Here is a 53,757-nt window from a genome sequence, read left to right as displayed (position 1 = left end):
TGCGGTTCCGCCTCATGTCGCCGGACGAGCCGATGCAGCCCGTCCTCGACAGGCTCGCCGAGTTCAAGCGCAAATGGCTCGCCGCGCGCGGACACGAATCCAACCTGTTCGATGAGGGTTCGCCGGCCCTGGCCGCGCTGGTCGCGGTGCTGGCCAGGGAAGGGCTCCTGCATGTCTTCGTGCTGGAATGCGCCGGGATGGTGGTGGCGGTCTCGATCAATTTCGTCCAGCGCAACACGATGATGGCCTTCGTCACGACCTACGATCCGGATGTCGAACGGGCGTCTCCCGGCATGGTGCTGATGATGGACTACATCCAGTGGTCGATCGACAGAGGGCTGACGATGGTCGACTTCCTGTGCGGCGGCGAGGACTTCAAGCGGCGCTTCGCGACCCAGTCGGTGACGCTGGATTCGGTGCTGGGAACAAGGACCTTGCGCGGAACACTCGCCGCGCTGGCGGACCGGACCCTGCACGCCGGCAGGGAGCTGCACCAGCGGTTGCGGCCTGATCCTCGGCAAAAGCCGGCACCGGTGGAATAGGCCCGATTCACCGGCGACGTGCGAACCGAGGTTTGACGCTGCTGGCAGGACGGACCTGCCCGAACCGGCAGCCTATCGGTCGATCATCATCATGGTGCGGTCGCCGTAGCGCGGGCCGGAGACCTTCCCCGGGGCCAGCGCGTCGTCGAGCGCCGCCATCTCGGCGGCCTCCAGTTTCAGCGACGCAGCGGCGACATTTTCTTCCAGATATTTGATCCGCTTGGTGCCGGGGATCGGCACGATGTCGACACCGAAGACGTTGCCCTTCTCCAGGAGCCAGGCCAGCGCGATCTGCCCTGGCTTGACGCCTTTGGCGGCGGCGATGTCGCGGACCTTTGCGGCGGCCTCGACATTGGCGTCATAGTTCGCACCCTGGTAGCGCGGGTCGCCGCGGCGGTAATCGCCTTCCGGATAGTCCTCGGCGCGCTTGGCGCCGCCGGTCAGGAAGCCGCGGCCGAGCGGTGAGAACGGCACCAGGCCGATGCCGGTTTGCCGCAGCAGGGGAATGATTTCCGGCTCGAGATTGCGCTCCCACAGCGAGTACTCGCTCTGCAGCGCCGAGACTGGAAACACGGCGTGCGCCCGCTGGATGTTCGCGGCTCCCGCCTCCGACAGGCCGAAGAAGCGGACCTTGCCCTGTTTGACCAGTTCGCCGACCGTGCCGGCGACATCCTCGGCCGGCACGGCTGGATCGACACGGTGCTGGTAGAGAAGGTCGATATGGTCGGTGGCGAGCCGCTTCAACGACCCTTCAACCGCCGCCCTGATGGTTTGCGGCCTGCTGTCGCGTTCGGTGCCGACCTGCCGGCCATTTTCGATGCGAAAGCCGAATTTGGTGGCGATGGTCACCTGGTCGCGCTTGCCCTTCAAGGCGCGGCCGAGCAGCGCCTCATTGGCGTAAGGGCCATACACCTCGGCGGTGTCGAGGAAGGTGCAGCCGAGTTCGATGGCGCGGTGCAGCGTGGCGATGGATTCGGCTTCGTCGGCCGGGCCGTAGGACTGGCTCATGCCCATGCAGCCGAGGCCGATGGCCGAGACCCGCAGCCCCTGGCTGCCGAGCTTGCGTGTGTCGAGCGTTATGGCGTGTTCTCCAGAGGGGGGAATTCAAACACCATATAGCGCGCGCGCTTAATTTCCACAGGTAGGCGGCGTCCAGCGGGCTCGCCCGGCCACCGGAGCCCTGATGCAGGTCGCCCGAAATGACTTAGCGCGTCGCCTCAAATCTGTTCAGACGAGGCGCTTCAGGGCAGGGGCCGGTCCGCCGGGGCGGCCGTTGACATGAGCGTCCGGCAAGCGGTCGATCATGGTCAGGCCCTCGAATTCGATGGCGGCTCCAAGCAGTTGGGCGGCCGCCAGGACCAGGTGCTCGACGTCCTCGAGAGCAACGTTTTCGTCGAGGTTCCTGAGCCTGATCCGTTCGGCCACCGCGGTGATGTTGACGATGCCGTACGTCCTGAAAGCCGTCGTGACCGCGGATTGAACGTCATCGCGCAACCGCGTCGAGTAGTCATACCGCATCGAAACCTCCTGGACTGGTTTTGCCTTTGTAGCATGCGCCTCGCATCGGCGTCTGGCAAGCGAAAATATGAAAATAGTCGATATATATCAGTTAGTTAGCATGGTTACGCAAAGGCGCACCCGACGCTTTATAGTCATCATGAGCAGGATGGGGAGGTCGCGTATTTGCCGACCTTGACGTGTTAGGATTCCTATCCTAATTATTAGTGGAATGAGACAGATACTCATTCGCGTATTGGGTTTTGCGAGGAAGTGCCGTGACTGAACTGGAACGTCCTGAACGCTTGCAGGTCATGCTGACCGCCGATGAACTGGCGGCATTGGAGAACTGGCGCTTCGACAAGCGCATGCCGAGCCGCTCGGCCGCGGTCAGGGAGCTCTTGCGGCGTGGCCTCGCCTCGGACGGATTCCTGGCGGCGGAGCAGGGCGTCAAGTCCCAGGACTTCGGACTGCTGTCCACCCCGGGCGGCAACGGCAATGTGGGCGACGGCCATTCTGACTGAGGCGCGGTGACATTCAGGTGATGCCGGCCCGCAAGGACGGGTTCCGCGCTTCCGGTGCCCATGGACTTGAATGTCCGCTCTGTCCTGGTGCTCGAAAACCATTTTGTATGGTCGCTGGCGTCTCCGATGCCGGCCGCCCTGATCTGCGGAACGACCTTCCCCTCGATCACTCCAGCCGGCGAGGCGATTTCGATGAAGTTGAAGCAGCAGGCCGCTTCAAGGTGATTGCCTTGTCCGGCGCACGCGTTATCTAGTGGCTATAGGCTGACACCTGGCGGGGCAATGGCTGACATAGCAAGCGGTGAAAAACAGGACGCAACGGCCGATGCGCAGCTGGCGGCGATCGTCGATTCCTCCTTCGACGCCATCATCAGCAAGGACCTGAACAGCATCATCAAAAGCTGGAACCAGGCGGCCGAACGCATGTTCGGCTACAGCGCGGAGGAAGCGTTGGGGCAGTCGATCCTGATGCTCATCCCCGACCACCTCAAGAACGAGGAAACCGAGATCATCGCCAAGGTCCGCCGCGGCGAACGCCTCGCGAGCTACGAGACGACGCGAAAGCGCAAGGACGGCACCTTCATTGCCGTTTCGCTGACGGTGTCGCCGATCAGGAACGCCAGCGGCGAGATCGTCGGCGCCTCGAAGATCGCCCGCGACATCAGCGCCAGCAGGGAGAACGAGCGCCGGATCAAGATGCTGATGCGCGAGGTCAACCATCGCGTCAAGAACCAGTTTGCGGTGATCCTGTCGATGGTCAGGGAAACCAGCAAGCGCTCGCAGGACCCGCGCGAGTTCGAGGAGATGATCCGCGCCCGCATCATGGCGCTGTCACGCTCGCACGATCTGCTGGTCACCTCGAACTGGGCGGGAGCCAGCCTGTTCGACCTGGTCCAGGAACATCTCAAACCGTTCGGCCGCGAGGAGCAGATACTGCTTTCGGGACCGCTGCTGACCTTGCAGTCGAATGCGGTGCAGAATCTCGGCATGGCTTTCCACGAGCTCGGCACCAATTCGTCCAAGTATGGAGCGCTCGCCAGCGATTCCGGCCGGGTCGAGGTGACCTGGAGCATGAGCGACGACGCTCTGGCCGAACGCGAATTCCAACTTGTCTGGGAGGAGCGGTCGCCCCCCTATAGCGGCGGCGACGAGCGCGACGACACCACGCGCAAGGGGTTCGGCACCGTTGTCCTGCAAAGGGTGGCGCCGCAGTCGCTCGGCGGGTCCGCCGTGATCGAGCGCTCGCCCGGCTATTTCAGATGGACGCTGAACGCGCCGCTGGCGTCGATCATCGTGCCGCAGCACCCTATGGAAGACGCCGGCCAGACGATCGGCTTAGGCATCTGAAAGCCGCCGCCGTGGCCAAGGCGCGCCGCATTTGCGGATTCAGGGGGCTAGAGGATGTTGGCCGTCACCTCGACGATGATCGCAGCTCCTTCGAGCGAGCCGTCGGGCACATGCACGACACGCGAAACGCGCAGGTCCTGGGCGTTTCCGTCGACGGACAGCGAAACGCTCTCGCCGATCCGGGGCACGGCCTGGAAAACGGCCTCGATCGATTGAGGCCGGTTGTCGATGGATACGCGGCAGGTGACGGTCATGGGCATCTCCTGTGGCGGCCACCCCACGCGTCAACGCCGGCCCCTCGGAATGGTTTCAGGCAGGGATGCGGCAATCCCCGAACGTCGATGCCGGCGCCTGGCCGACCGGTCAATTCGGGAAATTGTTGACCGGCTCCTCGCAGCGGTAGACCGGACAGTGCCCGTCGCGGGCCGGGATATAGGCCGACATCGGCACTTCGGGCCAATCGCATTCATTGCCGAACTGCCTGACATAGCGGTCATAGGTATTGGGGCCGGTGGTCAGCACGACGGCGCGGTGGCTCTGGATCATGGCGCGGATCTGCGCGCAGCTCATGGCGCGGCTGTCGGGCCGGGCTTCGGCCAGGCCGGTGGCGGCAAGCATGGCAGCCACGGTCGGCAACAGGATTCGAACGGACATGGCGGTCTCTCCAAGGCATGATCCGCAACGCCGGGCGATTAAGCTTGGTTGCGGCATGCCGGGGAGATTCGCACTTTGTCTGGCGGTTGCGCAACAGCCGGCGTCTTCTCTTGCGAGGGACGGCGCGGGCGCGCAACCAAATCGCGCCTCGCGCATTGCTGGGCATGCTCGGCAGGAAGCCTTACCAGACCCCGCGATGGCCGCCCGGGAACAGGGAGCGCGAAGCCATGTGCTGTTCGTTCTGCGGCGGCCGCGACCACGGCTACGAGGACTGTCCGCAAAGGCCGCCGTCCGACAATCCGGCCGAGCCGAACTTCGGTGATCCGCCGGGCGACGATCTGATCAAGAGCGGCCCGGGCGAGGGCGGGCAGGGGCGCATAGGAATTTCGCGGCCCGGTCGCCCCGCGCATCAATGAGCGTGCGCTTCGTTGCGCTTGCGGGTCGCGGCTGCCTTCCTGGCCGATGCCGACCGGCTCCCCGCCGAACGCGAGGCGGAAGCCTTGCCGCCCTTTTCGCCGCCCTTGTGCGCGGCGGGATGGCCGGTGTGCTTGCCGCGGCCGGAGCCGCCCTCCTTCTTGCCGCCGCCATCATCCTTGTTGACGGTGGCCCAGGCGCGGCGCTCGGCTTCCTTCTCGGACACGCCGCGATGCTCGTAGCCCTCGGCGATGTGGTCTGCCTTGCGCTCCTGCTTGTCGGTGTATTTCGATTTTTCTCCACGTGGCATGGCTCTGCTCCCGGGTTCATCCGATGCCCCTGCAACTGCGCAGCCAAGGATGTGGTTCCAATTCCCCTGGTCGCGGCCGGCTGCGAAGGTTCCCGCTGAACCGCTCCAGGCGTGAGTTCGACGCGATTCCCAAGGGAAAGCGCCACGTCCCTTTCCCGGGAAAGCCCTACGTACTCTTCCGGGCATTCGCCGGACGGGCTGCGGTCTCGGGGCCGGCGAAGAAAGCGCTCAATTCGGCGGCCGTTTGCGCGGGTGCTTCTTCGGGAAAGAAATGCCCGCCCTGGACCGCATGGCCGCGCAGATCGCCGGCCCAGCCGCGCCACAAGGCCAGTGGTCCGCCTTCGCCGGCATACCATTCGGCGAGCGCGCCTTGCCCGCTCCACAGCGCCAGCACCGCGCAGGCGATGCGCCGGCCGGCGGCGCTGTCGGCATGGTCGTGCTTGCGGTCGAGCCTCGCGGCCGCCCGGTACTCCTCGCAGATCGCATGGGCATGGGCGGGATCGCGCAGGGCCTCGACATAGGCCTGGCGCACGCCGGCGGAAAACGCCTTTGGCGACGAGCCCCAGCCGCCCAGGGCGTCATCGACGATCGCGTCGGCCGCGCCCGCCAGGAGCTTTTCCGGCAGCGGCTCCGGCTGCGCCAGCAACGACCACGGCCAATAGCCGAGCGCCAGCCTGGCGTCGGCCCGGTCCCAGGCGTCGGCGGTGGGCACGATGTCGAGCACGGCAAGCCTTTCGACGCGGTCGGGATGGTCGAGCGCGAGGCGGTAGGCGACACGTCCGCCGCGATCATGGCCGGCGACCATAAAGCTGGAAAAGCCGAGCTCGGCCATCAGCGCCACCATGTCGCGGGCCATGGCGCGCTTGGCGTAAGGGGCGTGATCGGCGCTCGACGCCGGGCATGAGCTGGCGCCGTAGCCGCGCAGGTCGGCGCATATGACGGTGAACCGGTCCGCTAGGCGTGGCGCCACGTCGCGCCACATCAGATGCGTCTGCGGAAAGCCGTGCAGCAGAAGAACGGCGGGCCCGTCGCCGGCGCGCCGGGCGAAGATGCGGGCATCCCCGCAGTCGACCTTGAGGGTCTGAAAACCTTCGAACATGATTGCCTCCGGCAGGCGAAACGGCGGCAGGATGCGAGGGTTGCAATGTGCGCCTGCGAAAGCCGCCAACTTTTTCCGCCGACATGCGTTGTCCCTGCGAGCAAAACGTTTGGACCGAAGACATCGCGAACAGTTCCGCGCGTTGCGCGAGGAGGTTCGGGATGTCTCCGGTCCGAACACAGAGGAGACGACCATGCCGACCAGCACCCAGAGCGACAGTTCGAAAGCAACCAGCAAGCAGCGCAGCATCCAGCGCAAGGTCGACGCCAAGGACCGCGCCAAGGCCAAGCCCAAAGGCGACGGCGCCATGCAGGCCGGCGCGCGAAAATATCCCGCGCCGCCTTTTCCCGCCCAGCATCATCCCAAACCCGGCGAGGAATGGGCCATCGAGCCGGCGCCGCTCTATGACGCGCCGTTCTGGCGGGGTTCGGGAAAGCTGGAAGGCAAGGCGGCGTTGATCACCGGCGGCGATTCTGGGATCGGCCGTGCGGTGGCCGTGCTGTTCGCGCGCGAGGGTGCCGATATCGCCATCGTCTATCTCAGCGAGGACCGTGACGCGGAGGCGACCAAGCAAGCGGTCGAAGCGGAGGGCCGCCGCTGCCTCGCCTTGCGCGGCGATGTCGGCAATCGCGCCTTCTGCGCCAAGGCCGTGGCAAGGGTCGTCAAGGAACTGGGGCGGCTCGACGTGCTGGTCAACAATGCCGCCTTCCAGATCCATTCCACCGATTTCGCCGACCTGACCGAGGAGCATTTCGACACCACGCTGAAGACCAACCTCTACGGCTACTTCCATATGGCGCAGGAGGCGGTGGCGCATATGAAGCCGGGTTCGGCCATCATCAATACCGGTTCGGTCACCGGCATCGAGGGATCGAAGGACCTGGTCGACTACTCCATGACCAAGGGCGGCATCCATGCCTTCACCCGGGCGCTGTCGGGCAACCTCGTCGGCAAGGGCATCCGCGTCAACGCTGTGGCGCCGGGGCCGGTGTGGACGCCGCTCAATCCGTCGGAGAAGGAGGCGCAGGACGTATCGCAGTTCGGCGCCAAGACGCCGATGAAGCGGCCCGCCCAGCCGGAGGAAATCGCGCCCGCCTATGTGTTCCTGGCCTCGCCGCAATGCTCCAGCTACATCACCGGCGAAATCCTGCCGATCGTCGGCGGTTATTGAGGCAAGCCATCGAAGGCAAGCCATCGACCATTGGGCGGCCGGTGAGGGCGGCCCAACCCGGAAAGGAGGCCGAGATGAGACTTCTCGCCATCATGTCCGTCAGCCTGATGCTCGCCGCGCCCGCCGCGGCGCTGGCACAGGCCGAGCAGCAGAACCCCGACAAGCAGGCGCCCAGCGAAAAATGCCGGGCCAAGCCCGACGGCAACCAGCAGCCGACCGACAACACGCTGACCGAGACGCTGAACGATTGCGGCGGCGTGCTGAAGCCGCCGCCCACAGGCGACCAGGGCATGGCCGCGCCGGCGCCCAACGAAGGCAAGACGCCGGTGATCAAACCGGGTGAAGTGCCGCCGCAGCCGCCGAAACAGTAGCCGGCGGCTTGCCGCGATGCAGCTATCGGGTTCCGGACCGCCCCTTGAGGCGGCAGGCTTTCAGGATTTGCCGTTGCCGGGCAGAAATTCCGCCTCGCGCCCGGCATCGATCATGGCCCGCATCGCCTTCTCGGCCGGGGTCCAGCCATCGAGGGCATCGCGGCAGCTGCGCCATGCGGCGCGGTAGCGCCGGCCGTGCTTGCCGGGCCAGTCGCGCAGGCATTCCAGGCCTTCCCAGGCGCTGCGCACCACGCGCTCGCGGGCCGGTCCGACCTTCAGCCTGACCGGACGGGGAAAGAACTTGTCGTTCACGGCGATCTCCATTGAAACTGAGGCGCCCGATAACGCCGGCCGCCGTTCCGGGGTTCCGTCGCGGCCGCTAAACTTTTCGACTAATTTTCAGCCGCCGGGAGCCGCGTCCGACAGCGGCCTCGGCGGCGGGCCGGGAGCCTGCGCGGCGGGCCGGTCGTGCTCGAACTGCCGCGTATCGGGCAAGGCATGCAGCCAGGATTCGCGCCGGCCGATCCACAATTCGTACTCCGGCATGAGATCGGTCGGCGCCACGTCCAGGCTGCCGATCATCACCTCGGCTTCGTCGTCGCTGAGCGAGGCGACACGGCTGCCGCAGGTCGGGCAGAAGCCGCGGCCGGCATAGGTGCCGAGAATGCCCGATGTCTCGAACGCCTGGCGCGGCCAGATGGCGAAGGCGGCAAAGGCGGAGCCGCTGGTCTTGCGGCAATCCTTGCAATGGCAGAGACCCACCCGCAGGGGCGGACCGCTGACGGTGAACTGCACGCCGCCGCAAAGGCAACTGCCGGTTCTGCGCGCGGTGTCGGGCATGGCCGTGGCCTCCAACCATTCGGTGCCGCAATGCGCCCGGGTCCTGCCCCGGGCAACGCTTCCAAAGCCGGTCGCGCCGAGCTATCCGCGCGCGGCCATGTGGTTGTCGAGCTTCTTCCTCGAGGGCCCGTAGCGCTTGATGATGGTCTGGGCCTCGCTCTGCGGGATGCCGTATTTGCGGGCGAAAGCGGCAACCTCATAGGTTTCCTCGCGCGAAACCAGCTTGCGATCCTGCTTGATCTTCGATTTGTCGTCCGCCATGCCGAGCCTCACTTTCCACCCCCGGCGCGCCGCCGTCGCGGCGCGACCCTGCGGTCATACATAACAGCATTTGACGCCGCTGGTTCCATAGCGGCTTTTGCAGGCTTTGGCGAACACCGACCGGAATATCGGCTCCGCCGCCTCAGGCCGGCTCCAGGCGCATGGCGGCGAGATACATCAGGGACGATGCGGCCCACTTCATCAAGGAGCCGGCAAACCGGACTCCAGTTTTTGCGACAGCGGCCCGATCATGTGGCGCCGATCACGACATCCGGAAAAAACTTCGGCGGATATGTCGGATGCGCGGTGCGTGGCGCGTCCTAGGAGCAATTCCAGGAAAGTTCGGTTTCCATCCGGAATTGGGTAAGACAAGCAAACGAAACGGGAGAACAACCATGCCGTCGCCAACCGTCCAATCGCCGTGGCAGACCGCCGCCTTGCTCATCGCCCGCCTGATCTTCGCGGCCGTCTTCCTGATGGCGGTGACGTTCAAGTTCATGGGCATGGGCGCCACCGCCGGCTATATCGCCGCCGCCGGCTTTCCGTTTCCGCTGTTCCTGGCCTGGTGCGCGGCGATACTGGAGGTGCTGCTGGTGATCGCTTTCCTCACCGGCGCCTTCTTCACGCCGGCCGCGCTGGTCGCGGCGGTCTACGTGCTGTTCCTCGGCTTCGCCTTCCACGGACCGAGCCACTGGGCCGGCAACCAGGCGGAATTCGGCTTCTTCGTCGACCATTTTTCCTTCCTGGCCGGGCTGCTGTTCGCCGCCGTGCACGGGCCGGGCCGCGTGCTTTCGTTCAATCCGGGATGGCCGGGCAGGGCGTAGCTACATCTGGTCGTTGTAGGGTTCCTTCATCTGGCCGACCATGCGCGCCAGTTTCGAAAAGGACGGCATGTCAGCTTCGGGCTGGCACTGGTTGGCGAGCTCCAGCAGCCGGATCGGGAAATTGACGGCGTCGCGGCTCGACGCCGACATGCCCTCGGACCGCTCCTCGCTGGTTTCGCCGGCTTCGGCCTTGCGCAGGGCGATGTCGATCTCCTCTGATGTCAGCACGCCCTTCCTGACCAGGACGTGGTTGATCGATGCGACGGCCATCAGCAGGCCCTCGAGTTGCAGGTTGGCGACGTTCATGGCGGTTGCTCCCATCGGTGAGGCGCGTCACGCTGAACAGGGCCCGTGCGACGCACTTGCAGGTATCGGCCTACGCATGTCGCCCAAAACCGAGGTCACTTTGAGGCGGCGTGCATAGGCGTTCAGAACGCGCGGACATCCATTCGCGATCCGCGCCCGGCAAGGAAAATAGTTCAAGACCGATGTCGGGCTGCCGCGCAGGCTTGTTCGTCATCGCCAGGAAGCCCAGGAAACAGGCAAGGAAGCGGATGCAATGACAATCACCATTACGGCATTCAAACGGTCGCCCGACGGCGGCAAGGGACTGGCGCGCGACACGCGCGTTCGCTGGGCGCTCGAGGAAGTGGGCCAGCCGTATGAGGTTCGTCTTGTTTCCCATGCCGAGATGAAGGCGCCCGACCATCTGGCCATTCAGCCCTTCGGCCAGATCCCCACCTACGAGGACGGTTCGCTCTGCCTGTTCGAGACCGGCTCGATCGTCTTCCACCTTGCCGAGCGGTATCCGGGGCTGCTGCCGGAGGATCGCGATGCCCGCGCCCGCGCCATCACCTGGATGTTTGCCGCGCTCAACACCGTCGAGCTGCCGATCCTCGAACTGACGACGGCAAAAATATTCGAGGCCGACAAGCCCTGGAGCGAGGAGCGCCTGCCATTGGTGAAGGACCGCGTTCGCGCCCGGCTGGACAGGCTCTCGGCCCATCTGGGCGGCGCCGACTGGCTCGACGGCGCGTTCAGCGCGGGCGATCTGTTGATGGTATCTGTGCTGCTGCGGCTCAGAATGTCGGGCATTCTGGACGAATATCAAAACCTGGCTGCCTATGTGGCCCGCGGCGAAGCCCGACCCGCCTATGGCAGGGCGTTCGCCGCGCAATTCGCGGTCAATGCTCCAGCACCCAACTGACAAAGCCGATAGGCCGGGGGAGGATCACGCTGGGACGGGCAAGATAGGATTTTTTTCTTAAAGACTGTTGACGGGGTGAAGGCAACTATGCTATGTTTTTATCTATGGTGCTGAGTTGCGCCGATGACCCGCCCCCGAGGCGGGTTTTTGATTCTGGCGCCGCCGAAACAAGAGCGCCGGTCGTGCTGGGTATTGGCGCGATATTCGAGCGGATCTTCATTCAACGCGCTTGGCGACCTTCACAGCGAGATTGTGACGAAGCCCCGGTTCATTAGTTGGGCTGATCCTGTTCGCCCATGCCGTGAAGGCGTGCATTCGCTGCGCGGGGATGCCTAAAGCCGATAAGGAATTTTTTCCTAAAACCTGTTGACGGGGTGAAGGCAACTATGCTATGTTTTTATCTATGGTGCTGAGTTGCGCCGATGACCCGCCGCCGAGGCGGGTTTTGTGTTTCTGGTTTTGCTTTCCTCTTCGAACGATGGCGCTCTACGGCGCCCCCCTCTGGCCTGCCGGCCATCTCCCCCACGGGTGGGGAGATCGGCTGTTGTCCCGGCTTTCGCCAATCGCCAACGTTGTAGAAAAAAGCGAGGCGCCGAAGCTGCGATCTTCCCCCTCGTGGGGGAGATGTCCGGCAGGACAGAGGGGGACGCGAAGGAATGCGACGTTTCGAACCTGACGATTATCCGCGAGAAATCCCATGCCACGCTATGCCACCATCATCACCGGGGATGACGGCCTTGAGGTCGTCAGCGCCATTGGCGAATTCGAGGGTGCGGCGCCGCAGACGCGGCTCGGCCGGATCGAGCAGGTCGCAATCGGCGTGCTGATCGGCATGGTTCGAGACGCGGCCGGCGGCTTCGCTTTCCCGCAGCCAGCGATTCATAGCGGCGCCGTCGGCCTCGTGATGGCGGGCCTGAAGGGCCTGCCGGGCGCCGCAAAGCTTGCCGGGCGGCCGAAGGGCGGCACGAATGCCAGGAAGAAATCCGCCCGCTCGAAGAAGAAGCGGGTCCGGTCGGTCAAGTCCGCGCCGTCGAAGGCCAAGGCCCGCGCCGGCGACGCCGAGACGGTGACGGGCCATGGCTGACGAAACCGCCGCAGTGCCGGCGCGCGGCAAGGGGCGCAAGCCGGCCGCCAGCCGGAGCGCAAGCCCGGAAACCGCGCCGGAGACCCGCCGCAAACGCCCGAAGAAAACGCTGGGCGACGACTTTCTCGCCGCCGTGCGCGCCGATTTCCGCGCCCATGGCGCCGGCGTCATCGCCGAAGTGCGGGCCGACAAGCCTGACCAGTATCTGAAGATCGTGCTTTCGGTGCTGCCCAAGGATTTCGATGTCGCCGTCAACCATCTGGATGCCCTGAGCGATGAAGAGATCCGCAGCCGCATCCGCGCGCTCGAAGCCGCGGTCAAACCGTTCCTCGAAGACATCGCCGGTGGCGGCGAGGACGGAATATCTGGCGCTGCTGGCGGAGCTTGACCGCAGGCGTCGTACCAACCAGCTTGCCGCCTACCGGCCCTATGCCAGGCAGGCGGCGTTTCACGCGGCAGGCGCCGCCAACCGCGAGCGGCTGTTCATGGCCGGCAACCAGCTCGGCAAGACCCGCGCCGGCGGCGCCGAATGGGCCATGCACCTGACCGGCCGCTATCCCGCGTGGTGGCAAGGCAAGGTTTTCGATGCGCCCGTGCGGCTGTGGGCCGCCGGCGTGACCGGCGAGGGCACGCGCGACAATCCGCAGCGCGTGCTGGTCGGCCCGCCGCAGCAGCAGGCGCAATGGGGCACCGGCATGATCCCGGCCGATGCCATCGTCGACACCATGATGGGCCGCGGCGCGCCGGGCGCGCTCGACAGCATCGTGGTGCGCCATGGCGGCGGCGGCGACGTGCAGGCCGGCGAGAGCGTGCTGTCGTTCAAGAGTTTCGAGAAGGGCCGCGAGAAATGGCAGGGCGAAACGCTGCACGGCGTCTGGTTCGACGAGGAACCGCCGCTCGACATTTATTCCGAGGGCCTCACCCGCACCAACGCCACCGGCGGCATCACCATCGTCACCTTCACGCCGCTGCTCGGCATGTCCGATGTGGTGCTGCTGTTTTTGTCGGCGGCGAAGGTGGAGGGGATGGGGAAGGGGTGATGGAGAAGAAACTGATTGGGGACGAGCGGCATCGCACTTGGCGCTTGCTCCCCTTCGTCGGCGCTGCCCCTCATCCGGCTGCCGCCACCTTCTCCCCGTAATGACGGGGAGAAGGGAGCTGGCCGCAATCTCGGCGCCGATTCTTGAACGTTCGCGATTGGCGAAATCGTCGACAACAGCACCCCTCTCCCCGTCACTATACGGGGAGAGGATGCCGGCAGGCAGGTGAGGGGCGGCGCGACGTTGGTCCGAAAAACGTAGCCTTCACAAGACGCTACATCGATTATCTCGAAAGTGATTCAGGATCCCCCATGTCCCGTCACGTCACCTTCATGACCATCGACGACGCCGAGCATTATTCGCCCGAGGAGCGCGCGGCGATCGTTGCCGCCTATCCCGCGCATGAGCGCGAGGCCCGCGCCCGGGGCATTCCGGTGCTGGGGTCCGGCCGCATCTTTCCGGTGGCGGAGGAGCTGATTGCCTGCGCGCCGTTCCGGCTGCCGCGCTACTGGCCGCGCATCGGGGCGCTCGATTTCGGCTGGGACCACCCTTCCGCCGCGGTCGAGCTCGCCTGGGATACGGAGGCCGACGTCGTCTATGTCGCCAAGGCCGCGCGCGCCTCGCAGCAGACTCCCGCCATGCAGGCGCTGACCCTGAAGCCTTGGGGCGAATGGCTGCCCTGGGCGTGGCCGCGCGACGGCCGCCGCGAAACGCTGGAAGGGGCGGGCACCGCGCTCGCCAAGCAATATGCCGCGCACGGGCTGAACATGCTGTCGCGCCACGCGCAATTCCCCGACGGTTCGGTCTCGGTCGAGGCCGGGCTGATGGAGATGCTCGACCGCATGCAGTCCGGCCGGTTCAAGGTGTTTTCGACGCTTGTCCCCTGGTTCGAGGAGTTCCGGCTCTATCATCGCAAGGACGGCCAGGTGGTCAAACTTCGCGACGATTTGATGGCGGCGACGCGTTATGGCGTGATGATGCTCAGGGAAGCGGTGGTCGATCCGGCGGAGTTCAGGACTGCGAGACGGGCGAAGGGGCAGAGCGATCCGCTGGGGGCGTTCAGGTGAGGGCGGAGGGCTCTTCGGAGCGTCGCGGCAGCGCAATTCCCGCTGGAGGAAACGGGCGCTCCGGCGCCGGCCCGATAGCCCGCGCTGCGATGTCCCTGCGGGGCCTACTCCACGATTTTCCAATATGAATCCTTGCGGATCACCTTGCCGTCGCGAAACGTGTAGAAGTCGCAACCCCTGACCTCCTTTTTCTCCCCCTCGCGGGTGGTACCTGTGAGGATCCATTTCGAGATGCCGGTATTGGCGGTCGAATCCACAAAATGCTCGGCGTTGCCGTAGTGGACATCGGGCAAGCCTTCAAAGCGTGTCGCCAGTGCTTGCCGTACGTTTTCCTTGCCCTCGAAACGAGAGCCCCAAGGATTGCCTCCCCTCGGCAATCTCCAGGATGCAGTCGTCGGAAAAGAACGCCATGATCCGATCGAGATCGTGCGCGTTGAAGGCCTCAGATATCTGCGTCAGCGCCGATCGAATGTCCATTCGCCCGTCTCCCTTCAATTGGATGACCGATGTTTTGCTCCCGCATTCTATGGTCGAAGTAGGTCACCGGAGAGGAGACCGGTCAAGGGCGTGAATTTTTCACGCGGCACTCACACAGATGAACCTTATCCCCCGGGCTCTGGCATCCGCATGACCCTCCGCATCATCCCCGCGACCCTGCGCGATCTCTCCTATATCGCCGCCAATTTGCGGCCCGAGGATCGCGCCGAGATCGATTGCCAGCTCGACTACTGGTCGCCGGCGCTGCTGGCGCTCACCGCGCTGCAAGGGTTTGCCTATGTGGCCGAGCTCGGCGGCAATCCGGAGGCCGGCTTCGGCGCGGCCGAACAGCGGAGCGGGCTTTGGATCGCCTGGAGCTGGGGCACGCGCCGCATGAGGCGCTGCGTGCCCGGGATTACGGAGTTCTTTCACGCGGTGCTCGGTCCGCAAGTTTCCGCCCGCGGTGCCTGGCGGGTCGAGGCGCGGGCGCTGGCCGGCAATGAACTGGCGCTGCGCTGGCTTGCGCGGCTGGGCGCCACGCAACGTTGCCTGCTGCCCGGATATGGCCGGAACGGCGAAGATTTTTTCCTCTACGACTGGACAAGAGAAGGCTGGAACCATGTGTCTGTTTCAAAAACCACCGGAACTGAAGCCGCTGCCGGCAGTGCCGACGGCCGGGGATAAGGACGTGCAGGCGCGCGAAGCAGCACTTCGGGCTGAGCTCGAACAACGCCAGGGCACGGCCAGCACCATAAAGACCGATCTGGCGCCCGGCAGCCTCGCCGGCCAGCGCCGCGTGCTTTTGGGGGTGTAACCATGACCGCGATGAAGCGCAGTTTTCGCCGGCGCGTGCTGGACTGGTGGCATTGGAGACGGCATGCAAGGTTGGTGAAGCGGCGTGGCGGGTGAACGCTGCCAATCTCCCCCACGAGGGGGGAGATGCCCGGCAGGGCAGAGGGGGGCGTGAAGGAACGCCGACCTCTCAGTTTTCAACCTGCGATGGCTTGAGGGATCGACCATTCAGCTGACAGGTCGGCGGGAGAGCGCCCCCCTCTGGCCTGCCGGCCATCTCCCCCACGAGGGGGGAGATTGGCAGCTTCCACCGCTCATCCCTTCTTCGCGAACGCCCAGACCATCATCGGGTATTCCTCGTCGTTGCTGAGGTCCCGCCACAGGCCGTAGGCGCGGACCGGGCCGCCTATGTGGGCGCGGGCGCAGGCCTTGTTGCCCCAGCCGAACGCCTGGACGTTGTCCTCGGCGAAGCCGCCATCGACCATCAGCTGCTTCAGGCCGGCCGGCGTCCACCTGTTGTAGTCGTGCGGCCTGGCGTGTACGCGAAACAGGAAGGGCGTCGCCACCATCGCCCAGCCGCCCTCGCGGGTCATGGCGTGGATGTTCCGCGCCGCCGCCTGCGGCCGCTGCACATGTTCCAGCACCTGGTCGGCGATGACGATGGAATATTGCTCGTCGGTGCGATCCTTGCAGATGTCGAAATCGGGGAAGTCGACCGAGCGATAGTTGGGGCACATCGCCTTCCAGTAGCGGTTCCAGCCGGGCGAGATCTCGATCACGTCGCGCGATTTGCGGTTGGCGGCCGTCAGGAAAGTGGTGAAGGCTTCGATCTGGCGGATGCGCAGCCAGTTGCGGGAATCATAGCCGATGAGCCGTTTAACGGTACGTTTGCTCTGGTTCTTCAGGGCGGCAAGGCTTGTCGTCGTCACATCGACCTCCTGCAAAACCCCGCCGCGAGACGTTCCTAGACCAAGAACCGCGCAAAAGAATGACATCGTCGGCTGAAGCTGCCGATCTCCCCCCTTGAGGGGGAGATGTCGCCGGAGGCGACAGAGGGGGTCGCCTCGCATGAAGCGCTAACCTCCTTCTGTTGCAGAAGGCCGAACCCGGTCGATCCGACCCCCTCTGGCCGCTTTGCGGCCATCTCCCCCTCAAGGGGGGAGATCCCCCAGTTTTAACGAGGCCCCCATGACCAGCGATTCCCGCGCCCGCGATATTCTTTCCCGCCAGTCCGAGCTCGTGAGCGAGCGCGCCGCCTACGAGCCCGTATGGGAGGCGGTGGCGGAGTTCTGCGATCCCGATGCGCCCGATATCCGCTCCGGGCGCGGTGCCCGCCGCGGCGACAGCCAGGCCGAGCGGCAGGAGCGGCGCGGCGCCCGTGTCTACGCCAACACCATCAACTCGGCCGCCAACCGGCTGGCCGCGGGGCTCGAAAGCCTGATCATCCCGCAGTCGGAGAAATGGCACGGGCTGACCACCGCCGAGATGGACGACGAGGAGACCGACGAGGAAAAGGAATGGGCGGAAAACCTGCGCGACTTCCTGTTTTCGCTGCGCTACTCCGCCAATTCCAATTTCGTGCCGGCGACGCAAGCCTGCCTGCGCAATGTCGTGCGCTACGGTCCGGCCTATCTCTATGCCGAGGAAGGTTTCGGTTCGACGCTGATCCGCTACGCCTCGATCCCGGTGGTGGAAGGCTATCTCTCGCGCAACCGCTGGGGCCAGGTCGACATCTTCCACCGCCGCTACGAACGCACCGCGCGCCAGGCGGCGCAGCTGCTCGGCTACGAAAAACTGCCGGCGCGCATCAGGACGCTGGTCGACGATCCCGCCAAATGCGAGGAGAAGATCGCGCTCATCCAGTGCATCCAGCCGCGTGACGAGCGCCGCATGTACCGCTCGGGCGGAAGCTACCGCTATCTCGACGCCGCCTTTGCCTCCTACCACGTCATCGAGGACGAGGAGGAGATCGTGCGCGAGAGCGGTTTTCGCACCTTCCCGGTGTCGGCCTTCAACTGGCGCCGCTACGAGGGCGACGCCTATGGCATCTCGCCGACCATCGAAGCCTTGACGACCGTGCGCGAGGAAAACGCGGTCCGCCGCTCGGGCCTGCGCGCGCTGCAACAGATCACCGATCCGCCGACGGCGTCGAAGGCCAGGCTCGACTATGTGCCGGTGCTCGATCCGGGCGAGAATTATCCGGGCCTCATCGACGACAATGGCAGGCCGCTGATCGCGCCGATCACCACCGGGCAGAACCCGAGCTACGCCTTCGACTATGCGGCGAGCCGGGCGGAGGAGATCCGCGACATGATGTTCGTCAACCTGTTCCAGACCCTGGTGCAGAACCCGCAGATGACCGCCACCGAGGCGCTGATCCGCCAGGAGGAGAAGGGCGCGCTGCTCGGGCCGTCGGGCTCGATCATCCAGGCGGGCTTTGCCACCAATCTCGACCGCGAGCTCGGCATATTGGAGGACAAGGGCCTCTATGACGAGGACAGCCGGTTCCTGCCGCCGGCGAGCCTGGCGGGCAAGGCGGTGCGGCCGACCTTCACCGGTCCGCTCGATGTCTTGCGCCGCTCGGCGGAAGCGCGCGACACCATCCAGCTGGTGACCACGGCCATGCAGATGGCGCAGTTCGACCCTGATGTGATGGACAATATCGACAGCGACGAGGCGCTCAAGATCGTGCAGAGCGCCGGCCGCAGCCCGCAGCGCATCTTCCGCCGCAAGGATGAGGTGGCGGGCCTGCGCGACGCGAGGGCCAAGGCCAGCCAGGCGCAGGCCGGCATGGCGGCGATCGCCACCGCCGGCAAGGTGGCCAAGGACGCGGTGCCGGCGGCCGTGCAGGCGCGCGACAGCGGCCTGCTCGAAGGCCTGCAAGGCATGCTGCAGGGCGGCACCGCCGATGGGCCGGCACCTGATGCCGGCGCCCAGGGCGCGATGCCGGCCGGACAGCGCGCATGAGCCGCAAACGCTTCGCTCACGCGTCGCAAAGCGGCGGCCCCGCCAAAGCGCGCGAGGCGCTGGCCAAGGCGTATATGCGCGTGTTTTCCGGCGAGGACGGCGAAATGGTGCTGGCCGATCTCGCGGCGACGGTCGGCTATTTCAGGCGCCCGTCATACGGCGAGTGGATGGCGCGGACCAGAACCCCCAATGGCTTCGAGCTGCACAGCGCGCTCAGCAACGCGCGCGCCGAAGTGGTGCAGCACATTATGGGGTTCCTGACGCTGGACGAGGCGCAGCTCGTGGCGCTGGAAAGGCGGCACGGATGGAGGAGAGGTGAGGCGCTGAAGCGCCGATCTCTCCCCTCGTGGGGGAGATGCCCGGCAGGGCAGAGGGGGGCGCTGTCCCGCCGACCTTTGCCGTGCTCATCGCACGGCGATCAAATCACGAGCGGTCGCTCAGGCCTGGCCCTAGACGGCAAACCTATGGGCATGTTCAAAGTTCGGCGACGATCGAGGTCGGCGCTCTACGGCGCCCCCCTCTGTCCTGCCGGACATCTCCCCCACAAGGGGGGAGATCGGCGGTCTGGCCGCCGGTGATTCAATAATTGCCGTTGTAATAGCGGTCGTCGCAAGGCGCGGTGTAGATGCGGCCGTAGCGGTCCTGGTAGCGGCAGAGCTGGTCGCCGCGGCGCTGCGGGGTGGTGGCTGAGCCGACGACGGCGCCGAGCAGCGCGCCGCTGGCCGCACCGATCACCGTGCTCTTGGTGTTGCCGCCGATGGCCTGGCCGACGAGGGCGCCGCCGGCGCCGCCGATCAGCGCACCGGTTCCGGCCCGCTGCTGGCCTTCCGTCTGCGCGCAGCCTGCCAGCGCGGCAGTCATCAAAACGGCGGCTATGGCTTTGTGAATGTTCATGTGACGTCTCCCTTGAAGATCTGAGATCCCTATCGATCGTCCCGTGCGGCCGCATTGCGGCGGAACGGCGGCACAGGCTCTCACGATATAAGACATGGTTTCTCGGGTGTTGATGGACCGAGGGCGCGAAAACACCTCTTTCGAACAAGGCGCTAGCACCGCTTCCTGGCAAAATGATTCAGCCGGCCTATGCCGCCTCGATGATCTTCCTGGCGGCGGCGGTCAGAAATCCGGAACGGCTATAGCCGTGTCGTTTTGCATAGTCGTCGATCTCGCCGAGGGCATCTTCGGGAATGGTGACGTTGACCCGTACCACCTTCGTTGTCTCGATCTTCAGGGGGATCAGAACGGCCACACCGGTAAGATTATCCCTGTCCGCCATCACCTGCTCGAGCGACGAGGGCTCGCGAATGGCCTCGCCATCCTCGACCAGACCATCGACATGAAAAGCGAGCGCTTCCTGCGCCATGGCACGGGCATCGTCCAGTGTCGTGCCGGCAGTCACCACGCCGGGAAAATCGGGGAAAGAGACGCCGAAATCGCTGTCTGCTTCCTTGTGGATCAGTCCGATATATTGGCGCATCTGTCTACCTCAACTTGAGACCGGATTGCTTTTCGATGCTCTTCAGCGTGCCGATCGGGATGTCCCGCTTGGGATGCGGAACCTTAACCCGACCCGGCTTGGTCGTGTGCTTGAACTGAGCATGGCTGCCTTTTCGACGTCGCGCTCTTCGTGTTGTGCATGGAACACGCAGCTCAAGTGCCTGTCCATAGAGATCGCGCTGCCGATCGGGCGCTGTCCTGCCAGCCCTCTGGCCGGCCGGCTCATTTTCTAACCTAACCCTCAAAAGGAACATCACATGACAGATCTGGCAGATGCCGGGTCCGTGGCTGCCTCGTCGCAGCCGGCGGGCAACCCGGAACGGCCTCCGGCAGGCGCGGATAACGGGTCCGCCGGGCTTGCCGGCAAAAGTTGGTTTGACGGTCTTTCCGAAGGCAACCGCAAGCTTGCTGAAGCCAAGGGCTGGACCAAGCCTGAAAGCCTCGATCGGGTTTTCACATCCTATGCGGAGCTGGAGCGGCGGCAGGGCGAAAGCCTGCTCGTTCCAGCCAGGGACGCGCCGAAGGAAGACTGGGACAAATTCCATGCCCGGCTGCCCGAGGCGATGCGTCCGCTGACATCGCCCGAAAAGGTCGAATACCGGCGGCCCGACGGCCTGCCGGAAACCTTCGCCTATTCGGACGAACTCGCCCAGGCGTCCAAGGCCTGGGCGGTCGAAGCCGGCGCCACGCCGAAGATCGCCCAGGCCTACCATGACAGGTTCGTCGGCTACATGGCCGAGCAGGCGGCGGCCCAGCAGGCAGCGCTCGCCCGCTCGGTCGAAGCCACCCATGACGACCTCGTCAAGGATTGGGGCCCGGCCGACAGCGATGGCTTTCGCCAGAAGCTGGAGGTGGCCAACCGGGCGATGAAGAAGCTCGGCCTGGTCGATGCCTACAAGCAGAAGGGCATCCTTCTGCCCGACGGCGCCCTGACCGATCCGCAGATCGCCAGGGCCTTCCAGGCGATCGGCGAGGCGATGTTCCGCGAAGACACGATCGACGCCGACGCGGCGCCGCGGGGGCAAAACCCCTTCCGGCGCAACGCCGCCGGCGAGCGCAACGTTTCGGCCATTTCAGCCCTTGTCAAAAGCGACCCTCAACGCGCCCGGCGGCTGGCCAGGGAAGCGGGCGAAAACCCGGATCTCTGGATGCCGAACAACCCGCTCTGATCCCGACGCATCAGCCGCCGATCAATCTCTCAAAGGAAAGACAAAATGGCAGACGCCTATACCCGTATCGCGGACGCGATCGTTCCGTCCGTTTATGCCCAATACGCTTTCGAGGAGCACGTCCAGTCGCTCGAAATCTACCAGGCCGGCATCCTGTTTTCCGATCCGGCCATCTCCTCGAAACTGTCGATGGGCGGCCGTTCCGTCGACATGCCCGGCTGGAAGGACCTCGGCAACGATCCGTCCGAGCCGGTCAATGACGACCCGGCCGATTCCATCGAGATGAAGAAGATCGGCTCGCGCCGCGAGGTCGCCGCCCGCAATGTCCGCGCCCAGGCGTGGGGCGTTCCCGACCTGACCTCCATCCTGGCGGGCGACGATCCGCAGAAGCTGATCGTCAAGCGGCAGACCGAGTACTGGCAGCGCGCCAACAAGCTGACCCTCATCGGCATGCTCAAGGGTGTCGTCGCCGACAATCTGGCCAATGACGGCGGCGACCTGGTGCGCGCCACCGGCGCCTCCATCGTCGACACCGACATCATCGAGGCGGCCTACCTGATGGGCGACCGCGCCGACAAGTTCCGCACCCTCTGGATCCATTCCAAGCAGATGAAAGCGCTGAAGCTCGCCGACCTCATCGACTATGTGCCGTCCTCGCAGCAGGGCGGGCCGCTCATCCCCTATTACATGGGGCTGCGCTGCGTGGTCGACGACGACATCCCGCAGGCGGCGGGCGTCTACACCGCGTTCATGTTCAAGGACAAGGCGATCCTGTGGAACGAGCTGCCCGTGAACACCGAAGGCGGGCCGCTCGAGTTCGACCGCAAGCCGCGCCAGGGCCATGGCGGCGGGGTGACGGAAATGGTCGGCCGCCGGCATTTCGTGCCGCATGTGCCGGGCACCCGCTTCCTCGACGCCTCCACCGCCGGCGAATTCGCCACCGACGCGGAGCTGGCGGCGAACTGGGACCGCACCGCGTCGAGCGTCAAGACCATGACGTTCATCGCTCTGAAGACGACCGAGGCATAGGGTTTCGTCTCCCGGGAGGTGGGCCAGGCCCACCTCCTTCCCGCGAGCGCCGGCGCTTGAACATTGACGCCAACCGTCGATGCCGGCGCTGCCCCTCATTGCCCTGCCGGGCATTTCTCCCCGTGAACGGGGAGAAAGACGCACTTCCCCCAATCACAACCCACGGAGGTCTTACCCATGGCCATAACCCCGACCGACATCGCCAATATGGCGCTGGCCGTCCTTGACGAGGCGCCGATCGACAGCCTTGACGAGGACATCAAGGCCGCGCGCTTGCTCAACATGCATTTCGACCTGACCCGCGAGGCCGAGTTGACGAAATACGCCTGGGTGTTCGCCATCCTTTCGGCATCCCTGGCCGGCAGCGATACCGGTTCCGGCGATTGCACGCTGAACTGGGTCTATGAACTCCCCGTCGATTGCCTTCGCCCGCTGCCGCTGACCCACAATGGCGAGCCGGACGGCATCGCGATCTCGTGGCGGCAGGAGGCGGGGCTGGTCTACAGCGACCGGGCGGGACCGCTCACCATCCGCTATGTCGCGAACCTCACCGACCCCAACGACTGGGACGCGCCGTTCACCGAAGTGCTGGTGGCGGCACTCGCCATCAAGATCGCGCATCCGCTGACGCACAAGGCCGGCATGATCGACATTGCCCGTTCGGCCTACGACCGCGCGCTGGACGCCGCCTTCACCGCGCAGGCCATCCAGCGCGGCGGACGGCTTTCGACATCGAGTTGGGCGCGGCAGCGCGGCGACAGCCGGTTTTATGCGGGGGCCATGCGCTGATGGCGACGCTCTATCCGGTCCAGGACGTCTTCACCCGCGGCGAGATCTCGCCACGCCTGCACGCGCGCGCCTCGCTTGATCTCTACCGCGCGGCGCTGTCGAAATGCGAAAACTTCGTCACCCTGCCGCATGGCGGCATCCGCAAGCGCGGCGGCACCTGTTTCGTCGGCGAAGTCAAGACGTCCGCCAAGGCGACGCGGGCGATCCCGTTCATCTTCTCGGCCGACCAGGCCTACATGCTGGAGTTCGGCAATCTTTACATCCGCGTCTACGCCTATGGCGCGCGTGTCGGCACGGTCGAAGTGGCCTCGCCCTATCTTGAAGCCGACCTGTTCGATCTCGACTATGTGCAGTCGGCGGACCAGATGTGGATTTCCCACAGGGACTATCCGCTCAAGGTGCTGACGCGCACCGCCCATACGGCATGGGCGCTCGACGACTACGCGATCGACGACGGGCCCTATGACGACATCAACGATACGCCGACCACGCTGACGCCCGCGGACTATGGGGCGCTGACGCCGAAGATGACGTCGAACACCGCGCCTTCCGGCACGGTCTCAGGCATGGGCGGGGCAGGGGACGCCTTCCAGCTTTTCGACAAGGCGACAGAGACGGACAGCGGCATCGCCGGTGCCACCAACGGCTCGGTCACCTACCAGCTTGCCGGTGGCGCGCAGGCCATCGTCGAAAACTACTATCTGACCGCACGCACCGGCGGAACGGTCGACCGCACGCCGACTATCTGGGTGCTTGAAGGATCGAATGACGGCGCGACATGGGTGACGCTCGACAGCCGCACCGGCGAGACCGGCTGGTCGGGCGGCGAAACCCGCTACTACGAATTTCTGAACAAGCTGGCGTTCGAATATCACCGCTTTACTTGGAAGGCGATCAACGGCGCCTCGGACAGCGCGTTTTCCGAACTGAACCTCAACCGGGCGGCGGCCAGCCAGACGCCGTTCGACCTCACGGCGTCATCGACCGCCGGCATCAACGGCGGCGCCGGCTTCCAGGCTTCGGACGTCGGCCGGGCCATTCGCCTGCTTGCGTCCGACGGCCGCTGGCGCTGGGCCAAGATCACCAGCTGCACCAGCGCCACGGCGGTGAAAGTCCAACTGCATGGATTTGCCCTGCCGGACCTCAGCCCGATATCCCGCTGGCGCCTGGGCACGCTTGTGCCGGGGAAATATGTCGAAAGCGGATCGCTCTACGAGGAGCGCCTGGCCTTCAGCCGCAAGTTTTCGGTCTACGCCTCGGCAACGGGGGATTTCAACAATTTCGCATTGGGCGAGAAGGATGACGACGCGCTGGAATTCCTCCAGGCCGGCGGCGGCCAGGCGAACGACATCACGTGGATCGCGGAATCGGACGGCGCGCTGCTGATCGGGACGCTCGGCGGCATCCGCGCACTCTCCGGCTCCGGCATCGACGAGGCATTGACGCCGTCCTCGTTCAAGAACCGGCGCTCGCGCACATCGGGCTGCGCCCGCATCCGCCCCGTCGATGCCGGCCAGTCGTTCCTCTATGTCACGCGCTCGCGCCGCTCGATCGCCGAGCTGACGCAGGCTTCGACCGGCCGCTTCACCTCCGACGATATCGGCCAGATCTCCGAACATATCGCCAAGCGTGGCGTGGTCGAGCTGGCGTTCCAGACCGACCCCGACCCGATGCTGTGGTTTCCGCTCGATAATGGCGAGCTCGGCGGCTACACCCACCAGCCCTCGCAGGAGGTGCGCGGCATGCACCGCCACCGCCTCGGCGGTACCGTCGCCGGTTCCGGCTGGGCGGCCGTCGAAAGCGCTGTCGTGACGCCCGGCCAGGATGGCGTCGACGACATCTGGTTGATCGTCAGGCGGACCATCGGCGGCGTGACCAGGCGCTATATCGAGATCATGACGGCGCCGTTCGAGTATGGGGCGTTGGAGGATGCCTTCCAGGTCGATTGCGGCCTGACCTATTCGGGCGCCGCCGTCAACACCGTGTCCGGGCTTGGCCATCTCAACGGCGAAAAGGTCGACGTGCTGGCCGGCGGCAAGGTCTATCGCGGGCTGCCGGTCGCCTCCGGCCAGGTGACGCTGCCCGGCGGCGCCGTCGCGGCCAAATGGCAGGCCGGGCTTGCGTTCCAGTCGCAGGCCGACACGCTGGAGCTCGACGTCGCCGGCCGGGACGGCTCGATCCTCGGGCGACGCAAGAAGGTGGCGGGTGTCATCCTGTCCCTGCTCGAGACCGACACGACAGGGCTTCAGGTGCAGTCGCTGATCCGCGGCCGCTGGGAAAGCGTGCGCATGCCCTCCATCGTCGCGCCCGACGGCGAGGCGAGCCTGTTCACCGGCAATGTCGAGGTGCCCATCGACGACAGCTGGGAAGGGCAGGGCCGGGTGCGGATCCGCCACGTCAACCCGACGCCCTGCACGATACGGGCGTTCACGCCGGTGTTCGACGCCGAGCCTTAGGGCGAGCTGGCGTTCCTCGCCCCCGCGAGGCGGGGGAGAGGTGGCGCGAAGCGGTCGGAGAGGGGGCCTTCGTAAGGCGCAGGCGCTTCTGCCGGAGAGTCCGGCACAGGTCGGCGCCATCCCCTCTCCGTCTCGGCTTCGCCGAGCCACCTCGCCCCACTTGGTGGGGCGAGGAACCCAGGCTGAATCAACGCCGCGATCCTTCGCGCCTCCCTCTGTCCTGCCAATCTCCTCCACAAGGGGGGAGATCGGCGCTCCACCGCCTCCAGCCCACCACAAGGAACCCATCCCGTGACCACATCCCCCCATGCCGAACAGCTCGGCAGGGCGCGGACGGCTGCCGAATATGCTGCCGTCATCGCCTTGCTCGATGCCGACCTCAATGATGCGATCGCCCGCCGGCGCGGCTGCGAACAGGCCGAGGACCGCGCCGTTTTCGGCGACGGCGATCTCTCCGCCGCGCGCATCGCGCTGGACGACTGCAACGACGTCGTCGCGCTGCTGGAGAAGATCATCGCGGCAGCGGACAAATGCCGTGCCGCGGCCGCCGCGGCAGAGGCGCGCGCCGCCGTCGAGGCGCTGGGCGGGCAAGCGAAAGCCAAGGCGGAGGTGCTGACCGAGCGCTGGCGCGCCGTGCGTCGCCTGGTCGAGCTGTTGCGCCAGGAACTGTTCGAGGCCGATGCGCTCGCCCGCGCGCTCGCCACCGCCAACGGCCTCTTCGACGCCGCCGGCATGCCTGACCTGAAGGTGAACCTGGCCGTTGCCCGCCGCGCCGCCATGGCCGGGCCGCGCGCGGCGGCGCCGGCGCGCCTCAGCCGCCCGGCAATCCAGGCCGACAGGCTGCTTCTGTCGTTCACCAACCCCGGCGGCGCGCTCGACCCGCGACCGGCGATCGGTGCGCGCCCGGCCAGGAAAACCCCCATTGCCGCATCCCAGCGAGGCTGACCATGTGCACATTAGCCCTTCTCGGCACGGCCATCTCGGTGGGTGGCGCATTGATCGAAGGCCGGCAGCAAAACCAGGCGGCCGGCTACCAGGCCAAGGCCTACGGGCAGCAGGCGCAGGCCGATGCGCAAAGTGCCGCCTTCGAACAGAGCCAGGAGCGCCACAGGCAGGATCTGCTGCTTTCGCAGGCGCGGGCCCGGGCGGGCGCCTCCGGCGTCGGCCTGTCGGGCTCGCCGGCCGAGGTGCTGGCGGCCAATGCCAGGCAAGGCCAGCTCGACCTGAAGGCGATCCAGTACGGCTCGGCGCTGCGCCGGAACACTCTCGACAGCCAGGCGGCGCTCGCGCGCTACTCCGGCAGGCAGGCCGCGGCGGCGTCGATCTTCAAGGCCGGCGGCAGCCTCGTGTCCGGTCTCTCCCGTCTCTACGACCCGACCAAGGCCGTGACCTTCGGCAAGGGCGCCTTCCCGCAGGCGCCGGGCGGCGCCTTCACGGGAGGGCTCTACTGATGGCGACGATTCCTCTCCAGCTTGCCCAGCGCCGGCTCGAGGCCGGCAATGGCGTTTCCTATCCCGAGGGGTCGCCGGCCGGCAGGGCGATGCAGGATCTTGGCGACGAGCTCTCGGCCGTCGCCGAGCGCTACCGGCAGATGAAGGAGCGGCAGGAAGCGTTCGACGCGGAGCTGGCGCGCCGCCGGTTCGCCGAGCGCATCGCGCAGGCGGAAGACGAGGTGGCGGCGAATGCGCCGGCCGACGGCGGCGGCCTGCACGATGCGATGTATGGCGAGGTCGACCCGCGCAGCGGGCAGGTGGTCAAGCCCGGCCTGTTCGACAGGCTGTTCGATGAGGCTCTGCCTGACATACCGGAGAGCCAGCGCGCGGCTTTCGCCAGGCAGAAGGAGCCGATGCGCGCGGCCGGCTCGCCGCGCATGGCACAGCGGCAGCAAGAGCAGCGCGATGAGTATGAGCTGGCGGAGTGGGCGAAGGTCGACACCATGTCCACCAGCTCCATCGCAAAAGGCGACCCGAACGACATCGGAGCTTTCGAGGCGATCCGGCAGAACGGGTCCGATCTGATCGCCAAGATCGGAAACCCGGTTATCAGGCAAGCGGCGGAAGTGGCCTGGAGCAGCAACACGGCCAAGGCACTGGTTCAGGCGATGATCGCCCAGGATCCGAAGCGGGCCGCCGAGATGTTGGGCGGGGCGCGAGCGTCGATGCAGGTGAGTACGACGGATAATGCCGTGAATAGTTCGGCTGCCGCGACCAAACTCGCTGCGAACTCCAATGTCTCAATAGACGAGCCGGCGGGCTACCCTGAGACGCCTCACGCGAATGCCGCAACGTGGGCTGCGGGTTCATGGATTGCCGACCTGTCGCCGGACGACCTTCAGGAACTTGGCCAAAACGTCCAGGTCGCGATGACTGAGCAGCTGTTTGATGCGCACACCAATATCCGACTCGCTCGCCAGAACGCACCGGATGCCCTCATGTACACTGGCGGCTACGCTGGAAAGAAGCCGGACGACGGTGATTTCGCCGCAGTTTACGGCGTCGAGGAAGGCGGCAAACAGTCTCTGGTCCTCGAACGGACCTTCGAGGTCGGCCTTCAGGCATTCGACATGGTCAGAATGCCGAAGGATGCCATTGACGCCAAGCTGTTTGCAGCCAAGCCAAAACCGGGCAGTACCACCTCGGAGCAGGATCAGGCGCAGTTTGAGATAGCATCAGCCGCCGCCAGGCAGGTTTTGCAGACTCGTGCCGCCGCTCCTGCCGACTTTGTCCGCAAGATCGACCCGACAGCGGACGCATACTGGAACGCGGTATCGAGCGAGGACAGCTACGATCCGGCTGCCTACCAGAAGGCGGTCGCCCGCTCTGTCGCCGTGCAGCTGCAGCTTGGAATCAAAAAAGTCCAGCCGCTGCCGCCGTCTGTCGTTAAGTACCTGGTCGACACCTTGAACGATGAGAGAGTGCCGCAACGCGAGCGGGATGCGGTGCTGCGCGATCTGTTCACGGGCACATCCGATCCAGGTGTTCTGGCAGCCATGGCGCTGCAACTGAGCGACGAAAACCAGTCTCGGATTGCACGAAGCATTGCGAACAACTCAGTTCCCGTATCCGCGGAGGAGCGTGTCAGCCGAAATCTGGCGGCTTTCGACGCCTTGCCTGGCTACCTGAAGCCGCTCGTGGCGCTCAATGACACCGTACGCCTGATGGCAGACGGCGCGACCCTTGGGTATTCCGACAAATTTGCTGCCCGCATGAATTCATTGATCTCGGGGAGCAACTACGAGGAGGAGCTCGCCGCTGAGCGTGCCAGGACACAAGATGCACTGGATCGAGCTGGCCCCGCAGGGACGGCTGCGGAGGCACTTGGTGCGTATCTGAGCGGCCGCGGTCTTGGAGAGGCCGGCATCACGCTCAGTGGCAGGTTCGGCACAGCCACCATGGAAGGACTGTCCGGCCTTCTTGCTCGTACCGGCCTAATGGGCGCTGAGGGCGCTGCTTATGGTGGGGTCGAAGCCGCCGGCCGTGATGAATCGATAGTGAGCGGCGTAGCCTCCGGTGCGTTATGGGGCGCTGGCAATCAGTTCTTGAAAGAAGGGTCAATCGTAGTTCACGACCAGCTGCCAGGTTGGCTTGGTGGGCGTTCCAAGTCTCTTCGGAGGAAATGGGAAAAGGAGTACAATTTGGACTGGCCCAGAGATCCCGACACGGGTTGGTACATGGATCTTCATCACAAACAGCCAAAGTCTTTGGGCGGAACAGATGATGTGTGGAATTACGGGCCACTCAGCAAAGCCGACCACATCAAGCATCACAAAGAACAAGGCCATTTTAAAATGTGGGGCAGTTGGAGTAGAGGCAAGAGAGGGTTAAAGCCGTGAACACAAGCTTGGGTGATGCCGGTCCTGATCTGAGCAGCGTAAAACCTCTGCCCCCGGGCAATCGGTCTGGCAGCGTCGACTTCCAGGGCGCTCGCCACTATGCACGAATATATCTGGAATCGCATAGCTGGGTATCGGCTATCAAAGGTGAATACCTTGGATATCGGCTCGACGGAATTATATATGTCTTTCTCTTCGAGTTCGTGCCGGCCGAGTCGAATGTACCGCCATGGACATGGGTGATCGTTGGCGACGTGCCCCCGGCCTATATAAGCTGCCACCACGCCAAGACGCCCTATGTGGCACTGGACGGCTATATAGGCGCTATGGAAGAATGGGTCGAAGCCGCGCGAGAAGGAAAGTCGGTCGAGGACATTATACCGGTGAACGTGCCGGCTATTCCTGAAAATGCGGAAATGTTGGGTGGGCGCCTCAAGTTCCTTGATGATAATGTTCTTCCGTTACTTCGAAAGTGAAGTGCTGGCGTCTCGCAATAAGCGCCAATGTTGGACGATCGGATCTGGACGTCTATTGGCATATATGGGCCAAATTATCGCGAAGGTGCGAGGCCTGCCACCAGGAACACCAGTGCGCATATAACGCTTGCGCAGATGGCTATATGGCCCCCACTGAGGCGATGGTTGCCGCCTCGGACCGGGAGTGAATGATGGCCGCCATCACAGTCGATCGACAATTCCGTGAGACAATATTTCTATGAAGTCGTTTTTGTGTATAAAAGTCATTCGATCAGAATTGACGAATAGGACGCACGCAACCGCCTCCCGGCAGCAAGTTCTTGACTACGCGACAAATTTAGACAAAGTATATGGGCATTTGTTTGACCCGCCGGTAGGTGATTGATGAGATATTATGAAGTTAGGCCTGACGTGGCTGGCGGGCTGGGTGAGAACACTGTTATGGACCCCAGCGTCCATCCGCCTGCCGTGAGCAAGCTCCACTATCAGGTTGAGGGATGGTTCGGCGACGCGCTTGTCACCACTTTTCCTTGTTTCCTGGTGACGGAAGAAGCCAAGCGCGGATTGCTCGATATTGGCATCTCCGGCGCTACATTCGCTCCTGCCGAAGTCACCAAATCCGAAAATTTTCTGGAGCTGCAGCCCGATGTCGAGCTCCCTCCGTTTGTTTGGCTCAAGGTGGACGGTAGAGCAGGTCACGACGACTTCGGCGTCAATCAGAAACTGAACCTCGTGATATCGGAGCGCGCCTTCGATGTGATTGATGAACTGGGACTTCCTTCCGCATCCATCCAACCGTTCGACGTCGGCAATAAGTAGTGGGGTCGCCCGCGTCGTTGCCGACGAACGTTAAAGCGCCTCGGATAAGTGTCGAGTTAATCATGACGATCAATGCCAAATCCAATTTTGAGCAGCGTCACACATCTGCCTTCGGTTTAATGTCAGCCGGGCTCGACGAAAAGATCTTATCGTCGCCAATGGTGGGCTAAATCACGTATCAAATATTAAGCCTCGTACCAGGGAAGAGCACATAAGGCTCCACATGGAAGCCGGCGATTTTCAGCGCTGGGCTAGGAGACGATGGCTGCGGACTAAGATAAGTAGTGGAGAGAAACTGTGAGCAAAATTACCCCGGATCTCGGTAAAGTAAGCCGTCTTCCTCTACCAGCAGACGACCCAGGTGCAGATGATGACCTTGACAGCGCCCTTCTGGAAGCTCGTGAATATATCAAATCATACGACTGGGTAAGGAGAATCGAAGGCGAGTATTTCGGATATGGTGCCGAAGGGATAATATACATTTTTCTCTTTGAGATTTCACCCGGGAAACCAGATGCGCCACGATGGATATGGGTGCTCGTCGGTGATGTACCCCCAGCGTACATGCCCGGTGACGATTTGGAGACCCCGTACGAGGCGCTGGACGGATATATCGGTGCAATGGATGAGTGGGTTGAAGCTGCGCGGCAAGGGAAGTCCGTGGCGAAGCTCATTCCCGTTAATGTCCCGGCGAATCCCGCCAACGCCGAGATGTTGAGTGGACGGCTTAAATTCCTCGACGAAAAGATTCTGCCGCTGCTTCAAGAATGATGTCTCGGCAAGCAGAAGAGCCTAAGATATGGATAAATGGAAGTTCGAAGGTCCAGAAAATTTGGCCGTCATATCGACCCGAAAAATATTTGGTGGTGGCGGCTGGGTTGCCTACGCCTCACATGATGCCGATGATGAGTCGTGGCAATTCTACGGAGATGAAGCTGAAGTTGATCAAGGCGACCTAATTTGGTGGGTTTGGCCGAAGTGGTAGAGCTTGATAATACGGTTGCACAATTGGCAGATTTGCCAGTGGGTTGGCATGCTCGGCGCGATACAAAGACCTCACCATGGAGGCGGAGCAAAATGCCCGACGAATTTCCGGAACTGAAGGAGAGCTAGTTCCGTCATCCAAATTCCTGGTGGGGTGAATTTCTGGCCAGTCGGCGCCCGATGGCCGAAGAATACAATTTTAAGCAAATGTTTCCGGATTGGTCTATTCTGTTACCTGGCGGCAGTTCAGGTGCAATACAGCGGAAACACCCACGGAACACCTTGGCATTAGGGCTGCCAGTGCACTTCGATGGCGCAGCTGGCAGCTCTGCGATGTATAATATTAGCTAGGCGTAAACTTTGGCATGTTCGTTGCACCTTACCCCTTGAGGGGGCCACAGGGGTTGGAACCGATGTATCGAAATGACACAGAACTGTTCGCTCGGGCGAGCGAGCGGGGCATTACGATCTATCAACGCTCGAAAACGGTGTGGATTGCGGCCGGAAGCTACCGGGACCGCGACTATGCGGTGAAGGGGCGGACACCCGCCCTTGCGCTCGCATTGTGGAAGGAGGCCACCAGATACAGCGGGTCGGGACTTTAGAGCCTGTCCTTGCCGTCTGGATGAAGCCTCAAAGGCGATCTAGACGCCCGCTACGCGACAGAACATCTGCAAAGCCGTCAGGGCGCGGGCCTCGGTCGGCTCTTCGCCTGCTGCCTGTGAATCCGCCGGCGCCGCTACCGCTCCAACGGATTTGTACCGGGAAGCGAACGGCCTTTCTTCTGCCGTGCGGTTGTCGTTTGCAGCGACGACAATCGCGGATTTTTTCATCGGAAATCACACCTTGTGGAAGCGCTGCGACATTGACGCTCCCATAGCGCAAGCCACCGCAGTGCGCGGGTGTTAACACGGCAGCCAGTCCGGGAGCAAGCCGGCATTGCTGCTTGTTCAGGAAGTGCGTGCCCAAGGACGGAAAACCGACCGCTGAATTGTCTCTCGCCTGGCCGAGCGGCCGTGACCAAATTTCTCAAGGAAGAACCTGAACGACCGTGGCGCCGTGGCAGCACGGGCCAGCGCTTATCCCATCCGAACCCGTCGCCACGCCGCCAACCAACCCGAATTCCAAGCCTCGCTTTCGCGGGGCTTTTTTATGGAGCAAGCCTCATGGCCCGACCCGCAACTGCCGCCGTTCGTCTTCTGACTGGCGAGCGCGAACCCGTGCGCCTGGCGACGACGGCAAATCTGGAGACGGTCATCGTCGACGGCGTTGCCTGGATCCTCGGCCTGAAGACGATCGACGGGGTTTTGACCGCCGTCGGCGACCGGGTATTGGTCAAGAACCAGTCGGACGCCCGGCTGAACGGCATCTATACGGCGAGCGAGGGCTACTGGTACCGCGCGGCGGACGCCCGCACCGCGCGCACGATGCAGAAGGGAACGACCGTTCACGTGCAGGAGGGGGTTGTTTCGGGTGGCTTGGTCTACGCTTTCCAGACCCTCAACCCGGTGATCGGCACGAGCGACATCGTAATCTCCTACTATCTGTCGGATGATCCGCTCGGGGATATCGGCGGAGCGCTGGCGGCAGTCATCCACATCGCGGAACTCGCGCGCGACCTGGCCCAGCAATATGCCGCCGACGCCGCGCAGGTTTCGGGCGTCAACGTGCCGATCTACGCATCCGTGGCGACAGCATCGGGCTCGACGATCGCTGCCGGCGTCAAGAGCATCAGGACCCAATTCTACGCCCCGGTCTTCACGACCCCGGCAACCCTGGTGGGCGGCGCCAACTATGCCCGCATGTCGCGCGCGGCGATCACCGCCGGCGGCTACCCGGCGCTGGCCTATTTCCGCTCCGCCGACCGCTTCATGCCGGACGGGACGACCGATGCGGTCAATGGCGGGTTTTGGGTGTTGAATGAAAGCGTCGCCACCGCCACGATGTTTGGCGCCCGTGAAGGCCTTGCCGACAACGCGCTTGCGTTAAACGCGCTCGGCTCCTATTGCCGGATTACCAAGGCCGTGCTCGTCCTGCCTGCCGTAGCAACATACTACGCCGTTGGCTCTTCTATCGACTGGCGCGACATCAGCGAGATCAATGGCAAGGGGGCGCTGATACGCGGTGCTTTCGACGGCCTTTCGGCGGTCCGCATCGGTGGGACCGGAACCAATGTTTTGCGCGGCGCAAAGATCTGGTTGGAAGTCCAGAATACACCAGACAAATCTGTTGTCGCCAACACGCGAGGCATTCACTTCGGCGGCATGGCTGAGAGCAAGCTCTGGCTTGCTGCCCGTGGTTATGACGAAGGGCTCTATTTCGACGGCCTGGCGGCAAATACAAATTGGGTAAGCAACGAATTCAACATCATCACTCTCTACAACAACGGCTCCCATGTGCATTGCGATCTGGCTGGCGCGAGCTATTTCGTAAACAACCAGTTCCGCGGTGGAACCTGGTACGTCGGCACCAACCAGAAAGCGGCGGGTCGCGGGACCTTCAAGCTGACGCTCGCCGGGACCGCTGCCGTTGAAGAGGTGTTGATCGACAGCCCTCAAATCGGCATTGATGGCGGCTCGGCCGGCGTCGGCCATGCAGCTTTCATCTGCGCCGCGCTCGGCAGCACCAGCAACCTGACCACCGTGTTTTTCAAGAATGCGCGCATCGAAACTTACAGCGCCTTCACCAACACACTTGCCCTCGTCAACGTGCCATCCGCGACTGGCTTCGCCTCCTTCAACATTGATCTTTTGAGCGCGTCAGGCATCGATGACGCGAACATCCTTTCGCCTGATCTGAAGCGCCTGTTTGTCTCGCTGCGAGATATGTCGAATAGGCCGACTGGCGGGGCCAACTTGGTGAGGCGCTTTCAGGGCGAGCGGTTCTTTCCGGTGCAGGCCGAGGGCCGCATCACGGTACCTGGCGTCGTTTTGTACGACAGCGCGACCGGCGGTTATGCAGCTCCATCGCCCTTCCTGACCAATGGTGTCACGGCGCGCACGTCGCGGGCCAACGGCGACGGCCAACTTGTGGTGTCAAGCTCGGGCCAGGCTGTCGGCCACATCTACAAAAAAGCCAACACCACACAGCACGCGTTCCTCAACTTCCTTAACGGTTCGCGCGCCATTACGGTCATCTGTTTCGACGCCTCTGGCACCGTGATGTCAGGCAATGCCCCGTACTATGCAAAAGGCAGCAACGGCCAGTCAATCGCTCGGACCGGTGCATCGGTTTATGAATTTTCGACCAACTGGCTGTGGATACACCCATCTGTCGCCTCATTCTTCGTTGGGGCGTCCGGATGGATTGGCGCATCGATCATTGAAAGTATCGATTTTGAACAAGGCTTCGCTGCGCCCATCCTGCGATTGCGTGATCAAGAGACCGACATCAGCCGGCTTTGCTATAGCTTCCTTATGGAAAGCTATCTTCCCGTTGGAGCGACCATCGAGCGGGCACAATTTGGTGGATATCGAAATACATTCCTATTGAAGACCACCATCTCCACCGCCGCCATTTCCGGTGCCACCACGATTGGCATAGCAAGCGTCGCGGGAATCACGGCTGGCGACCGTATTGGAATCGAACTTGACACTGTGATTACCGGAGCAGAGCTCCAATGGCACCACACAACTGTGAACGGCGCACCTTCGGGTAACACGGTGACACTGACCAATGCCTTGCCGGCAGCAGCCGCTGCCGGCCGCGCGGTCAGGCTCAATCGCTGGGTGGCGCGCTAGGTCGGTTTCTTGCGCAGGATCAGCAATGCTTCGTCGCCATCGGGAAGTACTGCACCTTCAGGTAGTCATCGGCCGCCATGGGGCGGGGTGTCGATGTTCCGGCGCATGCCGAGATAAAGCCTGCGGGCGATATTTCTGAGCAAGGTCTCGCCTCCGATGGTTTATCCGGGCTGTCGTCTCGTCATCGCCTGATGCCCCAGGCATAGGTTCTTTGCTTGGACGCGTTCAGACGGCGCACCTCGTACCGGCCCTGCCGCTCGATCTCGGCGACCGCTTCGACCACGCCATCGAAGGACCCCGGCGTGACGTCGTCGAATACGACCATGTCGCCCTCGCGCTGAACGCCCGAAACGCAGCGATGCTCGGCCAGCACGTTCTTCCTGGTGTGCTGCGCGTCGATGAAGGCGAAGTGGATCCGGTTCACGCCGACCCTGGGCAATTGAAGGAGTGAATCGCCTTGCAGGAAAATGATCCGGTCGGCCAGCGGCTGCCACGGCCGAAGCAGTTCGGCGCGCGACTTCCTGCCGTCATGGTCGTCGATGCAATTCCAGTAGAAGCGATGATGGTGCGGCAGGACGTCGAGCGTGACGACATGCCCGCAGGCGCCGGCATCGGCGAGTGCCTTGGCCATGCAGATCGCGGAGAAACCACGCGCGGTGCCGGTCTCGACGACGGTGGTGAACGGCCTTGGGCTGTCGGCCAGCTGGCGGCGAAGAAGACTGTAGAGCACCCGCCCGTGCGGGTAGGCGAGCGCGCTGGTCTTGATGGTGATCTGGGTGTGGAGGGCCAGTTCGTCGAGCCAGTCGCGATCGACGGCAAAGCCGGTTTCGGCCTCGAGCCTGTCGATCTCAGCGAATGAGACGCGCCGGGTGGCTTCGAACAGCCTCAGATATTCCTCTTTCGAGGCACGCGGCGCCGAGCCCAGCGGGTCGACGTTCCAGCGGCGATCGATGGCGGCCGACAGCCTGTTGAAGGCCAGGCGCCGCGCGGCGCCAACAAAGTCTCTCATCCCAGACCTGTTCGTCCCAAAATTGTATTTTTTCTAACCATGCGCCGGCCGGCGCGCAAGGCGACCTCCGGTTTTGACGCACTGCAAGTAGGCACCGAGGCGCGCGCAACGGCGACTATCCGCACCCCTGTGCTGCCGGCGATCACCCACTCACCTCATCCACCAAGAAATCGAAAGGGATATCATGGACCGCAATTTTACGCGGGCGCTTGCGCTCGTCCTCAAATCCGAAGGCGGCTGGTCGGACAATCCGGCCGATCCGGGCGGCGCCACCATGAAGGGCGTCACGCTCGCCAATTTCCGCCGCTACGTGAAGGCGGATGCCGCCAAGGCGGATCTCAGGAAGATCAGCGATGCCCAACTCGCCACGGTGTACCGCCGCTTCTACTGGGATGCGGTGGCTGGCGCCGAGTTGCCCGACGGCGTGGATTACGCGGTGTTCGACTATGCCGTGAACAGTGGGCCAAGCAGGGCGGCGAAATATCTTCAAGCAGTGGTCGGCACCGCCCAGGACGGCCGCATCGGGCCCGAGACGCTCGCTGCCGTCGGTTCCAGACCGGCCGCCGTCGTCATCGACAATCTCTGCGATGCCCGCCTGGCTTTCCTGAAGCGGCTTCCGACCTGGCCGACTTTCGGCAAAGGCTGGTCGAGCCGGGTCGGATCCGTCCGCGCACAGGCGCTGCTGCTGACGGCTGTCGGGGCAGGCGAGGCATCGGCCACGCGGCCAGATCCTGCGCCGACCGCTGCTGCGGCGGCGCCGGGCGGCGCTGCTGCCACAGATGCCGTCGAACCGGTCGCGGCGGCGCCTGCCGGCGCCAACATCCCAGCCGCCGCCAAGGCGGGCGGGATCATTGTCGCGTGCCTGCTCGTCGCCTACGCCGCCTGGCACCACGTCGCCGCCACCTTGCAAGGAATGTTCTGATCATGGCCACGACAACCCAGCCGACCATCCGCCCGACCAACAAGCTGACGGCCGCGACCATCGCCGCCGCCGCCGTTTCGATTTCGGGCGTCTTCGTACGCAATGTCTGGCCGTCCTGGTACGATGCCGAGACATGGGCCACGCTGCTGCCGTTGGCCGTGTTTGCCGTCGGCTATCTCGTCAAGGACGCGCCAAACCAATGAGCGCGCTCCTCTCCTTCCTGCTCAGCAATTCGACCGTTCTCGGCATCGGCGCAGCCATCGTCGCTGCGTTTGGCTGGGGTGTTCGCCAGCGGCTTGCCGGCGAGCGCGCCGAACGTAGTCGGCAGGCCGCGGCCGAGGCGGCGGCGCGCGACGTCGCCGACCAGGTTGACAACGATATCGGCGCGCTGCCCGCCGCCACTGCCCGAAAGGAGCTCAGGTCATGGGCAAGGAATTGATTGTCGCAGCGGCCGCAGCACTTGTCGCGGTAGCCGGCTGCACCACCGTCACCGGCGGATTTTGCGCGGTCTCGAGCCCGCTGCGCTTGTCCGCATCCGCCGTCGCAGCGCTGTCGGATGCGGAAGTCCGGACGCTGCTGGCGCACAACCGCAAGGGCGAGAAACTGTGCGGGTGGAAACCATGACGATCGTATTGCCGCTCGATTCGGGCCCTGCTGCTCGGGGACCGCTCATCTTCGGTGCCAGATCGGTCATTCTGTTTCCTGATCGCGAGACAATGAAATGATGCATGATCTTTTCGACCTGCTCGGTATCAAGGTGCCGGTGGTGGTCGCCGGCCTGTCCGGCGGCATATTGCGCGCGCTGTCGCGCCACCGCTACAAGCCGCGCGAGATGGTGGCCTCGCCGATCTGCGGCGCGCTCGCCGCCGCCTATCTGACGCTGCCCGTGGTCCAGTATTCCCGCGCCATGGGCCTGCCGATGGCCAATGACGACACCACGACCCTGGCGGCCGCATTCCTCATCGGCGTCTGCGCGATGTGGATATCGGATATCGTATTCGAGGTCGTGGTGCGCAGGTTCAGGCCTGGGGAGTGACGCCGCGCGTCCGTGGTGATCGGCAGCAGGACGCCCCCGTCGACTGGACGAAGCCGACGACAATGCCCATCTATGGGAAATCCTGGAGCGGCTGTCATAGCGCCGGGCCTCCAGTTTTATCGTGCGCAATTCCGGACGGAAACGGCTACAACCTTTCCCCGGAGTTGCTTTGGGGAGATTTGATATGGCGACTTCAAGCGAACGCGCGGTGCTTGCCGGCGGCTGTTTTTGGGGCATGCAGGATCTGATCCGACGCATCCCGGGCGTCCTGTCCACGCGCGTCGGCTACAGCGGCGGCGACGTGCCTGATGCCACCTACCGAAACCATGGCACCCATGCCGAAGCCATCGAGATCAATTTCGATCCCGCCAGGGTGAGCTACCGTACGCTGCTGGAGTTCTTCTTCCAGATTCATGATCCGACGACACGCAACCGCCAGGGCAACGATGTGGGGATGAGCTACCGTTCGGCGATCTACTACACCACCGATGAGCAGAAGCGCGTCGCCGAAGACACTATCGCCGACGTCGACGCCTCGGGCCTGTGGCCCGGCAAGGTGGTCACCGAGGTGGCTCCGGCCGGCGCGTTCTGGGAAGCCGAACCCGAGCATCAGGACTATCTGCAGAAATACCCGAACGGCTACACCTGTCATTTCGTCAGGCCGGGCTGGAAGCTGCCGGTTCGCGAAAAGGCTGTTTCGTAGACGGCGCCCGAACCGAGACGAAGGCCGGTGGCGGTTTACGTCTCAGGCGCCTGCCTGTTCGGCGAGGGTGAAACATAAAGAGACGGAAACGCCACGGAACAGACGCCCCGTGGCGTTCTCCAGCAGTTTCGGCGAATGGCTACTTGCCGCAATGCTTGTCATTGACGGTCGGCGAAGCCGTGCCCGGAGCGGTGTGGCTGGCATCCGGCTGAGCACCTTGTGGGCTGGCCGGACAGTTCCGGTCCGCGTTCGAATTCATGCCGTCGGGCATGACGGTCGTGCTGCCGGTCGTGCCAGGATCCACCGTGTTCGGCGATGCCGGCGTGTTCGGGTCGACCGTGACCGACTGGCCGCTGCCGGGCCCATTATTGGCGCCGTTTCCGCCAGCACTTTGCGCCATCGCCGAAGTCGCGAGACCAATGGTAAGAGCCGAAGCTGCGAGGATTTTCATGAGCATGGTTTGTCTCCATTTCTGTGAAGTCTTCGCTCGTTTCCACGAAGTTCGTCGCGTTTGCGACTATAGGGACAACCACTCGTCGTGGCTAAGGTTCCGGACAAATTTCCCTCAAGACCGGGCCCGACGGAACCGCCCATAAATCAGGCCTGGCGCAATGCATTTCCGGCGATGGTCCTGAAAAAACAGCTTTCATAGCCGCCCGATTGGTGCTTTAACGCGTCCATCCACAGGGGTGCTCCGTACGGTCGGGGCTGAGACGGGGGCGGCAAGCCCACAGACCCTAGAAGCTGATCTGGGTAATACCAGCGGAGCGAGGCGGGCGATGTTTTCAGGCGCACAGATTTCCCTATATCCCATGTCCAGCGATTTTGTCGGCGTCATCCTTGGCGCGCTCGGGGCACTGGACCCTTATCGTGATCGACTGCGGATCGAGACCGACGATATCTCGACCTTGCTGGTCGGACCGCCCGAGGTGCTGTTTCCTGCCATGCGCGACCTGTTCGTGGCGGCAGCGCGCAGCGGCAAGCATTGCGTGCTTTCGGCCGCCATCTCGCGCGGCTGCCCGGGCGAGCCGGACGATCCGATCTGCCGCTCCGACGCGTTTGGCGGACCTGCCGGGCCGCTCGGCCCGCGCAAGGAAGCCGCTATCGCCGCCGTGCGCGGCGTGGCCGCCACCGGCCAGCCGGCGGCGGCGCAGTTCTCGCTTTATGTCATGGGCACCCACGACCACATGGACGAGATCTATGGCTGCATCGACTTCCTGAAGCAGTCGGGCGTATATGAGCGCTCCAAGCATTTCTGCACAAAGTTGCGCGGCGACGCAGGCGCCATTTTTACCGCACTCAACGAGGCCTTTTGCCGCTTCGGGCCGGGTGCCGGCCACGTAACGCTCGACGTCACCGTCTCGGCCAACAGCCCCACCGCCGTCTGACGGCGCGCCCCGCGCCATCCGCTCCGGGTACCTGCGTGTCCTCCCCGTCCGCCCCTTCGCGTCCGATCGTGGACCTCATCGCCAGAACCGCTCCGGCGATGCTTTCGGTGGGGCTGCTGCTAGCCGCGTGGGAACTCTATGCGCGCTTTGGTGGCATCAAGCCGACAATCCTCCCGGCGCCATCGCGCGTCTTCGCTCAGGCAATGCTCAACCGGCACGCGCTGGCCGATAACGCCGTGCCAACCCTCCGTGCCACGCTCGCAGGCTTTGCCTGTTCGCTCGGCGGTGCCTTTGCGATGTCGATATTGATCGACTTCTCCCAGCCATTGCGGCGCGCCCTTTTTCCGGTCTTCGTGGTCAGCCAGACCTTGCCGCTGGTGGCGATTGCACCGCTGGTGGTGCTGTGGTTCGGCTTTGGGCTGATGCCCAAGATCATGCTGGTGGCGCTAGTCACCTTCTTTCCGATGTTGGTGGCTTTGGCCGAAGGATATGAGGCGACGGAGGCTGAGATCGGCCAAATGCTGCGCGCCATGGGGGCAGGGCGCTGGCGTGTCTTCGTCCTGGCGCGGCTGCCCTCGGCGCTGCCCTACTTCTTCGCCGGTGTCAGGATCTCGATCACCTATGCTGTCGTGGGCGCCATCTTCGCCGAATATGCGGGCGCGGCGAAGGGCCTCGGCATCTACATGCTCAACGCCAAGAACAACTTCCGCCCGGACCTGGTGCTGGCCGCCGTCGCCGTCAGCGCCGTGCTGACGCTCGTCCTGTTCGGGCTGACGATGCTGGTCCAGCGCCTTGCCATGCCATGGGAACGGACCGCCGGCGGGCGGGCCGCAGGAAAGGGGCCGTGGCGATGAACCGGCTCGAACTGCGACATGTGCGCAAGGCCTTCGAAGGACTCGACGTGCTTGCCGACATTTCGCTCAGCGTCGGCGCCGGCGAATTCGTCTCCATTCTGGGCCCCTCCGGCGCCGGCAAGTCGACGCTGTTCCAGCTTCTGACCGGCGCGCTTCACGGCGAGGGCGAGATATTCTTCGACGGCAAGCCGCTCGATGACCACGGCCGGCATTTCGCTTTCATGCCGCAGCGCGACGCGTTGATGCCTTGGCGGCGCATTCTTGACAACGCCACGCTCGGGCTTGAGGTGCAAGGTGTCAGGCGCAAGGCTGCCCGCGCTCGCGTTGCTCCGCTGTTCGAGGAATTCGGGCTTGCCGGTTTCGAACGGCATTTTCCGGCGCAGCTTTCCGGCGGCATGCGCCAGCGCGCGGCCTTGCTGCGCACCGTGGTGCAGGAACGCGATATGCTGCTGCTCGACGAGCCGTTCGGCGCACTCGATGCGCTGACCCGCGCCGCCATGCAACGCTGGTTGGAACAGATGTGGCGGCGCCACTGCTGGACGGCGCTGCTGATCACCCACGACGTGCGCGAAGCTGTGTTCCTGTCCGACCGCATCTATGTGCTTTCGGCGCGGCCGGCGCGCGTCGTCGCTGAGATCACCGTGCCGCTGCCGCGTCCACGCGAACTGGCCGGCGGCGCTGCACGGCAGGCCGGCACCCTCGAAGCCGAGATCCTCGACATCCTCCTCAACCCGAGCCACCAGAAGGACATGGACCATGACTGACCTGACGCGCCGGCAAGCCTTGCTGCTCACTGCCGCTGCCGGCCTTCCCCTTGTAGCCCGGCCAGGCCGATCTCTTGCCCAGGCGGCCGCCCGGAAAGTAACGGTGGCGCTGGACTGGACGGTCAACACCAACCATATCGGCCTGTTCGTCGCTCGCGACAAAGGGTTTTACAGCGAGGCCGGCCTCGAGGTCGACATCCTGCCCTACAGCGATACCGGTGCAGGCACGCTGGTTGCCAACCGCGTTGCCGATTTCGGCATCAACGGCTCCATCGGCCTCTTCACCCAGAAAACCGCCGGCGCCGATCTCAAGGCGGTCTATGCCGTGGTGCAGTCCGAAACCGGACGGCTGGTGTTCAATGCAGCGCGTGACGAGATCAAAACCCCCAGGGATCTTGACGGCCTGACCTATGGCGGTTTCGGCAGTGCCTGGGAAAACGCGCTGATCTCGACCATCATCCGTCACGATGGCGGCAAGGGGGCTTTCGAAACGGTGACGCTCGGCACGTCCGCCTATGAGGCGCTGGCCAACGGTTCGGTCGACTTCACGTTGGAGGTCTCGACCTGGGAAGGCGTCGAGGCAGAACTGAAAGGCGTCAAACAGCGAAGCTTCGTCTATGCCGACTACGGCGTGCCCGACGAGCACACCACGCTGATCTCCTCTAGCGATGCGTATCTGCGTGCAAATCCGGAATTGGCGTCGGGCTTCATACGGGCAACGCGGCGCGGCTACCAGTTCACCGTCGATCATCCCGAAGAAGCGGCCACACTGCTGATCGCCGCCAACAAGGACGCCCTGACCAATCCGGCATTGATCCACGCCTCGCTGAAGACGCTGATCGACGGGCACTATCTGCGCCGGCAAAACGGCGCCATAGGCAGCATGGACCCGGCCAAGATGGAAGCGATCGGTTCCTATCTCTTCGCCGCCGGCATCCTCCGGAACGGGGACGGCGAGCCCGTTGCCCGGCAACCGGATTTTGGCAACTATTTCAGTAACTTCTATCTGGGGTAGGGATCAAACCGCATCGGGCGCCAGCGCTGCTCAAGCTGATTGCCTTTCGTCAGTCTCGTCAGAGCTGCGCCCAAGGCCAACCTTTAAGGCAATAAAGCACAGAGCGGCGACTGCCATTACGCCCAAACCACTCCAACGCAAAATCCGCGCCCTCCCGAAAAGCCCGTCTAATCTACCCCGAGGCTCAGTGCCTTCTTGCGATCGGCCTGAGCACGCTTGCGGTTGCCCTTGGCTTCCCACGCCCGGCTCCGCGCCTCGTAGGCGGTTGCGAAATCCGGCTTGAGCCTTATCGCCTGGCTGAAATCCGCGATGGCCCCTTCATAGTCCGCTCTGCTGGTTCGGATCACGCCTCGACCGAAATAGCCAAAGGGGTTCTTGTGATCGAGGCTGATGGCCTTTTCGAAATCGCGCAGCGCGGCGACGTCCTCGTGCCCTCCCATCCATAGGAGGCCTCGATCGGCATAGACCCTTGCGTCCGCGGGGTTGAGATTGATGGCCTTTTCGAAGTCGGCAAACGCCCCGTCGTAGTTTTCCTGGAAACTGAGGTTCTGGCCGCGACTGTAGTAGGTCTCGGCTATCTTCGGATTGATCGCGATCGCCTGCGTGTAATCGGCAACAGCATGAGCATAATCGTTCTTCGCCTCCCAAGCCATGGCCCGGGCCAGATAGGCGTCATGAAATGCCGGGACCAGTGCGATCGCCTTGCCATACAGGGCTATGGCGCCGTCATAGTCATTTTTCTCATACAGCCTCCGACCCTTGGCGAAAAGCGCCTTGGCGGCCGAATCAGTATCGCTCGGTGCGGCCGAACCGGCGGCTGAACTGGCGGTGGCCGCCGCCGAGCTGACGGCGCCGAGCGTGGCGGCCGCCATATCGCCCTGTCCCTTCGCAGCCACAGCTGCCTTGCGGGCGACCGCGTAATCGCGATTGTCGGGATCGAGCTTGATCGCCTGGCCGAAGTCGGCGATTGCCTCGTCATAGTCCTTCATGTCAGCACGCGCCATGCCGCGCCCATAATAGCTGGCGTCGTCTTTCGGATCGATCTCGATGGCTATCGAATAGGCGGCAATCGCGCGCCCCGCGTCGCCCTTGGCGTGCCAGGCCATGCCGATGCAGAAGTAGGCGTCGCGCGCCTTTGGATCGAGTGTTGAAGCCCGGCTGCAATCGGCAAGAGCGCTTTCGGCATCGCCTGACGTGATCTTGGCGAGGCCCCGGCGAGAATGAGCCGCAGCAAAATTGGGGGCGAGCTGGATGACCGTGTCGTAATCGGCGATCGCTTGCTCGTAAACGCGTTTGGCGGCCTGGGCCTTGCCGCGGCCGTAATAGGCGAACCGGTTGTTCGGATCGAGCGCAATCGCTTTGTTGTAGGCGCCGATCGCCTGATCGTACTTGCCCATGTCCAGGAAGGCATCGCCGCCAAGGATCGCTTCGAGGGCGCGCGGATCGGTCGCCTCCAGAACCCTTGCGGCCAGCGTGTCTTGGGTGGCAGTGATATCCGGAACGACGGCTCGCTGCTTTTGCTGTTGGGTGTCCGGCAACGGTGCCGGCTTGCTTTGGTCGGCGGCAAGCTGAGCGCCGCAGCTTCCTGCCCGCGTCGGATCAAGCTCGATGGCGCGCAGGCAATCCGCCGCCGCTCCGGCGCTGTCTCCCTTGAGTGTCCTTGCGCGGCTGCGCCCGAGATAGGCGTCCGCATTGTCGGGATCGAGGCTGATCGCCTTGTCGAAATCGAGAAGCGCGCCCTCGAGGCCATACTTCGACAGCCGCATCCCCGCACGCTCGATCAAGGTCTTTGCGGCTGCGCGATTGCTGGTCGTATCCTTGGCGGCGGATAAGTTCTCGCCGGGCGCCTGTTCAGCATCGTCATCGGTGACAGTGGGATCGAACTCACTCTCGGCGGCGCGGGCGATACCGCGTTTGACATTGGCCAATATGTTGTTGGGATCGATACGGACCGCCTCGTCATACTCGGCCAGGGCCTGTTTCGGGTCGCCCATCCTGTCCCAGGCGATGCCCAGGCCCGCATGCGCCTTGCCATTCTGAGGGTCCGCCTCGATTGCCTGTTGGAAATCGATGATGGCCGCGTCGGTCTTGCCCTTGTGCAGGAAGGCGAGGCCACGGTTGCTGTAGGCATCGCTGGAGGACGGCTCCAGGCTGATGGCGATGTTGAAGTCCGCGATCGCACGGTCGTCGTCTCCATTGCTGAACCAGTCGGCGCCGCGGTTGAGATACGCGGAAGCGTCGTTCGGATCGAGCGCGATCGCCTCGCTGTAGTCGGCGATCGATCGGTCGTATTGCTTCTGGTCGCCGAGAGCGACGCCCCTTTGGAAATAGGCTGTGGCGCGGCTGCGCGCTGGCTCTGCGGCGTCCTCCGCAATCGCGGAGCAGGCAACAATGCGCTTGTCCGACTCGATGTCCTCGCCGAAGCAGGTTGCATAATCCTTCTCGGCTGCGAGCGCAGGCGTGTTCCGGGCGAGAGCGGCGCCAAGCCCGGCTGAGGGCCACCGGTCGGGCGCAAGGCTTGTCAGCGCGATCGCGGCGGCGAGGAGCCCCGCATCCTTCCACCTCATCATATCGCTGGTCCCCCCAAAACTTTAATCCGCCTTGGCAGCTAGGTTCCCTACTGTTCCTTATTTGTTCCAGAAATGCAAGCATGAATTGCAAATCCGCTCTCACAGATCTGACGATGCAAGATCGAGATAAGTCGAAGTGGATCCGATCTTGACGCTCAACCGCCTGTTTTTGCTGTCGGCTTTATCCTTCTACAATCTCGCCGTTTACGCCGTAGTCACGTTCCTTCAGCTTTATCGTATCCTGCGCGTCGGCCGGTCGGAAAGCCCCGCCATTGCGGCAGGACTGCTGCACGAATTGCGCCGTCGCCTTCTCGACGTCATGCATTAGGTGGAACGCGAACGCGTTCAAAGCGTTGTCTGTGAGCAACATTCTCAACCCAGAAGTGCCGAACCGGCGCGCAAGTGCCTGCGGGAGTGGAAGCCATGAGTCTTGGAACCATCCTTATCATCATCCTTATCCTCGCCCTGCTCGGCGGCTTCAGTGGCCTCGGCGGCGGTCCGTTCTACGGAACCGGTTATTATGGTGGCGGCGGGCTGGGGCTTGTGTTGCTGATCGTCATTATTCTGGTCGTGCTCGGACGCATCTAAAGCGCGTCGTGCACGTCGTTCTCACAAGGCGAGAGCCGCTTTTGGGCGACATGCATTGTTTGGGCGACATGCATTGGTCGCTGATCGCGATCCCGTGACCAATGTCGATGCCGGTGCGCACCGGATCGTGATGCGGGCAAACAGGCTTGTGATCGGGCCTCTGGCGAAACTCCCGTAAGGTGATTTCGGTCCACACCCCCCGTGGAAAGCAAGAGGAGAGGTCCCACCCCTTGTCCTCCTCCAAGGCCCGCCCCGGTTCCCGGAGCGGGCTTTCGTTCTTCTGCCGGTAGGGTCACCGCAGCAGGATCGCGACACGGTGCGACGCGTCCAGCACTGGGGAAATTCCTTCTTCGTTGCCGCCTGCGGCCGGCGGATCGTCGAAAGCAGTGCATCGGGGCACATGACCCGTCCCATTGACAAGTCCGCTATACGAGGAGAGATTAAACAGGACTAGACAGGTTCACTATACAGGTACGAATATGAAGCGGAGCGCGATCAAACTGTCTCCCGGCACGGGCAAGCCCGAGCAGATCGCCACCGTTCTGGAATACGAGATCCGCTCCGGCGTGCTGGGTTTCGGCGACCGTCTGCAAAGCGAAAACGAACTCGTGCAGCGTTTCTCCGTCAGCCGCAACACGGTGCGCAAAGGCTTGGAGGAACTTTCCAGCCGCGGATTGATCACCACAAAGGTCGGTATCGGCTCCTTCGTCACCTTTGACGGCAAGCCGGTCGATGATGCGATCGGCTGGTCGCGCGCGCTGGCCAATGCCGGCGCCAACGCCGAAACGCGGACGCTGCGGCTGGAGGTGATCGAAGACCCCGAGCTTGCCGTGCTGTTAGGCGTCGAAAGTCCGCTCTTCATCGCCGTCGACCGGGTCCGCACCAATGCCAGCGACGGCCATGCCATCTCCATCGAACGCAGCCGCCTGCCGCTGTCGCCAGAGCTGGAGGACGTGCCTCTGCGGGGCTTGCGCGAAGGCTCGCTGCACCAGACGCTACGCGAAGCGGGGCTTGTACCCGACCATGGCGAGGAGTGGGTCGACATCGAGATGTTGAACGCCCATGATGCCGCTATCCTCGGGTGCCCGCAAGGCACACCCTTCCTGCGCGGCCGTCGCCTGACGCGTGCGGCCGATGAGCGGCCGGTCGAATATGTCACCAGCCTGCTCAATCCCGCCCATTTCGCGCTGCATATGAGGTTCTGAGCGATGCCGGAGAACGAGCCTGAGATGGACCGCGCCATGGGTGCGCTCGTCGGCGGGGCGCTGGGCGACGCGCTCGGCATGCCGACGCAGCTTCTGTCGCCTCAGCGCATCGCCGAACTCTACGGCCATGTCGAGGATTTCGTCTCGCCCTTTGCCGATCATCCGGTGTCGAAAGGGCTGCCGGCCGGGACTATCACCGACGATACCGAGCAGGCGCTGCTGCTCGGCCGCATCCTGGTTGCCTCAGGCGACCGCTTCGACCATGCGCGCTGGGTCAACGCGCTGCTCGACTGGGAGCGCGAGGTCAAGGCGCGCGGCAGCTACGACCTTTTGGGACCGTCGACCAAGCGCGCCATCGACGCCATCAACAAGGGCGTGCCAGCCGAGGAGGCTGGGCGCGGCGGCGACACCAATGGCGCGGCCATGCGCATCGCGCCGCTCGGCATCATGATGCAGCCGGAGCCGCTGGATGCGCTCGTCGACAAGGTGGCCGAAACCTGCCGGGCGACACACAACACCTCGATCGCCATTGCCTCCGCCGCGGCGGTCGCGGCCGCCGTCAGCCGCGGCATCGCCGGCGGCGACTGGCGCGCCGCGTCCGACAGCGCCGTCGCGGCGGCGAGGCGGGGGGCGACACACGGCCACTGGGTGACCGGCGGCGACATCGCCGCGCGCGTCGCCTGGGCGCAGGATCTGATCCGCGGCAAGGCGCCACGAGACGCGGTCCGGCTGATCACCGATCTGGTCGGCACCGGCGTTGCCAGCCAGGAGTCCGTTCCGGCCGCCTTTGCGGTGCTGGAGGTCGCCGGCGGCGATGCTTGGCAAGCGGCGGTCATCAGCGCCAATCTCGGCGGCGACACCGACACGATCGGCGCCATCGCCGCAGGCATGGCCGGCGCCTGCACCGGCCTTTCACGATTGCCGCAGGACCGCATCGCCCGCCTCAAAGGCTTTGACATGGCGGGCGTTCGTGCGCTCGCCGCCGATCTCGTCGCGGCGCGGACTTCGAACAGCCGCCTGGAGCAGGCCGGCCCCGGCAAGGACGCGGCGGCATGAGCGCGCGTCTCGTCCATATCGGCAGCGCGGTGGTCGACTATGTCTACCGTATCGATGCCTTGCCGGCGCCGGGCACGGAGAAGACGGCTTCGAGCTATGCGCAGGTCGCCGGTGGCGGTTTCAACATGATGGTCGCGGCAATCCGCACCGGGATGAAGGTGGTATTCGCAGGCCAACTCGGCAGCGGACCCAATGGCGACTTCCTGCGCGCCGCCTTCGCCGTCGAAGATATCAACATTCTGACGCAGCCTTCGCCTCTGATGGATAGCGGCAACTGCGTCGCCATGATCTCCAGCGATGCCGAACGCACCTTCGTGTCGTGGCCGGGGGCGGAGAGCGTGCTCAGCCTCGACATGATGGCTCCGGTGCTGGTCTCGACCGAGGATTGGGTGTTCACGTCAGGCTATACGCTGAGCTATCCCGGCAGCCGCGACGCGCTCACCGACTGGATCGAGACGCTGCCGGCGGACATTCCACTTGTCTTCGACCCGACGCCGGTCGTTTCGGACATTTCGCGCGCCACCCTGTCGCGGGTGCTCGCCCGCACGACCTGGCTGAGCTGCAATACGACGGAAGCCGCCGACATTGCCGGCCCGGGCGATGCCGACGCCCTTGCGGCGCGATTGCTTGCCGATCATTGTCCCAAGGCCGACGGCGTCGTCATCCGCTGCGGCGCCAGGGGCTGCCATATCCGACTGGCGGACGGTTCCGCCGGGACCATTCCCGGTTTCAAGGTGGCGGCGGTCGATACCAACGGCGCCGGCGACACTCATATTGGCGCCTTCGTAAGTGCGCTCGCGCGCGGCATGCTGCCTTTCGAGGCGGCGCGCTACGCCAATGCGGCGGCGGCCATTTCGGTCACTCGCCATGGCGGTTCATCCGCGCCCACAGACGCGGAGATCCGGACTTTCCTGAGCCATGCCGACGGTGGCTCGGCCGGCGCGCGAGGCCAGAACCGGAAGGCCCATCAGACAGCCTGATTAAGCCCGGGAAGCGGGCAAACAAAAGAGAGGAACGAACATGCGCATGCCTGACTTTACTGCCCTGCTGACGGCGACGGCCGTCTTCACCTCCGCACTTACTTTTGCCGCCAAGGCCGATGAAGTGCACGTGCTCAACTGGAAGGGCTACGGCGCCGACGAGCCATGGGCGATCGCCGCCTTCGAGAAGGCGACCGGCCATAAGGTGGTCAACGACTTCTTCAATTCCGAACAGGAAATGCTGACCAAGATCCGCACCAATCCCGGCCTCTATGACGTCGTCATGATCAACGCCGCCTTCAACGACCAGGCGATGGCTGAAAAGCTGATCCAGCCGATCGACACCTCCAAGCTGCCCAACTATGCCGATATCAGCAAGGACAAGGCGAACTCGCCGATGCTCGACCATGACGGCAAGGTCTATGGCGTGCCGTGGGTGTGGGGCCTGACCGCCCTTGCCATCAACGAAAAGTCCTTCGACAAGCCGCCGACGTCGATCGCCGAAATGTGGAATCCCGCCCACAAGGGCCGCGTCGTCATCCGCGACGACGCCGTCGAGGCGGTGCAGTTCGGCGCCATCGCGACGGGCCAGAACATCAACGACATCAAGGATATGGACGCGGTCAAGACGAAGCTCACCTCGCTGATGCCGCAGATCAAGACCTTCTGGAGCTCGGAGAACGACTGGAACCAGATGGTGGCTTCCAACCAGATCGACATCGGCACCTATTGGAGCGGTTCGGCCGACCGCGCCAAGACGCATTTCAAGCTGCCGGTCTCGCTCGTGATCCCGCAGGAAGGCGCCGTCGCCTGGCTGGACGCCTTCTCCATCCCGGTCGGCTCCAAGAATGTCGCGGGCGCCGAAGCCTTCATCAATTACATGATCGATCCGAAATTCTATGTCGAATGGGTCACCAAGGTCGGTGCACCGGTGTCGGCCAACACCAAGGCGGTGGAAGCGTTGCCCGAGGATTCGTTCAACCGCAAGGTGATGGGTGATCCCACAGTCGCCAAGCGCATCCAGTTCCAGGCTCCGATCACCGATGCGCAGCGCGAAGCTTATCTTACGCTCTGGCAGCAGCTCAAGGTCGACGTGAAGTAAAACCCGCGCCAGGGCCAGCCGGCGTTCGCGCCGGTTGGTCCTTCCAATCCGGGGAGGAGGATAGCATGGCAGCAGAGGGTGCGGTCGCAGTGCGCGGCGGGCTGAGGTCGGCACTGCCGCTGCTGGCGCCCGCCTATCTCTGGCTGACGGTGGCGATCTTCCTGCCGTTGTCGGCCATGGTGTTCTTCTCGTTCATGACCGACCTGCCGCTGACGGGAAAGCCGTGGGCGTTCACGCTTGGCAACTACGCCGCCTTCTTCTCGCAGAACCTTTACCTGACGCTGCTGCTCGCCTCGCTGCGCCTCGGCCTCGAGGTGACCTTGTGGTGCATCGTCATCGGCTATCCCGCGGCTTATGTACTGGCCAAGGTGCTGAAGGGGCGCAGCCGCGAGGCGATCTTCCTGCTCGTCATCCTGCCGTTCTGGTCGAACGGGCTGGTGCGCATCTTCTCCTGGGCGATGGTTCTGCGCGAAGGTGGCATTCTCGACACCGCGCTCAACGCTGTGCTGCCGTTCAAGATCAACATCGACCTCATGTATTCCTATCCGGCGATCATCATCGGACTGGTGCACTCCTATGTGCCCTACATGGTGCTGACCTGTTATCTCACTTTGCAGGCGATCGACGATTCATTGCTCGAGGCCGGACGCTCGCTCGGCGCCTCGCGGCTGCAGGTGCTGAAGCGGGTCATCATCCCGCTGTCGATGCCGGGCCTGGTGGCGGGCGCGGCCCTCATATTCGTGCCCGTCGTCGGCTCCTTCATGGAGCCGCGGATCCTCGGCGGCCGCAGCGGCACCTTTTACGGCACGGTGACCGAGGACCAGTTCGTCGCCGTGTTCAACTGGCCGCTGGGGGCCGCACTCTCCTTCATTCTGCTGGCCGTCGTGCTGATCATTCTGGCGCTGGCCGCACCGGTGCTGCGGAGGGTGGCGTGATGGCGACGACGCGTATCCTGGAGTGGCTCGGCCGCCTCTATATCGCGGTGCTGCTCGCCTTCCTGTATTTGCCCATCATTATCATGGCGCTGATGTCGTTCAACGTCTCGCCATTCTACCAGCTGCCGTTCGAGTGGACGACGGAATGGTACGCCTCGCTGTGGCAGAACGACCAGCTCATCGCCGCCACCTGGAACAGCATCGAGATCGCCGTCATCACCACGGTCATCTCGACCGTGCTCGGCTCGGCCGCGTCCCTGGCGCTCTACCGCAATGAATTCCGCGGCAAGAAATTCCTGCAGGCGCTGTTGTTCCCACCGATCGCCATTCCCTGGCTGATCACCGGCACGGCGATGCTGATCTTCTTCTTCGGCATCGGCATTGGACGCGGCCTGTTCGCCATCCTGCTCGGCCATGTCGCGCTGGCATTGCCCTATGTCATCGTCGTCGTCTCGGCCCGGCTGCAAACTTTCGCACCGGAGCTGGAAGAGGCGGCGCGCTCGCTGGGGGCCAATCAGTGGCAGGTAACGAACCGGGTTACGCTGCCGTGGATCATGCCGGGTGTGATCGCGGGCGGCTTGTTTGCGTTCGCCGTGTCGTTCGACCAGTTCGTGGTGTCCTACTTCCTGGCGACGCCGGGGCAGACGACGCTGCCGGTCGAGATCTACGCCGCGATCCGCAAGGGTTTCACGCCCGAGATCAACGCGGTCTCCACCATCATAATCGTGGTGTCGATGGCGCTGATGCTGCTCACAGCGCGCTTCTTCAAATTCGGCGGAGAGAAATAATGGCGGGCGTTCAGGTATCAAACGTCTCGCGCAGCTTCGGCGCGCACAAGGCGTTGGACGACGTCTCGATCGATTTCGTCGATGGCGGCTTCTACGCGCTGCTTGGGCCATCAGGCAGCGGCAAGACCACGCTGCTCAGGCAAATCGCCGGCTTCGATTTTCCCGACAGCGGCCGCATCGCCATCGGCGGCGAGAGCGTCGAGCGGGTACCGGTCGAGAAGCGGCGCATCGGCATGGTGTTCCAGAACTACGCGCTGTTCCCCAATATGAGCGTCGCCGACAATGTCGCCTTCGGCCTGTCGGTGCGCGGCGAGGCCAAGGCGGTGATTGCCACCGAGGTGCAACGCGCGCTCGACCTCGTTCAGCTCGGCTCGCTCGGCGGTCGCAAGCCGCATCAGCTCTCCGGCGGCCAGCGCCAGCGGGTCGCGCTGGCGCGCGCCATCGTCACCAAGCCACGCGTGCTTTTGCTCGACGAGCCGCTCGGCGCGCTCGACAAGGCGCTGCGCGTCGACATGCAAATCGAGCTCAAGCGCATCCAGCGCGAGATCGGCATCACAACCATTTTCGTCACCCACGACCAGGAAGAGGCGCTGACGATGAGCGACCGCATCGGTATCTTGCGCGATGGCCGGCTGGTGCAGGAAGGGCCGCCGGAGGAGATCTACGACAGGCCGAAAAGCGAATTCGCCGCCATCTTCCTCGGGGATGCCAACATCTTTCGCGGCGATACCACCGGCAACGGCATCCGCTTGGCGGACGGCACGACGATCGCCGCCGGGGCCGGCGCCAGGCTTGCCGCCGGCGCAAAGGCAAGCTGCGCCGTGCGTCCGGAGCGTATTCGGATTGCCCTGGATGCCGGAACTTCGGGCGGCGATGCCAACATACTGAAGGGCCAGGTTTGCAAACGCATCTTCGCCGGCAACAACAGCACCTACTTTGTCGAGCGTGCCGGCCAGACGCTGAAGGTCATCGTCCAGAACACCGGCGCTGACAGGCTGGCGGAAGGTCAGCATGTCGTACTACGCTGGTCCCCGCAGAGCACGGTGTTGATCCCTGCGGGGTAGTTCACTGAACTGCTGGCGTTCCTTCGCGCCATAAGATCGAGTAGGGGCCAGAGCGGCAATGACGTTGGAATTGACTGCCGAGGACCAATCCATGCTCGACGGCGAGCAAGGGCCGTCGGCGGCCGCGGCCATGAAGATCCTCGTCGCCTTTTCCAAAGCCGTCGGAGCGGACAGCCTCCTCGACATTGCCGGCGCCCATATCGATGGCTGCCTCTACCATGGCACGGCAGGGCTCGATTTCGTCGAACGGCTGGTCGAGGGCGGCGGCCGCGTGCAGGTGCCGACGACGCTCAATGTCGGCTCATTCGATCTCATCCATCCCGGCATGGTGAAGATGCCCGCGGCGGAGGAAGCGCCGGCGCGGCGGCTGATGAAGGCGCATATCGAGCTCGGCTGCCAGGCGACCTTCACCTGCGCGCCCTACCAGACGCGGTTCCGGCCAGATTTCGGGCAGCAGATCGCCTGGGGCGAATCCAACGCCATCGTGTTTGCAAATTCG

Annotated in this window: 66 protein-coding genes, 1 pseudogene and 1 riboswitch (2 of these 68 only partly in view); of the genes and pseudogenes, 48 read left to right on the top strand and 19 right to left on the bottom strand. The window is 64.0% G+C overall.

All coding sequences use genetic code 11. The features are described 5' to 3' along the window. Positions 1–542, top strand: the 3' portion of a protein-coding gene (locus FJ490_RS14380) for a GNAT family N-acetyltransferase (protein WP_140728458.1). The gene continues 610 nt to the left of window position 1, outside the view; 542 of the gene's 1,152 nt are visible here — the last part of the coding sequence; the start codon falls outside the window, past its left edge; the stop codon is at positions 540–542. A gap of 72 nt (positions 543–614) precedes the next feature. Here FJ490_RS14380 and FJ490_RS14375 read toward each other — a convergent pair whose 3' ends face one another. Together FJ490_RS14375 and FJ490_RS14370 are read right to left on the bottom strand one after the other, a co-directional pair. Continuing rightward, positions 615–1,622: an aldo/keto reductase gene (locus FJ490_RS14375; protein WP_140500000.1), complete on the bottom strand. Its 1,008-nt coding sequence runs from the start codon at positions 1,620–1,622 to the stop codon at positions 615–617. A 147-nt stretch (positions 1,623–1,769) separates the two neighbouring features. Continuing rightward, positions 1,770–2,060 (bottom strand): hypothetical protein, encoded by a 291-nt coding sequence (locus FJ490_RS14370; protein WP_224519116.1) that lies wholly within the window; start codon positions 2,058–2,060, stop codon positions 1,770–1,772. A gap of 257 nt (positions 2,061–2,317) precedes the next feature. On the opposite strand from FJ490_RS14370, the gene FJ490_RS14365 reads away from it, so the two are divergent. Both FJ490_RS14365 and FJ490_RS14360 read left to right on the top strand, forming a co-directional pair. Continuing rightward, the gene (locus FJ490_RS14365; protein WP_140499998.1) at positions 2,318–2,563 is read left to right on the top strand and encodes a hypothetical protein; all 246 of its coding nucleotides are present in this window, start codon (positions 2,318–2,320) and stop codon (positions 2,561–2,563) included. Positions 2,564–2,845: 282 nt separating this feature from the next. Next, positions 2,846–3,910 (top strand): PAS domain S-box protein, encoded by a 1,065-nt coding sequence (locus FJ490_RS14360; RefSeq protein WP_140499996.1) that lies wholly within the window; start codon positions 2,846–2,848, stop codon positions 3,908–3,910. 47 nt (positions 3,911–3,957) lie between these two features. Here the strand turns inward: FJ490_RS14360 and FJ490_RS14355 are convergent, their stop codons facing one another. Beyond that, positions 3,958–4,164, bottom strand: a complete 207-nt coding sequence (locus FJ490_RS14355; RefSeq protein WP_140728459.1) for a hypothetical protein — start codon at positions 4,162–4,164, stop codon at positions 3,958–3,960. Positions 4,165–4,273: 109 nt separating this feature from the next. After that, positions 4,274–4,564, bottom strand: coding sequence for a hypothetical protein (locus tag FJ490_RS14350; protein WP_140521515.1), 291 nt, complete (start codon positions 4,562–4,564; stop codon positions 4,274–4,276). 227 nt (positions 4,565–4,791) lie between these two features. Between FJ490_RS14350 and FJ490_RS14345 the strand changes: the two genes are divergently transcribed. Beyond that, the gene (locus FJ490_RS14345) at positions 4,792–4,980 is read left to right on the top strand and encodes a hypothetical protein (RefSeq protein ID WP_140728460.1); all 189 of its coding nucleotides are present in this window, start codon (positions 4,792–4,794) and stop codon (positions 4,978–4,980) included. Here the strand turns inward: FJ490_RS14345 and FJ490_RS14340 are convergent. Together FJ490_RS14340 and FJ490_RS14335 are read right to left on the bottom strand one after the other, a co-directional pair. Next, positions 4,974–5,288 (bottom strand): plasmid stabilization protein, encoded by a 315-nt coding sequence (locus tag FJ490_RS14340; RefSeq protein WP_140499991.1) that lies wholly within the window; start codon positions 5,286–5,288, stop codon positions 4,974–4,976. The two genes, FJ490_RS14345 and FJ490_RS14340, sit on opposite strands and share 7 nt — an antisense overlap. A gap of 166 nt (positions 5,289–5,454) precedes the next feature. Continuing rightward, positions 5,455–6,387: an alpha/beta hydrolase gene (locus FJ490_RS14335; RefSeq protein ID WP_140728461.1), complete on the bottom strand. Its 933-nt coding sequence runs from the start codon at positions 6,385–6,387 to the stop codon at positions 5,455–5,457. A gap of 193 nt (positions 6,388–6,580) precedes the next feature. Here FJ490_RS14335 and FJ490_RS14330 point away from each other — a divergent pair, with 193 nt between their 5' ends. Together FJ490_RS14330 and FJ490_RS14325 are read left to right on the top strand one after the other, a co-directional pair. Then, positions 6,581–7,558, top strand: a complete 978-nt coding sequence (locus FJ490_RS14330; protein ID WP_140499988.1) for an SDR family oxidoreductase — start codon at positions 6,581–6,583, stop codon at positions 7,556–7,558. Positions 7,559–7,632: 74 nt separating this feature from the next. Further along, positions 7,633–7,929, top strand: coding sequence for a hypothetical protein (locus FJ490_RS14325; protein ID WP_140499986.1), 297 nt, complete (start codon positions 7,633–7,635; stop codon positions 7,927–7,929). A gap of 60 nt (positions 7,930–7,989) precedes the next feature. Here the strand turns inward: FJ490_RS14325 and FJ490_RS14320 are convergent, their stop codons facing one another. The 3 genes from FJ490_RS14320 to FJ490_RS14310 all read right to left on the bottom strand — a co-directional run bounded on the left by FJ490_RS14320 (position 7,990) and on the right by FJ490_RS14310 (position 9,030). Further along, positions 7,990–8,241 carry a DUF982 domain-containing protein gene (locus tag FJ490_RS14320; RefSeq protein WP_140499984.1) on the bottom strand — a complete coding sequence of 84 codons (252 nt, stop codon included), beginning with the start codon at positions 8,239–8,241 and terminating at the stop codon, positions 7,990–7,992. 87 nt (positions 8,242–8,328) lie between these two features. Beyond that, complete coding sequence (locus FJ490_RS14315; RefSeq protein WP_140499982.1) at positions 8,329–8,769, bottom strand: GFA family protein; 441 nt, start codon at positions 8,767–8,769, stop codon at positions 8,329–8,331. Between the two features lie 81 nt (positions 8,770–8,850). Then, positions 8,851–9,030 (bottom strand): DUF3606 domain-containing protein, encoded by a 180-nt coding sequence (locus tag FJ490_RS14310; protein WP_140728462.1) that lies wholly within the window; start codon positions 9,028–9,030, stop codon positions 8,851–8,853. Positions 9,031–9,425: 395 nt separating this feature from the next. On the opposite strand from FJ490_RS14310, the gene FJ490_RS14305 reads away from it, so the two are divergent. Continuing rightward, positions 9,426–9,854, top strand: coding sequence for a DoxX family protein (locus FJ490_RS14305; protein ID WP_140499981.1), 429 nt, complete (start codon positions 9,426–9,428; stop codon positions 9,852–9,854). On the opposite strand, the gene FJ490_RS14300 is transcribed toward FJ490_RS14305, so the two are convergent. Then, a complete protein-coding gene (locus tag FJ490_RS14300) occupies positions 9,855–10,160 on the bottom strand; it encodes a hypothetical protein (RefSeq protein WP_140499979.1) in 306 nt (101 codons plus the stop codon). 253 nt (positions 10,161–10,413) lie between these two features. Here FJ490_RS14300 and FJ490_RS14295 point away from each other — a divergent pair, with 253 nt between their 5' ends. From FJ490_RS14295 to FJ490_RS14270, 5 genes and pseudogenes are all read left to right on the top strand, one after another. Then, on the top strand, positions 10,414–11,061 hold the full coding sequence (locus FJ490_RS14295) for a glutathione S-transferase family protein (RefSeq protein ID WP_140499977.1): 648 nt from the start codon (positions 10,414–10,416) through the stop codon (positions 11,059–11,061). Positions 11,062–11,758: 697 nt separating this feature from the next. Beyond that, complete coding sequence (locus FJ490_RS33075; protein ID WP_224647124.1) at positions 11,759–12,145, top strand: hypothetical protein; 387 nt, start codon at positions 11,759–11,761, stop codon at positions 12,143–12,145. After that, on the top strand, positions 12,138–12,533 hold the full coding sequence (locus tag FJ490_RS14280) for a hypothetical protein (protein ID WP_140499976.1): 396 nt from the start codon (positions 12,138–12,140) through the stop codon (positions 12,531–12,533). The genes FJ490_RS33075 and FJ490_RS14280 overlap by 8 nt, the downstream gene beginning before the upstream one ends. Beyond that, positions 12,490–13,149, top strand: a pseudogene (locus FJ490_RS14275) (terminase family protein); the annotation flags it as partial. The gene FJ490_RS14280 and the pseudogene FJ490_RS14275, both read left to right, overlap by 44 nt. Positions 13,150–13,496: 347 nt before the next feature. After that, positions 13,497–14,252 (top strand): terminase family protein, encoded by a 756-nt coding sequence (locus tag FJ490_RS14270; protein ID WP_140630708.1) that lies wholly within the window; start codon positions 13,497–13,499, stop codon positions 14,250–14,252. 104 nt (positions 14,253–14,356) lie between these two features. Here the strand turns inward: FJ490_RS14270 and FJ490_RS14265 are convergent, their stop codons facing one another. Next, positions 14,357–14,629: a nuclear transport factor 2 family protein gene (locus FJ490_RS14265; RefSeq protein ID WP_246672666.1), complete on the bottom strand. Its 273-nt coding sequence runs from the start codon at positions 14,627–14,629 to the stop codon at positions 14,357–14,359. Here FJ490_RS14265 and FJ490_RS14260 point away from each other — a divergent pair. Both FJ490_RS14260 and FJ490_RS33540 read left to right on the top strand, forming a co-directional pair. Next, positions 14,613–15,413 carry a hypothetical protein gene (locus tag FJ490_RS14260; RefSeq protein ID WP_246672668.1) on the top strand — a complete coding sequence of 267 codons (801 nt, stop codon included), beginning with the start codon at positions 14,613–14,615 and terminating at the stop codon, positions 15,411–15,413. The two genes, FJ490_RS14265 and FJ490_RS14260, sit on opposite strands and share 17 nt — an antisense overlap. Positions 15,414–15,417: 4 nt before the next feature. Beyond that, positions 15,418–15,543: a hypothetical protein gene (locus tag FJ490_RS33540; RefSeq protein ID WP_263486360.1), complete on the top strand. Its 126-nt coding sequence runs from the start codon at positions 15,418–15,420 to the stop codon at positions 15,541–15,543. 292 nt (positions 15,544–15,835) lie between these two features. Here FJ490_RS33540 and FJ490_RS14250 read toward each other — a convergent pair whose 3' ends face one another. Then, positions 15,836–16,450, bottom strand: coding sequence for a methyltransferase domain-containing protein (locus FJ490_RS14250; RefSeq protein WP_224519113.1), 615 nt, complete (start codon positions 16,448–16,450; stop codon positions 15,836–15,838). A 259-nt stretch (positions 16,451–16,709) separates the two neighbouring features. Between FJ490_RS14250 and FJ490_RS14245 the strand changes: the two genes are divergently transcribed. Beyond that, positions 16,710–18,488: a portal protein gene (locus FJ490_RS14245; protein WP_140663757.1), complete on the top strand. Its 1,779-nt coding sequence runs from the start codon at positions 16,710–16,712 to the stop codon at positions 18,486–18,488. Beyond that, positions 18,485–19,066: a hypothetical protein gene (locus FJ490_RS33070; RefSeq protein WP_246672670.1), complete on the top strand. Its 582-nt coding sequence runs from the start codon at positions 18,485–18,487 to the stop codon at positions 19,064–19,066. The genes FJ490_RS14245 and FJ490_RS33070 overlap by 4 nt, the downstream gene beginning before the upstream one ends. Position 19,067: 1 nt before the next feature. On the opposite strand, the gene FJ490_RS14235 is transcribed toward FJ490_RS33070, so the two are convergent. From FJ490_RS14235 to FJ490_RS14225, 3 genes are all read right to left on the bottom strand, one after another. Then, positions 19,068–19,382: a YMGG-like glycine zipper-containing protein gene (locus tag FJ490_RS14235; protein ID WP_140499961.1), complete on the bottom strand. Its 315-nt coding sequence runs from the start codon at positions 19,380–19,382 to the stop codon at positions 19,068–19,070. Between the two features lie 187 nt (positions 19,383–19,569). After that, complete coding sequence (locus FJ490_RS14230; protein ID WP_140728463.1) at positions 19,570–19,965, bottom strand: type II toxin-antitoxin system HicB family antitoxin; 396 nt, start codon at positions 19,963–19,965, stop codon at positions 19,570–19,572. Positions 19,966–19,969: 4 nt separating this feature from the next. After that, complete coding sequence (locus FJ490_RS14225; RefSeq protein WP_140728507.1) at positions 19,970–20,137, bottom strand: type II toxin-antitoxin system HicA family toxin; 168 nt, start codon at positions 20,135–20,137, stop codon at positions 19,970–19,972. A gap of 105 nt (positions 20,138–20,242) precedes the next feature. Here FJ490_RS14225 and FJ490_RS14220 point away from each other — a divergent pair, with 105 nt between their 5' ends. The 11 genes from FJ490_RS14220 (at position 20,243) to FJ490_RS14170 (ending at position 31,540) form a co-directional block, all read left to right on the top strand. Continuing rightward, positions 20,243–21,154 (top strand): hypothetical protein, encoded by a 912-nt coding sequence (locus FJ490_RS14220; protein WP_140499958.1) that lies wholly within the window; start codon positions 20,243–20,245, stop codon positions 21,152–21,154. Positions 21,155–21,199: 45 nt separating this feature from the next. Next, the gene (locus tag FJ490_RS14215) at positions 21,200–22,183 is read left to right on the top strand and encodes a Coat protein (RefSeq protein WP_140728464.1); all 984 of its coding nucleotides are present in this window, start codon (positions 21,200–21,202) and stop codon (positions 22,181–22,183) included. A gap of 177 nt (positions 22,184–22,360) precedes the next feature. Further along, positions 22,361–22,972: a hypothetical protein gene (locus tag FJ490_RS14210; protein ID WP_140499954.1), complete on the top strand. Its 612-nt coding sequence runs from the start codon at positions 22,361–22,363 to the stop codon at positions 22,970–22,972. Continuing rightward, positions 22,972–25,428: a hypothetical protein gene (locus FJ490_RS14205; protein ID WP_140728465.1), complete on the top strand. Its 2,457-nt coding sequence runs from the start codon at positions 22,972–22,974 to the stop codon at positions 25,426–25,428. Before FJ490_RS14210 ends, FJ490_RS14205 begins: the two co-directional genes overlap by 1 nt. A 291-nt stretch (positions 25,429–25,719) precedes the next feature. Beyond that, positions 25,720–26,373, top strand: a complete 654-nt coding sequence (locus tag FJ490_RS14200) for a hypothetical protein (RefSeq protein WP_140728466.1) — start codon at positions 25,720–25,722, stop codon at positions 26,371–26,373. Positions 26,374–26,375: 2 nt separating this feature from the next. After that, a complete protein-coding gene (locus tag FJ490_RS14195; protein WP_140728467.1) occupies positions 26,376–26,879 on the top strand; it encodes a hypothetical protein in 504 nt (167 codons plus the stop codon). Further along, on the top strand, positions 26,879–29,260 hold the full coding sequence (locus tag FJ490_RS32680; protein WP_181165268.1) for an HNH endonuclease signature motif containing protein: 2,382 nt from the start codon (positions 26,879–26,881) through the stop codon (positions 29,258–29,260). Before FJ490_RS14195 ends, FJ490_RS32680 begins: the two co-directional genes overlap by 1 nt. Next, positions 29,257–29,736 carry a hypothetical protein gene (locus tag FJ490_RS14185; protein ID WP_246672672.1) on the top strand — a complete coding sequence of 160 codons (480 nt, stop codon included), beginning with the start codon at positions 29,257–29,259 and terminating at the stop codon, positions 29,734–29,736. Before FJ490_RS32680 ends, FJ490_RS14185 begins: the two co-directional genes overlap by 4 nt. Positions 29,737–30,177: 441 nt before the next feature. Continuing rightward, complete coding sequence (locus FJ490_RS14180; protein WP_246672674.1) at positions 30,178–30,555, top strand: hypothetical protein; 378 nt, start codon at positions 30,178–30,180, stop codon at positions 30,553–30,555. 297 nt (positions 30,556–30,852) lie between these two features. After that, entirely contained in the window at positions 30,853–31,326 is a 474-nt protein-coding gene (locus tag FJ490_RS14175; RefSeq protein ID WP_140728469.1) for a hypothetical protein, read from the top strand. Positions 31,327–31,354: 28 nt separating this feature from the next. Beyond that, positions 31,355–31,540 (top strand): hypothetical protein, encoded by a 186-nt coding sequence (locus FJ490_RS14170; RefSeq protein WP_140663772.1) that lies wholly within the window; start codon positions 31,355–31,357, stop codon positions 31,538–31,540. 643 nt (positions 31,541–32,183) lie between these two features. Here the strand turns inward: FJ490_RS14170 and FJ490_RS32675 are convergent. Next, positions 32,184–32,372, bottom strand: a complete 189-nt coding sequence (locus FJ490_RS32675) for a hypothetical protein (protein ID WP_140557899.1) — start codon at positions 32,370–32,372, stop codon at positions 32,184–32,186. Positions 32,373–32,705: 333 nt separating this feature from the next. Between FJ490_RS32675 and FJ490_RS14165 the strand changes: the two genes are divergently transcribed. Continuing rightward, a complete protein-coding gene (locus FJ490_RS14165) occupies positions 32,706–35,279 on the top strand; it encodes a hypothetical protein (RefSeq protein WP_140728470.1) in 2,574 nt (857 codons plus the stop codon). Positions 35,280–35,460: 181 nt separating this feature from the next. On the opposite strand, the gene FJ490_RS14160 is transcribed toward FJ490_RS14165, so the two are convergent. Next, positions 35,461–36,288, bottom strand: a complete 828-nt coding sequence (locus FJ490_RS14160; protein WP_140567596.1) for a class I SAM-dependent methyltransferase — start codon at positions 36,286–36,288, stop codon at positions 35,461–35,463. A 184-nt stretch (positions 36,289–36,472) separates the two neighbouring features. On the opposite strand from FJ490_RS14160, the gene FJ490_RS14155 reads away from it, so the two are divergent. From FJ490_RS14155 to msrA, 6 genes are all read left to right on the top strand, one after another. Then, the gene (locus FJ490_RS14155) at positions 36,473–37,210 is read left to right on the top strand and encodes a glycosyl hydrolase 108 family protein (RefSeq protein ID WP_140728471.1); all 738 of its coding nucleotides are present in this window, start codon (positions 36,473–36,475) and stop codon (positions 37,208–37,210) included. 2 nt (positions 37,211–37,212) lie between these two features. After that, positions 37,213–37,413, top strand: coding sequence for a hypothetical protein (locus tag FJ490_RS14150; RefSeq protein ID WP_140499933.1), 201 nt, complete (start codon positions 37,213–37,215; stop codon positions 37,411–37,413). Beyond that, positions 37,410–37,649, top strand: coding sequence for an ABC transporter permease (locus FJ490_RS14145; protein WP_140557906.1), 240 nt, complete (start codon positions 37,410–37,412; stop codon positions 37,647–37,649). The genes FJ490_RS14150 and FJ490_RS14145 overlap by 4 nt, the downstream gene beginning before the upstream one ends. Next, the gene (locus FJ490_RS14140; RefSeq protein ID WP_140728472.1) at positions 37,634–37,834 is read left to right on the top strand and encodes a hypothetical protein; all 201 of its coding nucleotides are present in this window, start codon (positions 37,634–37,636) and stop codon (positions 37,832–37,834) included. The genes FJ490_RS14145 and FJ490_RS14140 overlap by 16 nt, the downstream gene beginning before the upstream one ends. 100 nt (positions 37,835–37,934) lie before the next feature. Next, positions 37,935–38,246, top strand: coding sequence for a hypothetical protein (locus FJ490_RS14135; RefSeq protein ID WP_140500166.1), 312 nt, complete (start codon positions 37,935–37,937; stop codon positions 38,244–38,246). A 184-nt stretch (positions 38,247–38,430) separates the two neighbouring features. Then, positions 38,431–38,949, top strand: a complete 519-nt coding sequence (msrA, locus tag FJ490_RS14130; RefSeq protein ID WP_140663785.1) for a peptide-methionine (S)-S-oxide reductase MsrA — start codon at positions 38,431–38,433, stop codon at positions 38,947–38,949. A gap of 139 nt (positions 38,950–39,088) precedes the next feature. On the opposite strand, the gene FJ490_RS14125 is transcribed toward msrA, so the two are convergent. Continuing rightward, positions 39,089–39,406 (bottom strand): hypothetical protein, encoded by a 318-nt coding sequence (locus FJ490_RS14125; protein ID WP_140515911.1) that lies wholly within the window; start codon positions 39,404–39,406, stop codon positions 39,089–39,091. 218 nt (positions 39,407–39,624) lie between these two features. Next, positions 39,625–39,738, top strand: a riboswitch (TPP riboswitch). On the opposite strand from FJ490_RS14125, the gene FJ490_RS14120 reads away from it, so the two are divergent. The 4 genes from FJ490_RS14120 to FJ490_RS14105 all read left to right on the top strand — a co-directional run bounded on the left by FJ490_RS14120 (position 39,729) and on the right by FJ490_RS14105 (position 42,970). Continuing rightward, a complete protein-coding gene (locus FJ490_RS14120; protein ID WP_140728473.1) occupies positions 39,729–40,337 on the top strand; it encodes a YkoF family thiamine/hydroxymethylpyrimidine-binding protein in 609 nt (202 codons plus the stop codon). Its footprint overlaps the riboswitch before it by 10 nt. 98 nt (positions 40,338–40,435) lie before the next feature. Further along, on the top strand, positions 40,436–41,191 hold the full coding sequence (locus tag FJ490_RS14115; protein ID WP_140521594.1) for an ABC transporter permease: 756 nt from the start codon (positions 40,436–40,438) through the stop codon (positions 41,189–41,191). Beyond that, on the top strand, positions 41,188–41,955 hold the full coding sequence (locus FJ490_RS14110) for an ABC transporter ATP-binding protein (RefSeq protein WP_140728509.1): 768 nt from the start codon (positions 41,188–41,190) through the stop codon (positions 41,953–41,955). Before FJ490_RS14115 ends, FJ490_RS14110 begins: the two co-directional genes overlap by 4 nt. Next, positions 41,948–42,970, top strand: coding sequence for an ABC transporter substrate-binding protein (locus FJ490_RS14105; RefSeq protein ID WP_140499923.1), 1,023 nt, complete (start codon positions 41,948–41,950; stop codon positions 42,968–42,970). Before FJ490_RS14110 ends, FJ490_RS14105 begins: the two co-directional genes overlap by 8 nt. Before the next feature lie 167 nt (positions 42,971–43,137). Here FJ490_RS14105 and FJ490_RS14100 read toward each other — a convergent pair whose 3' ends face one another. Continuing rightward, positions 43,138–45,540: a tetratricopeptide repeat protein gene (locus FJ490_RS14100; protein WP_140728474.1), complete on the bottom strand. Its 2,403-nt coding sequence runs from the start codon at positions 45,538–45,540 to the stop codon at positions 43,138–43,140. Positions 45,541–45,688: 148 nt separating this feature from the next. On the opposite strand from FJ490_RS14100, the gene FJ490_RS33065 reads away from it, so the two are divergent. From FJ490_RS33065 to FJ490_RS14050, 10 genes are all read left to right on the top strand, one after another. Continuing rightward, positions 45,689–45,868, top strand: a complete 180-nt coding sequence (locus FJ490_RS33065) for a hypothetical protein (protein WP_224619446.1) — start codon at positions 45,689–45,691, stop codon at positions 45,866–45,868. 95 nt (positions 45,869–45,963) lie between these two features. After that, positions 45,964–46,128, top strand: coding sequence for a DUF3309 family protein (locus FJ490_RS14090; protein ID WP_023757858.1), 165 nt, complete (start codon positions 45,964–45,966; stop codon positions 46,126–46,128). A 479-nt stretch (positions 46,129–46,607) separates the two neighbouring features. Then, positions 46,608–47,333, top strand: coding sequence for a GntR family transcriptional regulator (locus tag FJ490_RS14085; protein ID WP_140728475.1), 726 nt, complete (start codon positions 46,608–46,610; stop codon positions 47,331–47,333). A 3-nt stretch (positions 47,334–47,336) separates the two neighbouring features. After that, the gene (locus FJ490_RS14080) at positions 47,337–48,389 is read left to right on the top strand and encodes an ADP-ribosylglycohydrolase family protein (protein WP_140728476.1); all 1,053 of its coding nucleotides are present in this window, start codon (positions 47,337–47,339) and stop codon (positions 48,387–48,389) included. Beyond that, the gene (locus tag FJ490_RS14075) at positions 48,386–49,369 is read left to right on the top strand and encodes a PfkB family carbohydrate kinase (protein WP_140728477.1); all 984 of its coding nucleotides are present in this window, start codon (positions 48,386–48,388) and stop codon (positions 49,367–49,369) included. Before FJ490_RS14080 ends, FJ490_RS14075 begins: the two co-directional genes overlap by 4 nt. 40 nt (positions 49,370–49,409) lie before the next feature. Beyond that, the gene (locus FJ490_RS14070; RefSeq protein ID WP_140499914.1) at positions 49,410–50,471 is read left to right on the top strand and encodes an ABC transporter substrate-binding protein; all 1,062 of its coding nucleotides are present in this window, start codon (positions 49,410–49,412) and stop codon (positions 50,469–50,471) included. Between the two features lie 65 nt (positions 50,472–50,536). Further along, on the top strand, positions 50,537–51,406 hold the full coding sequence (locus FJ490_RS14065) for an ABC transporter permease (RefSeq protein ID WP_140728478.1): 870 nt from the start codon (positions 50,537–50,539) through the stop codon (positions 51,404–51,406). Next, positions 51,406–52,194, top strand: coding sequence for an ABC transporter permease (locus FJ490_RS14060; RefSeq protein ID WP_140499911.1), 789 nt, complete (start codon positions 51,406–51,408; stop codon positions 52,192–52,194). The genes FJ490_RS14065 and FJ490_RS14060 overlap by 1 nt, the downstream gene beginning before the upstream one ends. Further along, the gene (locus FJ490_RS14055) at positions 52,194–53,258 is read left to right on the top strand and encodes an ABC transporter ATP-binding protein (protein ID WP_140499909.1); all 1,065 of its coding nucleotides are present in this window, start codon (positions 52,194–52,196) and stop codon (positions 53,256–53,258) included. Before FJ490_RS14060 ends, FJ490_RS14055 begins: the two co-directional genes overlap by 1 nt. 58 nt (positions 53,259–53,316) lie before the next feature. Then, positions 53,317–53,757: the 5' portion of an aconitase X gene (locus FJ490_RS14050; RefSeq protein ID WP_140499907.1), read on the top strand. Its footprint extends 810 nt past the window's final position; the window shows 441 of its 1,251 coding nt (coding positions 1–441); its start codon is at positions 53,317–53,319; its stop codon lies off the right edge, out of view.

Origin of the sequence: Mesorhizobium sp. B2-5-11 (assembly GCF_006440835.1) — a bacterium.
Lineage (GTDB): Bacteria > Pseudomonadota > Alphaproteobacteria > Rhizobiales > Rhizobiaceae > Mesorhizobium.
This window is presented reverse-complemented; position numbering and strand designations above follow the sequence as displayed.

Bases quoted from the DNA above. Each gene is read 5' to 3' on its own strand.
- FJ490_RS14370 (WP_224519116.1), bottom strand. From the start codon at position 2,060: ATGCGGTATGACTACTCGACGCGGTTGCGCGATGACGTTCAATCCGCG.
- FJ490_RS14360 (WP_140499996.1), top strand. From the start codon at position 2,846: ATGGCTGACATAGCAAGCGGTGAAAAACAGGACGCAACGGCCGATGCG.
- FJ490_RS14355 (WP_140728459.1), bottom strand. From the start codon at position 4,164: ATGACCGTCACCTGCCGCGTATCCATCGACAACCGGCCTCAATCGATC.
- FJ490_RS14350 (WP_140521515.1), bottom strand. From the start codon at position 4,564: ATGTCCGTTCGAATCCTGTTGCCGACCGTGGCTGCCATGCTTGCCGCC.
- FJ490_RS14345 (WP_140728460.1), top strand. From the start codon at position 4,792: ATGTGCTGTTCGTTCTGCGGCGGCCGCGACCACGGCTACGAGGACTGT.
- FJ490_RS14340 (WP_140499991.1), bottom strand. From the start codon at position 5,288: ATGCCACGTGGAGAAAAATCGAAATACACCGACAAGCAGGAGCGCAAG.
- FJ490_RS14335 (WP_140728461.1), bottom strand. From the start codon at position 6,387: ATGTTCGAAGGTTTTCAGACCCTCAAGGTCGACTGCGGGGATGCCCGC.
- FJ490_RS14330 (WP_140499988.1), top strand. From the start codon at position 6,581: ATGCCGACCAGCACCCAGAGCGACAGTTCGAAAGCAACCAGCAAGCAG.
- FJ490_RS14325 (WP_140499986.1), top strand. From the start codon at position 7,633: ATGAGACTTCTCGCCATCATGTCCGTCAGCCTGATGCTCGCCGCGCCC.
- FJ490_RS14315 (WP_140499982.1), bottom strand. From the start codon at position 8,769: ATGCCCGACACCGCGCGCAGAACCGGCAGTTGCCTTTGCGGCGGCGTG.
- FJ490_RS14310 (WP_140728462.1), bottom strand. From the start codon at position 9,030: ATGGCGGACGACAAATCGAAGATCAAGCAGGATCGCAAGCTGGTTTCG.
- FJ490_RS14305 (WP_140499981.1), top strand. From the start codon at position 9,426: ATGCCGTCGCCAACCGTCCAATCGCCGTGGCAGACCGCCGCCTTGCTC.
- FJ490_RS14300 (WP_140499979.1), bottom strand. From the start codon at position 10,160: ATGAACGTCGCCAACCTGCAACTCGAGGGCCTGCTGATGGCCGTCGCA.
- FJ490_RS14295 (WP_140499977.1), top strand. From the start codon at position 10,414: ATGACAATCACCATTACGGCATTCAAACGGTCGCCCGACGGCGGCAAG.
- FJ490_RS33075 (WP_224647124.1), top strand. From the start codon at position 11,759: ATGCCACGCTATGCCACCATCATCACCGGGGATGACGGCCTTGAGGTC.
- FJ490_RS14280 (WP_140499976.1), top strand. From the start codon at position 12,138: ATGGCTGACGAAACCGCCGCAGTGCCGGCGCGCGGCAAGGGGCGCAAG.
- FJ490_RS14270 (WP_140630708.1), top strand. From the start codon at position 13,497: ATGTCCCGTCACGTCACCTTCATGACCATCGACGACGCCGAGCATTAT.
- FJ490_RS14245 (WP_140663757.1), top strand. From the start codon at position 16,710: ATGACCAGCGATTCCCGCGCCCGCGATATTCTTTCCCGCCAGTCCGAG.
- FJ490_RS33070 (WP_246672670.1), top strand. From the start codon at position 18,485: ATGAGCCGCAAACGCTTCGCTCACGCGTCGCAAAGCGGCGGCCCCGCC.
- FJ490_RS14235 (WP_140499961.1), bottom strand. From the start codon at position 19,382: ATGAACATTCACAAAGCCATAGCCGCCGTTTTGATGACTGCCGCGCTG.
- FJ490_RS14230 (WP_140728463.1), bottom strand. From the start codon at position 19,965: ATGCGCCAATATATCGGACTGATCCACAAGGAAGCAGACAGCGATTTC.
- FJ490_RS14220 (WP_140499958.1), top strand. From the start codon at position 20,243: ATGACAGATCTGGCAGATGCCGGGTCCGTGGCTGCCTCGTCGCAGCCG.
- FJ490_RS14215 (WP_140728464.1), top strand. From the start codon at position 21,200: ATGGCAGACGCCTATACCCGTATCGCGGACGCGATCGTTCCGTCCGTT.
- FJ490_RS14210 (WP_140499954.1), top strand. From the start codon at position 22,361: ATGGCCATAACCCCGACCGACATCGCCAATATGGCGCTGGCCGTCCTT.
- FJ490_RS14205 (WP_140728465.1), top strand. From the start codon at position 22,972: ATGGCGACGCTCTATCCGGTCCAGGACGTCTTCACCCGCGGCGAGATC.
- FJ490_RS14195 (WP_140728467.1), top strand. From the start codon at position 26,376: ATGTGCACATTAGCCCTTCTCGGCACGGCCATCTCGGTGGGTGGCGCA.
- FJ490_RS32680 (WP_181165268.1), top strand. From the start codon at position 26,879: ATGGCGACGATTCCTCTCCAGCTTGCCCAGCGCCGGCTCGAGGCCGGC.
- FJ490_RS14180 (WP_246672674.1), top strand. From the start codon at position 30,178: ATGGACCCCAGCGTCCATCCGCCTGCCGTGAGCAAGCTCCACTATCAG.
- FJ490_RS14170 (WP_140663772.1), top strand. From the start codon at position 31,355: ATGGATAAATGGAAGTTCGAAGGTCCAGAAAATTTGGCCGTCATATCG.
- FJ490_RS32675 (WP_140557899.1), bottom strand. From the start codon at position 32,372: ATGAAAAAATCCGCGATTGTCGTCGCTGCAAACGACAACCGCACGGCA.
- FJ490_RS14165 (WP_140728470.1), top strand. From the start codon at position 32,706: ATGGCCCGACCCGCAACTGCCGCCGTTCGTCTTCTGACTGGCGAGCGC.
- FJ490_RS14160 (WP_140567596.1), bottom strand. From the start codon at position 36,288: ATGAGAGACTTTGTTGGCGCCGCGCGGCGCCTGGCCTTCAACAGGCTG.
- FJ490_RS14155 (WP_140728471.1), top strand. From the start codon at position 36,473: ATGGACCGCAATTTTACGCGGGCGCTTGCGCTCGTCCTCAAATCCGAA.
- FJ490_RS14150 (WP_140499933.1), top strand. From the start codon at position 37,213: ATGGCCACGACAACCCAGCCGACCATCCGCCCGACCAACAAGCTGACG.
- FJ490_RS14145 (WP_140557906.1), top strand. From the start codon at position 37,410: ATGAGCGCGCTCCTCTCCTTCCTGCTCAGCAATTCGACCGTTCTCGGC.
- FJ490_RS14140 (WP_140728472.1), top strand. From the start codon at position 37,634: ATGGGCAAGGAATTGATTGTCGCAGCGGCCGCAGCACTTGTCGCGGTA.
- FJ490_RS14135 (WP_140500166.1), top strand. From the start codon at position 37,935: ATGCATGATCTTTTCGACCTGCTCGGTATCAAGGTGCCGGTGGTGGTC.
- msrA (WP_140663785.1), top strand. From the start codon at position 38,431: ATGGCGACTTCAAGCGAACGCGCGGTGCTTGCCGGCGGCTGTTTTTGG.
- FJ490_RS14125 (WP_140515911.1), bottom strand. From the start codon at position 39,406: ATGCTCATGAAAATCCTCGCAGCTTCGGCTCTTACCATTGGTCTCGCG.
- FJ490_RS14120 (WP_140728473.1), top strand. From the start codon at position 39,729: ATGTTTTCAGGCGCACAGATTTCCCTATATCCCATGTCCAGCGATTTT.
- FJ490_RS14115 (WP_140521594.1), top strand. From the start codon at position 40,436: ATGCTTTCGGTGGGGCTGCTGCTAGCCGCGTGGGAACTCTATGCGCGC.
- FJ490_RS14110 (WP_140728509.1), top strand. From the start codon at position 41,188: ATGAACCGGCTCGAACTGCGACATGTGCGCAAGGCCTTCGAAGGACTC.
- FJ490_RS14105 (WP_140499923.1), top strand. From the start codon at position 41,948: ATGACTGACCTGACGCGCCGGCAAGCCTTGCTGCTCACTGCCGCTGCC.
- FJ490_RS14100 (WP_140728474.1), bottom strand. From the start codon at position 45,540: ATGATGAGGTGGAAGGATGCGGGGCTCCTCGCCGCCGCGATCGCGCTG.
- FJ490_RS14090 (WP_023757858.1), top strand. From the start codon at position 45,964: ATGAGTCTTGGAACCATCCTTATCATCATCCTTATCCTCGCCCTGCTC.
- FJ490_RS14085 (WP_140728475.1), top strand. From the start codon at position 46,608: ATGAAGCGGAGCGCGATCAAACTGTCTCCCGGCACGGGCAAGCCCGAG.
- FJ490_RS14080 (WP_140728476.1), top strand. From the start codon at position 47,337: ATGCCGGAGAACGAGCCTGAGATGGACCGCGCCATGGGTGCGCTCGTC.
- FJ490_RS14075 (WP_140728477.1), top strand. From the start codon at position 48,386: ATGAGCGCGCGTCTCGTCCATATCGGCAGCGCGGTGGTCGACTATGTC.
- FJ490_RS14070 (WP_140499914.1), top strand. From the start codon at position 49,410: ATGCGCATGCCTGACTTTACTGCCCTGCTGACGGCGACGGCCGTCTTC.
- FJ490_RS14065 (WP_140728478.1), top strand. From the start codon at position 50,537: ATGGCAGCAGAGGGTGCGGTCGCAGTGCGCGGCGGGCTGAGGTCGGCA.
- FJ490_RS14060 (WP_140499911.1), top strand. From the start codon at position 51,406: ATGGCGACGACGCGTATCCTGGAGTGGCTCGGCCGCCTCTATATCGCG.
- FJ490_RS14055 (WP_140499909.1), top strand. From the start codon at position 52,194: ATGGCGGGCGTTCAGGTATCAAACGTCTCGCGCAGCTTCGGCGCGCAC.